Annotated in this window: 53 protein-coding genes and 1 riboswitch (1 of these 54 only partly in view); of the genes, 2 read left to right on the plus strand and 51 right to left on the minus strand. The window is 48.2% G+C overall.

Annotated features, from left to right (window positions below):
• The 25 genes from atpA to BLQ32_RS12130 all read right to left on the minus strand — a co-directional run.
• Positions 1-793 carry the 5' portion of a F0F1 ATP synthase subunit alpha gene (gene atpA / locus BLQ32_RS12010; RefSeq protein WP_036809809.1) on the minus strand. 716 nt of this gene lie to the left of the window's left edge, so 793 of the gene's 1,509 nt are visible here — the first part of the coding sequence; it begins with the start codon at positions 791-793; its stop codon lies off the left edge, out of view.
• 28 nt (positions 794-821) lie between these two features.
• Positions 822-1,352: a F0F1 ATP synthase subunit delta gene (locus BLQ32_RS12015; RefSeq protein ID WP_074510513.1), complete on the minus strand. Its 531-nt coding sequence runs from the start codon at positions 1,350-1,352 to the stop codon at positions 822-824.
• Complete coding sequence (gene atpF, locus BLQ32_RS12020) at positions 1,349-1,870, minus strand: F0F1 ATP synthase subunit B (protein ID WP_036809805.1); 522 nt, start codon at positions 1,868-1,870, stop codon at positions 1,349-1,351. The genes BLQ32_RS12015 and atpF overlap by 4 nt, the downstream gene beginning before the upstream one ends.
• A gap of 164 nt (positions 1,871-2,034) precedes the next feature.
• On the minus strand, positions 2,035-2,259 hold the full coding sequence (gene atpE, locus BLQ32_RS12025; RefSeq protein WP_006829234.1) for a F0F1 ATP synthase subunit C: 225 nt from the start codon (positions 2,257-2,259) through the stop codon (positions 2,035-2,037).
• A gap of 58 nt (positions 2,260-2,317) precedes the next feature.
• Positions 2,318-3,028, minus strand: coding sequence for a F0F1 ATP synthase subunit A (gene atpB / locus BLQ32_RS12030; RefSeq protein WP_036809801.1), 711 nt, complete (start codon positions 3,026-3,028; stop codon positions 2,318-2,320).
• A gap of 27 nt (positions 3,029-3,055) precedes the next feature.
• The gene (locus BLQ32_RS12035; protein ID WP_036809798.1) at positions 3,056-3,427 is read right to left on the minus strand and encodes an ATP synthase subunit I; all 372 of its coding nucleotides are present in this window, start codon (positions 3,425-3,427) and stop codon (positions 3,056-3,058) included.
• Between the two features lie 3 nt (positions 3,428-3,430).
• Positions 3,431-3,652, minus strand: a complete 222-nt coding sequence (locus BLQ32_RS12040; protein WP_036809794.1) for an AtpZ/AtpI family protein — start codon at positions 3,650-3,652, stop codon at positions 3,431-3,433.
• 238 nt (positions 3,653-3,890) lie between these two features.
• A complete protein-coding gene (gene wecB / locus BLQ32_RS12045; RefSeq protein ID WP_217629838.1) occupies positions 3,891-4,988 on the minus strand; it encodes a non-hydrolyzing UDP-N-acetylglucosamine 2-epimerase in 1,098 nt (365 codons plus the stop codon).
• A 183-nt stretch (positions 4,989-5,171) separates the two neighbouring features.
• Positions 5,172-5,801 carry a uracil phosphoribosyltransferase gene (upp, locus tag BLQ32_RS12050; protein WP_036809789.1) on the minus strand — a complete coding sequence of 210 codons (630 nt, stop codon included), beginning with the start codon at positions 5,799-5,801 and terminating at the stop codon, positions 5,172-5,174.
• A gap of 138 nt (positions 5,802-5,939) precedes the next feature.
• Positions 5,940-8,108, minus strand: coding sequence for an EAL domain-containing protein (locus BLQ32_RS12055; protein ID WP_074510515.1), 2,169 nt, complete (start codon positions 8,106-8,108; stop codon positions 5,940-5,942).
• A 166-nt stretch (positions 8,109-8,274) separates the two neighbouring features.
• Positions 8,275-9,510 (minus strand): serine hydroxymethyltransferase, encoded by a 1,236-nt coding sequence (locus BLQ32_RS12060; RefSeq protein WP_053167033.1) that lies wholly within the window; start codon positions 9,508-9,510, stop codon positions 8,275-8,277.
• Positions 9,497-10,081 (minus strand): TIGR01440 family protein, encoded by a 585-nt coding sequence (locus BLQ32_RS12065; protein WP_036809783.1) that lies wholly within the window; start codon positions 10,079-10,081, stop codon positions 9,497-9,499. The genes BLQ32_RS12060 and BLQ32_RS12065 overlap by 14 nt, the downstream gene beginning before the upstream one ends.
• A 17-nt stretch (positions 10,082-10,098) precedes the next feature.
• Positions 10,099-10,536, minus strand: coding sequence for a ribose 5-phosphate isomerase B (gene rpiB, locus BLQ32_RS12070; protein ID WP_074510516.1), 438 nt, complete (start codon positions 10,534-10,536; stop codon positions 10,099-10,101).
• A 177-nt stretch (positions 10,537-10,713) separates the two neighbouring features.
• Positions 10,714-11,166: a low molecular weight protein arginine phosphatase gene (locus BLQ32_RS12075; protein ID WP_074510517.1), complete on the minus strand. Its 453-nt coding sequence runs from the start codon at positions 11,164-11,166 to the stop codon at positions 10,714-10,716.
• Between the two features lie 24 nt (positions 11,167-11,190).
• Positions 11,191-12,183, minus strand: coding sequence for an L-threonylcarbamoyladenylate synthase (locus BLQ32_RS12080; RefSeq protein ID WP_074510518.1), 993 nt, complete (start codon positions 12,181-12,183; stop codon positions 11,191-11,193).
• A 90-nt stretch (positions 12,184-12,273) separates the two neighbouring features.
• The gene (prmC, locus tag BLQ32_RS12085; RefSeq protein ID WP_074510519.1) at positions 12,274-13,131 is read right to left on the minus strand and encodes a peptide chain release factor N(5)-glutamine methyltransferase; all 858 of its coding nucleotides are present in this window, start codon (positions 13,129-13,131) and stop codon (positions 12,274-12,276) included.
• A complete protein-coding gene (prfA, locus tag BLQ32_RS12090; RefSeq protein WP_036809767.1) occupies positions 13,124-14,197 on the minus strand; it encodes a peptide chain release factor 1 in 1,074 nt (357 codons plus the stop codon). The genes prmC and prfA overlap by 8 nt, the downstream gene beginning before the upstream one ends.
• Positions 14,198-14,404: 207 nt before the next feature.
• On the minus strand, positions 14,405-14,998 hold the full coding sequence (locus BLQ32_RS12095) for a thymidine kinase (protein WP_036809764.1): 594 nt from the start codon (positions 14,996-14,998) through the stop codon (positions 14,405-14,407).
• Positions 14,999-15,156: 158 nt separating this feature from the next.
• Positions 15,157-15,372, minus strand: a complete 216-nt coding sequence (gene rpmE / locus BLQ32_RS12100) for a 50S ribosomal protein L31 (protein ID WP_074510520.1) — start codon at positions 15,370-15,372, stop codon at positions 15,157-15,159.
• Positions 15,373-15,524: 152 nt separating this feature from the next.
• A complete protein-coding gene (rho, locus tag BLQ32_RS12105; protein WP_036809756.1) occupies positions 15,525-16,808 on the minus strand; it encodes a transcription termination factor Rho in 1,284 nt (427 codons plus the stop codon).
• 128 nt (positions 16,809-16,936) lie between these two features.
• Positions 16,937-17,902: a class II fructose-bisphosphatase gene (gene glpX, locus BLQ32_RS12110; protein WP_074510521.1), complete on the minus strand. Its 966-nt coding sequence runs from the start codon at positions 17,900-17,902 to the stop codon at positions 16,937-16,939.
• A gap of 73 nt (positions 17,903-17,975) precedes the next feature.
• Positions 17,976-19,274 (minus strand): UDP-N-acetylglucosamine 1-carboxyvinyltransferase, encoded by a 1,299-nt coding sequence (locus tag BLQ32_RS12115; RefSeq protein WP_074510522.1) that lies wholly within the window; start codon positions 19,272-19,274, stop codon positions 17,976-17,978.
• A 105-nt stretch (positions 19,275-19,379) separates the two neighbouring features.
• A complete protein-coding gene (gene fsa / locus BLQ32_RS12120) occupies positions 19,380-20,042 on the minus strand; it encodes a fructose-6-phosphate aldolase (RefSeq protein ID WP_036809748.1) in 663 nt (220 codons plus the stop codon).
• A gap of 76 nt (positions 20,043-20,118) precedes the next feature.
• Complete coding sequence (locus BLQ32_RS12125) at positions 20,119-20,976, minus strand: class II fructose-bisphosphate aldolase (RefSeq protein ID WP_036809745.1); 858 nt, start codon at positions 20,974-20,976, stop codon at positions 20,119-20,121.
• A gap of 85 nt (positions 20,977-21,061) precedes the next feature.
• On the minus strand, positions 21,062-21,421 hold the full coding sequence (locus BLQ32_RS12130; RefSeq protein WP_074510523.1) for a response regulator: 360 nt from the start codon (positions 21,419-21,421) through the stop codon (positions 21,062-21,064).
• Between the two features lie 116 nt (positions 21,422-21,537).
• On the opposite strand from BLQ32_RS12130, the gene BLQ32_RS12135 reads away from it, so the two are divergent.
• Positions 21,538-22,026 (plus strand): DUF2529 family protein, encoded by a 489-nt coding sequence (locus tag BLQ32_RS12135; RefSeq protein ID WP_074510524.1) that lies wholly within the window; start codon positions 21,538-21,540, stop codon positions 22,024-22,026.
• A 323-nt stretch (positions 22,027-22,349) separates the two neighbouring features.
• On the opposite strand, the gene BLQ32_RS12140 is transcribed toward BLQ32_RS12135, so the two are convergent.
• The 26 genes from BLQ32_RS12140 to BLQ32_RS12265 form a co-directional block, all read right to left on the minus strand.
• Positions 22,350-23,975 (minus strand): CTP synthase, encoded by a 1,626-nt coding sequence (locus BLQ32_RS12140; protein WP_036809735.1) that lies wholly within the window; start codon positions 23,973-23,975, stop codon positions 22,350-22,352.
• Positions 23,976-24,130: 155 nt separating this feature from the next.
• Positions 24,131-24,736 (minus strand): DNA-directed RNA polymerase subunit delta, encoded by a 606-nt coding sequence (gene rpoE / locus BLQ32_RS12145; protein ID WP_053167039.1) that lies wholly within the window; start codon positions 24,734-24,736, stop codon positions 24,131-24,133.
• Positions 24,737-24,799: 63 nt separating this feature from the next.
• On the minus strand, positions 24,800-24,961 hold the full coding sequence (locus tag BLQ32_RS19865; RefSeq protein WP_175557113.1) for a hypothetical protein: 162 nt from the start codon (positions 24,959-24,961) through the stop codon (positions 24,800-24,802).
• 475 nt (positions 24,962-25,436) lie between these two features.
• A complete protein-coding gene (gene icmF / locus BLQ32_RS12155) occupies positions 25,437-28,688 on the minus strand; it encodes a fused isobutyryl-CoA mutase/GTPase IcmF (RefSeq protein WP_074510526.1) in 3,252 nt (1,083 codons plus the stop codon).
• Between the two features lie 6 nt (positions 28,689-28,694).
• A complete protein-coding gene (locus BLQ32_RS12160; protein WP_036809726.1) occupies positions 28,695-29,336 on the minus strand; it encodes a TetR/AcrR family transcriptional regulator in 642 nt (213 codons plus the stop codon).
• A 16-nt stretch (positions 29,337-29,352) separates the two neighbouring features.
• Positions 29,353-30,492, minus strand: coding sequence for an acyl-CoA dehydrogenase (locus tag BLQ32_RS12165; protein WP_036809723.1), 1,140 nt, complete (start codon positions 30,490-30,492; stop codon positions 29,353-29,355).
• Between the two features lie 123 nt (positions 30,493-30,615).
• Positions 30,616-31,752, minus strand: a complete 1,137-nt coding sequence (locus BLQ32_RS12170) for an acyl-CoA dehydrogenase (RefSeq protein WP_074510527.1) — start codon at positions 31,750-31,752, stop codon at positions 30,616-30,618.
• Positions 31,753-31,768: 16 nt separating this feature from the next.
• Positions 31,769-32,620, minus strand: a complete 852-nt coding sequence (locus BLQ32_RS12175) for a 3-hydroxybutyryl-CoA dehydrogenase (RefSeq protein ID WP_074510528.1) — start codon at positions 32,618-32,620, stop codon at positions 31,769-31,771.
• A 2-nt stretch (positions 32,621-32,622) separates the two neighbouring features.
• Positions 32,623-33,819, minus strand: a complete 1,197-nt coding sequence (locus BLQ32_RS12180) for an acetyl-CoA C-acetyltransferase (protein WP_036809714.1) — start codon at positions 33,817-33,819, stop codon at positions 32,623-32,625.
• A gap of 507 nt (positions 33,820-34,326) precedes the next feature.
• Positions 34,327-36,465, minus strand: a complete 2,139-nt coding sequence (locus tag BLQ32_RS12185; protein WP_053167041.1) for a (Fe-S)-binding protein — start codon at positions 36,463-36,465, stop codon at positions 34,327-34,329.
• Positions 36,466-36,775: 310 nt separating this feature from the next.
• Complete coding sequence (locus BLQ32_RS12190) at positions 36,776-37,459, minus strand: alpha-ribazole-5-phosphate synthase (RefSeq protein ID WP_074510529.1); 684 nt, start codon at positions 37,457-37,459, stop codon at positions 36,776-36,778.
• Positions 37,459-37,941, minus strand: coding sequence for an ECF transporter S component (locus BLQ32_RS12195; RefSeq protein ID WP_074510530.1), 483 nt, complete (start codon positions 37,939-37,941; stop codon positions 37,459-37,461). Before BLQ32_RS12195 ends, BLQ32_RS12190 begins: the two co-directional genes overlap by 1 nt.
• Positions 37,934-38,521: a cob(I)yrinic acid a,c-diamide adenosyltransferase gene (locus BLQ32_RS12200; protein ID WP_074510531.1), complete on the minus strand. Its 588-nt coding sequence runs from the start codon at positions 38,519-38,521 to the stop codon at positions 37,934-37,936. Before BLQ32_RS12200 ends, BLQ32_RS12195 begins: the two co-directional genes overlap by 8 nt.
• Positions 38,496-38,921: a bifunctional adenosylcobinamide kinase/adenosylcobinamide-phosphate guanylyltransferase gene (locus tag BLQ32_RS12205; protein ID WP_074510532.1), complete on the minus strand. Its 426-nt coding sequence runs from the start codon at positions 38,919-38,921 to the stop codon at positions 38,496-38,498. Before BLQ32_RS12205 ends, BLQ32_RS12200 begins: the two co-directional genes overlap by 26 nt.
• A complete protein-coding gene (locus BLQ32_RS12210) occupies positions 38,873-39,457 on the minus strand; it encodes a histidine phosphatase family protein (RefSeq protein WP_074510533.1) in 585 nt (194 codons plus the stop codon). Before BLQ32_RS12210 ends, BLQ32_RS12205 begins: the two co-directional genes overlap by 49 nt.
• Positions 39,430-40,200 (minus strand): adenosylcobinamide-GDP ribazoletransferase, encoded by a 771-nt coding sequence (gene cobS, locus BLQ32_RS12215; RefSeq protein WP_074510534.1) that lies wholly within the window; start codon positions 40,198-40,200, stop codon positions 39,430-39,432. The genes BLQ32_RS12210 and cobS overlap by 28 nt, the downstream gene beginning before the upstream one ends.
• Complete coding sequence (locus tag BLQ32_RS12220; RefSeq protein WP_074510535.1) at positions 40,197-41,651, minus strand: cobyric acid synthase; 1,455 nt, start codon at positions 41,649-41,651, stop codon at positions 40,197-40,199. The genes cobS and BLQ32_RS12220 overlap by 4 nt, the downstream gene beginning before the upstream one ends.
• A gap of 4 nt (positions 41,652-41,655) precedes the next feature.
• Positions 41,656-42,204 (minus strand): bifunctional adenosylcobinamide kinase/adenosylcobinamide-phosphate guanylyltransferase, encoded by a 549-nt coding sequence (locus BLQ32_RS12225; protein WP_053167053.1) that lies wholly within the window; start codon positions 42,202-42,204, stop codon positions 41,656-41,658.
• The gene (cobD, locus tag BLQ32_RS12230) at positions 42,186-43,265 is read right to left on the minus strand and encodes a threonine-phosphate decarboxylase CobD (RefSeq protein WP_074510536.1); all 1,080 of its coding nucleotides are present in this window, start codon (positions 43,263-43,265) and stop codon (positions 42,186-42,188) included. The genes BLQ32_RS12225 and cobD overlap by 19 nt, the downstream gene beginning before the upstream one ends.
• Positions 43,252-44,205 carry an adenosylcobinamide-phosphate synthase CbiB gene (cbiB, locus tag BLQ32_RS12235; protein ID WP_074510537.1) on the minus strand — a complete coding sequence of 318 codons (954 nt, stop codon included), beginning with the start codon at positions 44,203-44,205 and terminating at the stop codon, positions 43,252-43,254. The genes cobD and cbiB overlap by 14 nt, the downstream gene beginning before the upstream one ends.
• Positions 44,199-45,662, minus strand: a complete 1,464-nt coding sequence (locus BLQ32_RS12240; protein ID WP_074510538.1) for an adenosylcobinamide amidohydrolase — start codon at positions 45,660-45,662, stop codon at positions 44,199-44,201. Before BLQ32_RS12240 ends, cbiB begins: the two co-directional genes overlap by 7 nt.
• 1 nt (position 45,663) lies before the next feature.
• Positions 45,664-46,614 carry a FecCD family ABC transporter permease gene (locus tag BLQ32_RS12245; protein ID WP_236058767.1) on the minus strand — a complete coding sequence of 317 codons (951 nt, stop codon included), beginning with the start codon at positions 46,612-46,614 and terminating at the stop codon, positions 45,664-45,666.
• 34 nt (positions 46,615-46,648) lie between these two features.
• Positions 46,649-47,623: an ABC transporter substrate-binding protein gene (locus BLQ32_RS12250; protein WP_074510539.1), complete on the minus strand. Its 975-nt coding sequence runs from the start codon at positions 47,621-47,623 to the stop codon at positions 46,649-46,651.
• Between the two features lie 116 nt (positions 47,624-47,739).
• A riboswitch (cobalamin riboswitch) is annotated at positions 47,740-47,926 on the minus strand.
• A gap of 42 nt (positions 47,927-47,968) precedes the next feature.
• Positions 47,969-49,630 (minus strand): arginine--tRNA ligase, encoded by a 1,662-nt coding sequence (argS, locus tag BLQ32_RS12255; RefSeq protein WP_074510540.1) that lies wholly within the window; start codon positions 49,628-49,630, stop codon positions 47,969-47,971.
• Entirely contained in the window at positions 49,627-50,037 is a 411-nt protein-coding gene (locus BLQ32_RS12260) for a YwiB family protein (protein ID WP_036809668.1), read from the minus strand. Before BLQ32_RS12260 ends, argS begins: the two co-directional genes overlap by 4 nt.
• A 278-nt stretch (positions 50,038-50,315) precedes the next feature.
• Positions 50,316-50,813, minus strand: coding sequence for an antibiotic biosynthesis monooxygenase family protein (locus BLQ32_RS12265; RefSeq protein ID WP_036809666.1), 498 nt, complete (start codon positions 50,811-50,813; stop codon positions 50,316-50,318).
• A gap of 349 nt (positions 50,814-51,162) precedes the next feature.
• On the opposite strand from BLQ32_RS12265, the gene BLQ32_RS12270 reads away from it, so the two are divergent.
• Positions 51,163-51,913: transposase (locus tag BLQ32_RS12270; protein WP_139150542.1), on the plus strand; the 751-nt coding region annotated here is incomplete at its 3' end.

Genomic DNA, 51,913 nt, shown 5'->3' on the forward strand with positions numbered 1-51,913 from the left:
TAGTCAAATCATCATAGACGATCAATACATGTTTGCCGTCAAACATGAATTCCTCTGCCATTGTGATACCTGCATAAGGAGCCAAGTACAATAGTGGAGCTGGCTGTGAAGCAGAAGCTGTTACAACGATTGTGTAATCAAGAGCTCCGTTTTTGCGGAAAGTTTCTACTACGTTACGTACAGTAGATTCTTTTTGTCCGATTGCAACATAGATACAGATCATGTCTTGGTCAGCTTGGTTCAAGATCGTATCGATTGCTACAGACGTTTTACCTGTCTGGCGGTCACCGATGATCAATTCACGCTGTCCACGGCCGATCGGCACTAGCGCGTCAATCGCTTTGATCCCTGTTTGAAGCGGTTCATGAACCGATTTACGGGCCATAACACCTTGTGCAGGGCTTTCGATTGGACGAGATTTTGTTGTGTTGATTGGACCCAAACCATCAACTGGCTGTCCAAGTGGGTTTACTACGCGTCCAATTAGTTCTGGTCCTACTGGCACTTCCATGATACGGCCAGTTCGACGTACTTCATCGCCTTCTTTGATGTCTGCGAAAGGCCCAAGGATGATGATACCAACGTTGTTGGCTTCCAAGTTTTGTGCCATACCCATTACACCAGTTGAGAACTCAATAAGTTCTCCAGCCATGACGTTGTCGAGGCCATGAACACGAGCGATACCGTCACCAACTGTGATTACTGTACCGATATCGTCAACTTTCAATTCAGATTGATAGCTTTCAATCTGCTGTTTAATCAGGACACTGATTTCTTCAGCTTTGATGCTCATGTGTGTCACCCTCTCATAATTTCATAAATTAACCGATCAGTTGACGCTGCAAACGCTCCAATTTGGAAGAAATGCTGCTGTCATAAATACGGTTTCCGATTTGAAGACGCAATCCGCCGATTAAGGAAGGATCGATGATGTTTTCAATTCGCAAAGATTGTTTGCCGATTTTCTTGGCAAATGTTGAAGAAATGGATGCACGCTCTTCTTCAGTCAATGGACTTACCGAATACACTTTTGCATCTTCAATTCCTTTGGCTTCATTGGTCAAGGAAATATATTGGTCTACTACATCTTCCACTTCTTCCAAGCGTCTGCGTTCTGCCAGCAACTGCAATGTGTTGACGACATACTCATTTCCTTGGGCAAAAAGTGCTGAAATAGCATTTTTTCTTTTTTCTGCAGATAATTTAGGCGAACCCAGAAGGTTCAGCAAAACCGGGTTATCCACAAACACTTTTTTTACTTCACGCAAATCCGCTTCCACTTCTTCTGAAGCATCATGCTTGTTTGCAATCTGGAACAAAGCTAGTGCATAACGTTCTGAAGCTTGGCTCATTGTATGTCGCCTGCCTTCGCAATCGTTTCGTTAATCAACTGACGGTTGTCTTCTTCGCTGATTTCTTTGTTCAGTACTTTAGATGCTGCAAGCATAGACAATGCGACAACTTCTTCGCGTACTGCTGCTACAGCTTTTTCCCGCTCGTTCGCGATTTCCTGGACTGCCGAATCTTTCATGCGGCTAGCTTCAGTACGCGCTGTCGCGATAATATCCTGACGCGAAACTTCGCCTTGTTTTTTGGCAGTTTCTACGATTTCCTGCGCTTGAGTACGCGCTTCTTTCAATAAGCTGCGCTGTTCTTCAAGCAATTTCTGCGATTCCTGACGGCTGTTTTCAGCTGTTTCGATTTCGCTAGCGATCAAGTCTTCACGCTGTTGCATTACGCCCATCAAAGGACCCCATGCGAATTTTTTCAATAGCAACATCAATAAGATGAAAATAACGAGTGTTGCTAAGATATCTCCGGTGTTTAAAAATTCCCCGGTTGCACCGAGTACGAGGTGATCAAAAAACACGATTGTTTCACTCCCTTCAAGAGCCTAAAATTCAGTTTCTTCTATAGTAAGATCTTTTTATGCAAAAGAATGGTTTTCCAAAATCAAAGGGTCATACAAACATAAATGGCGAAAATTATGCCGAAGCATTCCCGCCATTCTGTTTAATGTATGAGAAGTACAGACTATTGGTTCATTACGATGAATGCGATTACTACCGCGATGATTGGCAATGCTTCAACCAATGCTACCCCGATGAACATAGTTGTTTGTAGAACGCCACGAGCTTCTGGCTGGCGAGCGATACCTTCAACTGTTTTAGAAACGATAAGACCGTTACCAATACCTGCGCCTAGTGCTGCTAAACCTACTGCGATTGCTGCTGCTAATAAACCTAATGAACCTGTCATTGTAAAATGTCCTCCTCAGGATAATTGTTTTTTTTTGCTCAAGACGAGCAATTTATACTCAATGGTCGTCGGCAACTTTGTGCGATAAATAAACCATCGTTAACATAACGAAAATAAACGCTTGGATTGCTCCGATAAAGATTGAGAACCCTTGCCATGCCATCATCGGTAGGATGGCGGCTACAAATCCGAAAGCACTTGCTGATGCAAGCCCTGCCAACAATGTAAGCAAGATTTCACCGGCATAGATGTTACCGTAAAGACGCAGACCGAGTGTCAGCGTATTTGCGAATTCCTCAATGATCTTAAGCGGGAACAAGAATGGCATCGGCTTTAAATAGCCTGCGCTGTATTGTCCCAACCCTTTCAATCTGATGCCATAATAATGGCTCAAAATGATAACTGTAGCGGCCAATGTCATTGTTACCGTCGGATCAGCAGTTGGTGATTTCCACCAAAGATCTCCGTTGACAACTATTGCAAAAGGCAGCCCGAGCATATTCGACACGAAAATGAACATGATCAGCGTAATTCCAAGCACGTGGAATCGTCCGCCGTCTCTCCAGTCCATGTTGCTCTTGATGAGGCCTTTAACAAAATCCATTACCCATTCCATAAAGTTTTGCATACCTGTTGGCTTCAGCTTCAGGTTCCGGGTAGAGATAAATGCAATTAGGAAAACGATAAGAGCGGCTACAAGAAGCATCATTATGTTTGACAAGTTAAATGACATCCCCAAAAACTCTCTCATTGGTGCGCCATGTTCCACGATAGTTTCACCTCTCTTTCCACTTTATTAATGGTGTTTCACATGATAAACAATCCGTTCTGCCAACAACAGAACATACGGGATCATCAATCCAATTACCGTACTGACCAAGTGAATGTACTCAGCGAAAAGAATGGCTATCGCCACTGCTGCAACACCTGATGCAAACCGTAATGCCGTTCCTAGAGAACGAACCTTCGAGCCTTCTGCCACCGCCCGGTCAAATCCTTCCATCCGCCGAACCAGAATCCACATATTGTAAATGCCGAACAGGGAACCGATAATCAGACCTGCGAAAACTTCTTGATAAGAGGTAAACCCCCAACCAATAACGAATGCCGCCAGGATGAAGTACATCATCTTTTTAAGTCTTGTATAAATTTCCCTAAGTCCATCCATTTTTTACGGGTCTCCTGAATCGAATTTTCGAATAGTTTGAAGCATCGCCCATATACCGATGGCTAATCCTGCAAATAGGCCGATGATCAAGAAGAGCGGCGCGGTTCCGAATCGTTCATCGAGCCACATACCTGTGAAAAGACCGATGAGCACGGACCCGACAAGTTGCGAGAGGATGGAACTGTAAAGAACCATCGCTTGTAAGGGACTTTTTGTTGGGCGCATGATAAACCCCTCGAGTTTCGTTTGATTTGACATTTAACCCTTGAAAAGAGCAGTCGCATCAGGCTTTCAGAACAACATCTTCTATGTATGAAAACCTTCTCATGCATACCCTTTGTAAGCATACAATAGGGGTAAAATCATGTCAATTCCTAGAAGTGAAATTGTTCACAAGCGATTTTCCATCTGTCATATTGTTGACAAATTTTCAAACAAACTTCTCTTTGGCCCGATTCCTTCTTCACTTAGCAGAAAAGTATTCCAAAAGAGCTTCCACAATTCGGCGTGAAGCTTCACCGTCTCCGTAAGGATTCGATGCATGGGACATCGCCGCATATGCTTCGCGGTCCGACAAAAGCTCTTTGGCCATGCGGTAAATCGTTTCTTCGTCCGTCCCTGCCAGTTTCAGCGTTCCCGCTTCTATGCCTTCCGGACGTTCCGTCGTATCCCGCAAAACCAGTACCGGTTTTCCGAGCGAAGGAGCTTCTTCCTGAATGCCGCCTGAATCCGTCAAAATGAGAAACGAGCGTGCGGCAAAGTTATGGAAGTCCAGCACTTCCAATGGCTCAATCAAATGGATTCTTGGGTCGCGCCCAAGAACTTCATCTGCCACTTCGCGGACTGCCGGATTCATATGGACCGGATAAACCACTTGTACATCTTCAAACTCCGCAAGCAGACGCTTGATGGCCCGGAACATATTGCGCATCGGTTCTCCCAGGTTTTCACGGCGGTGAGCTGTCAGCAAAATCATTCGGTCCGTACCCATCTTTTCTAAAATCGGATGGCTGTAAGTTTCCTGGACCGTCGTTTTGAGTGCATCGATTGCTGTATTGCCTGTCACATAGATGCTCGTCTCCGGCTTGTTCTCTGTGCGCAGATTCTGTGCGGATTTTTCCGTAGGCGAAAAATGGATATCCGCCAATATTCCCGTCAATTGCCGGTTCATCTCTTCGGGATACGGCGAGTATTTATTATGCGTCCGCAATCCGGCCTCTACATGTCCGACGGCAATCTGGTTATAGAAAGCAGCCAGGCTTGCCACAAAAGTTGTCGTGGTGTCTCCGTGCACAAGCACAATATCCGGTTTCGCTTGTTTCATGATGCCGTCCAAGCCATTCAGCGCACGCGTTGTAACGTCGCTTAATGTTTGGCGGTCTTTCATTATGTTCAAATCGAAATCCGGAGTGATTTGAAACGTTTCAAGAACTTGATCAAGCATTTCACGATGCTGGGCGGTCACCGCGACCAATGGTTCAATGCTTTCCGGATACTTTTTCAGTTCCAGGACAAGTGGCGCCATTTTAATCGCTTCAGGCCGCGTGCCAAAAATCGTCATTACTTTCCACTTTTTCGACAAGCCTATCCCTCACTTCTTCTTATGCGGAATCCACCGGACCTTTTTGATGCTTACGTGCAGAGGTGGATTCGCTTACGTTTTTCTTATGGCTTAGCTGCTGCGCCCATCCCCTTTTGGCCTGTCAGACTTTCAAGGGGCTTTTTATAGGCACGGCTGCTTATATTATTTTGTTCCGAATAGACGGTCGCCTGCATCTCCAAGGCCAGGAACGATATAACCGTGGTCATTCAGTTTCTCATCCAATGCCGCGATGTAAACGTCTACGTCAGGATGCGCTTCCTGGAATGCTTCTACGCCTTCCGGTGCTGCAATAATGCACATGAAACGAATTTTTGTTGCTCCTCGCTTTTTCAGTGAATTGACAGCTTCGATGGCAGATCCGCCTGTAGCAAGCATTGGATCAACAACGATGAATTCGCGTTCTTGTACATCGGACGGCAATTTCAAGTAGTATTCAACCGGCTGCAAAGTTTCAGGATCACGGTACAAACCGATATGCCCCACTTTTGCTGCTGGGATCAATTTTAAAATTCCATCAACCATGCCAATGCCGGCGCGTAGAATAGGGACAATCCCCAATTTCTTGCCTGCAAGCACTTTTGAAGTTGCCAGTTGGACCGGCGTTTCCACTTCGATTTCTTTTAGCGGCAGATCTCTCGTGATTTCAAAGGCCATTAACGTTGCAATTTCATCGACCAATTCCCGGAATTCTTTTGTTCCCGTTGATTTGTCGCGGATGTACGTCAATTTATGCTGAATCAGCGGATGATCAAATACATATACTTTTCCCACGTTGCACCTCTCCTTTTCAAAAGTCATCTAAAATAGTATAACAGAATTTTTCTGCCGGCAGGGGCTCACCAGCGGATTGCGACTTTTCAGATTTTTTATTTCCTGGGAAATAAAAAACCGGATCCTTAAGGATCCGGTTTACAGCAAATTGGCTTCATCAAGCGACATCGGCCGGTAATAAAAATAGCCTTGCCCGATGCGGCACCCTAAAACAAGCAGCATTCTCTTCTGCTCTTCGGTTTCCACACCTTCCGCTACGACGCGCATGCCCAAGTTTTCGGCCAGTTGGATAATGGTCCGGACAATCGCGAGCGTTTGCTGTTCATGCATATTATTAATGAAAGAACGGTCGATTTTAATTTCCGTCACCGGCAGTTTCTGCAAATAGCTCAATGACGAGTAGCCCGTTCCGAAATCATCGATCGAGCTGGCAAAACCATAGTTGAGCAGCTGTTTAAACACTTTATAAGCGGTTTCAATATCGACAAATCCAATGCGTTCTGTGATCTCCAGCTGAATCCATTTCGGTTCGATGCCGTACTCAGCCGTCTGGTCGACCAAATATGGGATAAACGAATGGTGGAAAAAGTGATCCGTTGACACATTAATTGCCACTTGGCTCAGTTCCAAGCCTTTGTCCTGCCGAGTTTTCAGCCAGCTTAGAACGCGCTTCAGCAGGCTCTGCTCCAGCATACGGATTTTGCCGTTCTTTTCCGCGACGGGAATAAAAACATCCGGTGCGATGGTGCCAAGTTCCGGTGAGTTCCATCGCGCCAAAGCTTCAAAGCTCATAATTTTGCCGGTCGACAGTTCCACTTTCGGCTGCAAATGGACGTCTATTTCTTCCCGTCTTAACGCCGCCGTCAGTTCATTGGCAATCCGCAAATCCTTCATCATCGATTCATCGTGTTCATTTTCATAATAGCAGGTGGATTCCCCCGCGCGCAGTTTGGCTTTGGAAAGCGCGCTGTCTGCATGGCGGATCAATTCATTCGGATCCTGCTGGTTTGGCGTGATCAGTGCAATTCCCATCTTCATGGTCAAAAACAACTCCATGTCTTCGATGTTAATCGGATCAATTTGGGAAAGCACCTCTAAATAATCAGGCACTTTAACCAGCGGCGTTAAACAAAACAAGGCAATGGTCGAGTCGGAAAAACGGGCAACCAGATGATCGGCAGGCAGTTTCGAACGCAAAAAGCGTTTCCCCATTTCCCGGACCAAGGAATCCCCTGCCCGGTGTCCGTACTGATCCACCACTTTTACATATTCATCAGCAGAAATAAAAGCGATGAAGCCTTCTTTATGCTCGGACAGCATCTCTTTTACTTCATTCATAAAGTAGTTGCGGTTCGGCAATTCAGTTTCTTTATCCACATAAGCCAATTCCAGTATTTCCGTCTGCTGATGAAAATACTTCATCGTCAACGAAACAATGGGGGCAATTTGTTCGATAAAGGCCATTTGTTTTCCGGTCGGCAGCATAGGCTTTTCAAAATAAATGCCAAAAGTGCCGCTCGGGTTGCCATCCGTATCAAAAATTGGAACGGACCAGCTCGACACGAACTTCATGCTTTTGACCAGTTCCTGATAGCCGTCCCAAAGCGGATCGGCCAGCATGTTTTCAACAATCACCGGCGCTCTCCGGTGATAGGCCGCACCGCACGTGCCGCCCGTTTCTTCTACTAAAGCGCCATCCACCGTTTCATTAAACTTTTTTGGCATCGAACTTCCTGCGCCTATACGAAAGCGGCCGTTCTCATCCACCAGCATCACGGTGCATTTCGCATCATCCGGAAAGAACGATTCAACCATCGTACAGGATTTCTGCAAAAGGACACTCAGCATATAGCCTTTTTCAATATCGTTGTAGGTTTCCTGCTGAAGCTTGATCAGCGATTCCGTCTGTTTTCGGTCCGTAATGTCCCGCTGCAGCATTAACGTATATGCTCCAGCGTTTTTCCGGACATTGATGGGCTGAACGGTAATTTCGTTCCAAAAAGGAACACCATCTTTGCGGTAGTTGATTAATTCGTATGTACAAGCGGTCTCAGAATCGATGCATTCCCGGATATTACGCACCACTTCTTTATCCGTTTTTGCTCCATGCATAAATCTCCCGTTGTTTCCGATAATCTCTTCTTCTGAAAAACCGCTCATCTCGCAAAAGGCACGGTTGGCATAGATGATTGGGGTGTCCGGGGCGTCATGGTTTAATACGACAAACCCTGTTTGAAATTCAACCCCAAGACGGCGCAGCCAATCCATGATGATGCGCTTTTCTTTATTTATTTGTTGTATTGGCATACGCAAATCCCCCATAAGCTTTGTCCCGCTATAACGGTCAGTATAATTTTGATTGGATCCATTCTCAATCAAGGAGATGCAGATCCTCGCTCCGATTGAATCTTCTTTTTATATATAAGAGGAAAAAAACAGCTGCCTGAATTAAATCTTTGGCAGCTGTATTCCCTTATTTGTACAATGGAAAACTAGCCGTTAGCTTAGCCGTCCGTTCTGTAGCTTCTTTTTTCACCGCTTCATCTTCCGGGTTTTTCAACAACAACGCCATGATGGAAGCAATTTCTTTCATTTCCGGTTCTTTAAATCCGCGCGAAGTGACAGCAGGCGTTCCAAGACGGATCCCTGAAGTGACAAACGGGCTTTGTGGATCAAATGGGATGGTGTTTTTATTTGTCGTGATTCCCACTTCATCAAGCACATGCTCCGCCACTTTTCCTGTCAAATTCAGTGAACGAAGGTCGACGAGCATCAGGTGGTTGTCTGTCCCTCCGGAAACGATGTCAACGCCTTCTGCCTTCAAGCCTTCTGCAAGCGCTTGTGCATTTTTAACCACTTGTTCGACATAAGTTTTGAATTCCGGCTTTTGTGCTTCTCCGAACGCTACTGCTTTACCTGCAATAACATGCATAAGCGGGCCGCCTTGAATTCCAGGGAAAATTGTTTTATCGATTTTCTTCGCGAATTCTTCTTTGCAAAGGATCAAACCGCCGCGTGGTCCGCGAAGCGTCTTGTGCGTCGTTGAAGTCACGAAATGAGCATGAGGCACCGGGTTCGGATGTGCGCCAACTGCAACCAGGCCTGCGATATGGGCCATATCCACCATTAAGTACGCACCGATTTCATCGGCAATTTCACGGAATTTCGCAAAATCCAAAACGCGTGAATAGGCACTGGCTCCCGCTACGATCATTTTCGGTTTATGTTCAAGCGCTGCTGCGCGCACCGTTTCGTAATCGATTAATTGTGTTTCTTCATTAACTCCGTACTCAACGAAGTTATACTGCATTCCGCTGAAGTTGACTTTGCTGCCATGCGTCAAGTGCCCGCCATGGTTCAAGTTCATCCCTAGGATTGTGTCGCCTTTTTCAAGGACTGCTGTGTATACGGCCATATTTGCCTGCGATCCGGAGTGTGGCTGAACGTTTGCATGTTCAGCTCCAAAAATTTCTTTCAGGCGGTCACGTGCAATGTTTTCCACAACGTCTACAAACTCGCATCCGCCATAATAGCGTTTGCCCGGGTATCCCTCAGCATACTTGTTTGTAAGGACTGAACCCTGAGCCTCCATTACTGCTTGTGATACAAAGTTTTCAGAAGCAATTAGTTCTATGTTCGCTTCCTGACGTTCTTTCTCTGCATTCATTGCTTCGTAAACTGCCGGGTCCTGCGTTTTAATCAATTCCATCTGTGTATCCCTCCTGTAATTGGACAAGCTCACGATCGTACCTTGCGCGTTCTCCGCCAATCAACTTCGGCCGGGTAGTTGCAGCTGACACAATCGCTTCACCTACTAGTTTAACAGAAGTTCGCACCGGAACGGCGACTCTTTTTAAATGCATGCCAATCATTGTCTGTCCGATGTCAATTCCGGCATGCGCCTGTACTTCTTCAACCACAACCGGATCTTTCATGCTCGTATAGGCAAATGCACTCATCGAACCGCCGGCTTTCGGCATCGGGACAACGGTTACCGGCTCCCAGCCATACTTTTCCGCTGCTTCCCGTTCGATCGTCAATGCCCGGTTGATGTGTTCGCAGCCTTGAAAAGCGAGGTAAATCCGGTGGCGCTCAGCAAAATTTTGGAGCGGTTCGTATAAATCTTCCGCAATATCCAAAGTGCCGCCTGTACCAATCCGTTTCCCTGCCACTTCCGAAGTGGAGCAGCCGACCACAAACACTTGACCTTTTCTAAATTGAATCTGTTGTTCCAATTCACTTAACGTCTCTTCCAGCTGAAGCTGCCACAAGGTTTGCATATCGACCACTCCTTTTATTATTGTTCGAGGTCTGTTACTTTTTGGACGCGCTTCTGGTGTCTGCCGCCTTCAAATTCTTCCGTCAGCCAAGTGCGGGCAATTTCGCGCGCCAATCCAGGCCCGACAACGCGTTCACCCATAGCTAAAACATTCGAATCGTTATGGCCTCTTGTCGCTTTTGCACTGAATACGTCATGCACCAAAGCACAACGGATGCCTTTTACTTTGTTTGCTGCAATCGACATGCCGATGCCTGTTCCGCAAATCAGAATACCGCGGTCAAATTCACCTTTTGCTACGGCCTCTGCTACCGGTTTTGCATAGTCCGGATAGTCGACGGAGTCGTCTGTATGCGGCCCGAAATCCTGATACTCTATTCCCATCTCGTTCATTAAATTCACGATCTCTTTGCGGAGATTGTTCCCGCCGTGGTCAGATGATATAGCAATTTTCATGAATAGCCCTCTTTTCTTTTTCTGGTGAAGTGAAAACTTTTAAAATAAAATCTTCACTTTTCTTTCATTCTAACATCAATAACTAAAAAATCCTACAAACCCGCTGTTGCGGCAACTTGGCAGAAAAATAAGCAAAGAAAAAAGCCATTTGCAGTTGCGCAAATGGCTTTCCTTCAATCAGTTCTTTTCTGCCGCTTCTTCTTCAGTGAGCTTCTCTACAACCCGGTCAATCAATGCTTTCAGTTCATTGAAGGTCTGCTGGTAAGTGAACAGAGAGCCGCCGTAAGGATCGCTGACATCTGATGCTGTTCCACTCGCAAATTCTTTCAGTGTGTAGAGTTTGCCAGCGAAGGCCGGGTAGTGCTGCAGCAAAAACTGTTTATGCGAATTCGTCATCGTCAAAATCAGCGTTGCCCATTCCATATCATTTGGCAAAAGCTGCTTCGAAGTGTGCTCAAAAGAAATCCCTGCCCCGTCCAAAACGGTCTGGGCATTTGCAGACAAAGGCGCTTCGCCAGCAAAGATGCCGGCGGAACGGACTTCAACGCCCGGCAGCTCTTTCGCAGTCAAAATCGCTTCTGCCATCGGGCTGCGGCACGTATTGCCTGTACATACAAAGAAAATCTTCATCGTATCCCCCACCTTAAGAATAGATTAGCTAAACCATTTATGGTCTGCTGCTTTTTCCAATCTGTTCATCATGGCCACATTCCGTTTTGGCGCCGGAGATACTGTAGCCAAAATCAGGTCCACATCTGTGCGGTCGCATTTCCGCAAACTATCGTACAAGGTTTCGGCGGACAACCGAAAATAATAATCGGCCAGCGGAAATTCAACTGTGCTTAAAACCGCCACTTTTTTTCCGTCTTTCTGAACATGTTCAATTGCTTTTTCTACCAAGGCCTGATCGTTTTCAATCAAATAGACAGGAGCTTCAGGTGCATAATGCATGTACTTCATGCCAGGCGACTTCGGTGCATTGCCTTGGATATCCGAAGACAGGCGCACCGTGCCGATCACTTGTTCCAGATCCTCTTTTGTGATATTTCCAGGACGCAAAATGACAGGCGGTTCGCATGTCATATCCAGAACCGTCGATTCGATGCCGATGGCAGTTGCCCCTCCATCCAGAATGAGAGGAATGATGCCTTCCATATCGTGGTAGACGTGTTCTGCAAGCGTAGGGCTCGGTTTGCCGCTGGTGTTCGCGCTGGGTGCAGCAATCGGTAATTTCACCCGTCTCAGCAAGTTTAACGCAACGGGATGGTTCGGGACACGAATCCCCACTGTAGACAAGCCTGCCGTAACATTTTCAGCGAAAGCATCCGGCTTGGACTTCATGATCAAAGTCAATGCACCCGGCCAAAAAGCATCCATGCACTGAAGTGCTTTATCCGGAACATTCTGCACCCATTCCAATGCACTTTCTTTCGAATCGACATGGACAATCAGCGGATTATCCGCCGGCCGTCCTTTTGCCTCGAAAATCTTTTCAACGGCTTGTGGATTTGTGGCATCTGCGCCTAAACCGTAAACTGTTTCTGTCGGAAAGGCGACAAGGCCTTCGTTCCGAAGGATTTCCACAGCTTGTGAATAAGTTTCTTCTTTATTCACGTTTTTATCCACAAGAATAATTTCCGTTTCCATGTGAACATCTCCTATTTTTACTGGTTTTATATAAATCTATCCACAAATTGTGAATAAATCAAAATATTTAGTCTGGAAATTGTTAGCAACTTAGCGGATAATGCAAAAAGCCATCCGGTCGTTGCTGTTGATATCTTTTTTAATATACACCTTGCCGTCCGGAAAAGCTGTTTTTAACAAACTTTCTACTGCAGCCCCCTGTTGATAACCGATTTCAAAACCGATAATTCCGGGTTTATTCAGCAAAGGCGGCAACTGTTCGGCCATTTTTTCGTATAAGGCTAAGCCATTATTATCCGCAAACAAGGCGCTGTGGGGCTCATGGTCATGAACGGTATCCGCCAAATCGGCTGCTTCTTCATGGGCAATATACGGCGGGTTCGACAATACGATATCCCATTTCCGGTCACGAATCGGTTCGGCCAAATCCCCCAGCTGAAAGTTCACTTCGGCACCAAGCTGTTCCGCATTCCGTTTCGCCATAGCCAACGCTTTTTCCGATATGTCCGTAGCCGTTACTCGGGAACCGGGAAGTTCACACTTCATGGTGATGGCAATAATGCCGCTGCCGGTCCCAATATCGGCGATCGAAGGGCTATTATCCGGAAACAGCTCAGCTGCCAATTTCAAGGTTTCTTCCACTAATTCTTCGGTTTCGGGCCGGGGAATCAGCACGTCTTCATTAACCTCAAACGTTCTGCCATAAAATTCTTCGGTTCCGGTCAAATGCTGGACCGGAATTCCCGTGGCATGCTGCTCAACTTTGCTCCAAAAGCGCTCGAATGCCGCTTCGTCCATTTCATCGCGCATCGCGGACAAAAGCCCGGCATGCGATAAGCCAAGTTCATGCTGCAGCAGGATGCGTGCCACGGCTTCTTCCCGCCCTTTGCTTTTTAAAAAAGAAGAAGCCCCGTTAAGGGCCTCAAAAAGTCGTCTGTTTTTAGTCATTGTTCAAGCTTTCCATTCTTGCAGACTGCTCTTCTACAACCAATGCTTCAATGATTTCATCCATCTTGCCTTGCATGATCTGGTCCAGCTTTTGGATGGTCAACCCGATGCGGTGGTCCGTTACGCGGTTTTGCGGAAAATTATACGTGCGAATCCGTTCTGAACGGTCCCCGGTTCCGACTGCCGATTTGCGGACTGCGTCGTATTCCGCTTGCGCTTCCTGCTGAAATTTATCATAAACCCGTGCACGAAGCACTTTCATGGCACTGGCTTTGTTTTTAATCTGTGATTTTTCATCCTGGCAAGTAACAACCGTATTCGTCGGAATATGCGTTAAGCGCACCGCTGACATTGTCGTGTTAACGGATTGCCCACCTGCACCTGAAGAAGCGTACGTATCCACACGGATATCGTTGTCATGGATTTCCACTTCCACTTCTTCCACTTCCGGCAAACAAGCCACTGTGGCTGTTGAGGTATGGATGCGGCCGCCAGATTCGGTTTCCGGTACGCGCTGTACCCGGTGGGCGCCGTTTTCGTATTTCAATTTGGAATAAGCGCCTTTCCCGGTGATCATGACCACCAATTCCTTAAACCCGCCTAGGCCAGTCGGGTTGGAATCCATAATGGAAACTTTCCAGCCGTTCGACTCTGCGTAGCGGCTGTACATGCGGTAAAGGTCTCCAGCAAATAACGCCGCTTCATCTCCGCCTGCTGCCCCGCGGATTTCCATGATGACGTTTTTGTCATCGTTCGGGTCTTTCGGGATCAGTAAAATATGAAGGCGCTCTTCTACTGCCGTAACTTGCGCTTCCAGTTCGCTGACTTCTTCTTTGACCATTTCGCGCATTTCCGGATCTAATTTCTCGTCAAACATCGCTTTGGCGCCTTCCAACTGCTCGGTCAAATCTTTATACTCCCGGTAAGCTTCTACCGTTTCCTGCAAATCTGACTGTTCTTTTGAATACTCTCGTAATTTATTCGTGTCGCTGACAACTTCAGGATCGCTCAACAGTTCATTTAAACGGTCATAGCGATCTTCGACAGCTTGCAATCGATCAAACATTTCCAAATCACCTCTGTTTCTGGTTTCTTTTTCTTATATATTAAGAAGGTCTGAAGAAATCGCTTCAAGCGGGCGCTTTCCACTCTTTCTTCTCAATTTTATTTAAATTAAAAATACAAGACTTACTCCAAGGTTTTTAATTTGACGATATTAACTAAGAAATAGAGCAAAACAGAAGAGCTGCTTTGCGGAATTTCATTAATAACTTTATTTAGCTATAGTTACGCCAGCCGGTACTTCATGGTGGTGGCGGCAGCGGGGCTCGTAGGCTTCTGAAGCACCGACTAAGATGGTCGGGTCATCGGAACCGGCCGGTTTGCCGTTGATGAGCCGTTGCGTCCGGCTTGCCGGTGAACCGCATACGGTGCAGACGGCTTGCAGTTTAGTGACTTGCTCTGCGATCGAAAGCAAAGTCGGCATCGGGCCAAAAGGGCGTCCTCTAAAATCCTGGTCAAGTCCGGCTACAATGACCCGGAAACCGTGATTCGCAAGTTTTTGGACATTGTCGACGATTTGTTCATCAAAAAATTGAGCTTCATCAATGGCAATGACATCGTAATCATCGGTGATAAATTGCCACATTTCTTCTGAATGCTCAATTGGCAAGGCGATAACGGTCGCCCCATTATGGGAAACAACCGCTTCTTCGCTGTAGCGGTCATCGATCTTCGGTTTGAATACTGCAATTTTTTGTTTGGCGAATTGGGCGCGCCGTACCCGGCGGATCAGTTCTTCCGATTTCCCTGAAAACATGCTCCCGCAAATCAGCTCTACCCAGCCTGACTGTTTCATAACGTACATAAGTGAGACCCCTTTCAAACGCTCTTTAATCATTATAATCATACCCAAAAACGGACGGCAATACTGCATTTTTCTTACTATGTAAGCCGATTATACGGCTATTAAACGAAAAAATACCTGCTTCGCGTTTTCGCGCAAAGCAGGTATATTTTTCACTATTACTCGTTGATTTCTTCTTTGATGCCGTATTTTTTGTTGAAACGGTCTACGCGGCCATCTGCTGCAGCAAATTTCTGACGTCCAGTGTAGAATGGATGACATTCTGAGCAAAGCTCGACGTTGATGTTTTCTTTTACAGAACCAGTAGTGAAAGAATTCCCACATGAGCAAGTTACTGTTGCTTGTTTGTAATCTGGATGAATACCTGTTTTCATTATTGTTTCTCCTCCCGCCCTGAACCATCTGGAACAGAGTTTAATAATCTATTTTACTATTGCCTTACATGGCTCTTTAGGCCATATATGCAATAGCACTGTTTTATTTCACTCTCATTATCATAACAAAATCCTGGCTGCTTTGCAACTATTTAAATCATCTTTTTGTTGCTGCGGTGTGCTTTCATTTCACTGTTCAGCTGTTCGAAAAATTCTTCATTCGTTTTCGTCTGGCCAAGCTTTTTCAGGAAGCGTTCCCCGAAATCCGGTGAATCTGAAAACGTCTTGCGGATGGCCCATAGTTTCTCCAGCTGCGCCGGATCAAGAAGCAATTCTTCTTTTCTTGTCCCCGAACGGCGGATGTCGAGCGCCGGGAAAATGCGGCGTTCCGCCAGGCTGCGGTCCAGATGCAGTTCCATATTGCCCGTCCCTTTAAATTCTTCATAAATCACTTCATCCATACGCGAACCGGTATCTACCAACGCCGTCGCGAGAATCGTCAAGCTCCCGCCTTCTTCGATATTCCGGGCTGCCCCGAAAAAGCGTTTCGGCCGGTGGAACGCAGCAGGATCAATTCCTCCTGATAGTGTACGTCCACTTGGCGGAATAACCAAATTATATGCTCGCGCCAATCGGGTAATGGAATCCATCAGGATGATGACGTCCCGTTTGTGCTCGACAAGGCGCATCGCGCGCTCTAATACAAGCTCCGCCACTTTCACGTGGTTTTCCGGCACTTCATCAAACGTCGACGACACGACATCGGCATCTACCGAACGTTCAATGTCCGTCACTTCTTCCGGCCGCTCATCGATCAAGAGCACAATCAGTTCCGCTTCCGGATGGTTTGTCGTAATGGAATTGGCAATTTCTTTCAACAGCATCGTCTTGCCGGCTTTAGGCGGCGCTACGATCAGACCGCGCTGGCCAAACCCGACAGGTGCCACTAAATCCATGATGCGTGCAGACAAATCTTTTGGCGTGGTTTCAAGCCGGATATGGCGATCCGGATAAAGCGGCGTCAATCCCGGGAAATGGACGCGTTCCTTGGCGACTTCCGGATCTTCTCCGTTTACCGCTTCTACTTGCAGCAGCCCAAAATAACGTTCGTTTTCTTTTGGCGGCCGCACTTTCCCCGAAACTTTATCGCCGTTGCGCAAATCAAACCGGCGGATTTGGGAAGCTGAAATGTAAATGTCCTGCGAGCTTGGCGAATAGTTGATTGGACGCAAGAAGCCGAAACCTTCCGATTGGATGATTTCAAGGACGCCTTCCATAAAGAAGAAGCCTTCTTGTTCCGCTCTTGTTTTTAAAATCGCAAAAATCAATTCTTTTTTTGTTAATTTGCTGTAGTTGGTCAGCTTGTATTCTTTCGCCAAATTGTAAAGCTCTCTTAGCGTCATATTTTCCAAAGCCGAAATTGTTATCGTTGTCATTTGATCGGACACCACTCTTATTCATTTATTAGGGTTTATTGGTTAGAGGATCAGTCGTTGAATAAATTGGAAAGATCTTTAAAGAAGGAGTCCGGCAAAAATGCCGGACTCATTTTGAAGTTTACTCATTAATCATGCATAACAAGGTCTGGTTTTTTCTTCATGCTGTGGCGCCCTTCTACAAAACGGACTGTGCCTGATTTTGCGCGCATAACCAATGTATGGCTCTCGGCAAAACCGCCTTTCAGCTGAACACCGCGAAGCAATTCGCCGTCTGTAACACCGGTTGCCGCAAAGATGGCGTCGTCCCCTTTTACCAGGTCCTCCATTTTCAGCACTTTGCTGACATCCAAGCCCATTTTAATGCAGCGTTCGGCTTCTTCTGCTGTTTGGGGCATGAGCTTCCCTTGCAGTTCGCCGCCCAGGCACTTAAGCCCGACTGCCGCAATTACACCTTCAGGAGCTCCGCCCGTACCGAACAGAATGTCAACGCCGGTTTTTTCAAAAGCCGTGTTGATCGCCCCTGCTACGTCTCCATCATTGATCAATTTGATGCGGGCTCCCGCTGCACGAATCTGGTCAATGATATCTTTATGGCGCGGGCGATCCAAAATCGTCGCCACCACATCTTCTATATCTTTGTTTTTGGCTTTCGCCACTGCCCGAAGGTTATCAATTACAGGTGCATTGATATCGATTTTGCCAACTGCTTCCGGCCCAACCGCAATTTTATCCATGTACATATCCGGTGCGTTCAATAAATTGCCGCGGTCAGCAATAGCGAGAACCGCAAGCGCATTCCATCCGCCGGCTGCTACGATATTCGTTCCTTCTAACGGATCGACCGCAACATCCACTTCCGGCCCTTGGCCCGTTCCCAGCTCTTCTCCGATGTAAAGCATTGGCGCTTCGTCCATCTCGCCTTCACCGATTACAACTACTCCGCGCATCGGAACCGTATCAAAAACATTCCGCATGGCCGTAGTCGCTGCATCATCCGCTTCAATCTTCAAACCGCGGCCCATCCATTTTGCAGAAGCAATTGCAGCCGCCTCTGTCACACGCACCAATTCCATCGATAAACTTCGTTCCATAGTGTCATTTCCTCCAGTTCAGCTATAAATCTGTCTTCCATATTGTAGCATATTTCGACAAGCTAAAAAGAACTCAATTTGCGCTATGGCTGTTGTCTGCGTTAGTGGCTGCAACCGGATCAATCGTTTCTCTCCGGATATCTGCTCCGAGCCCTTGAAGTTTCCGGACGATATCTGAGTATCCGCGTTCGATATGATAAATCTCACGGATTTCCGTCTCGCCTTCAGCCAGCAACCCTGCAATAATCAAGGCTGCTCCTGCACGCAAATCGGAAGCGACAACGGTTGCAGCGGTTAATGGCGTCGGTCCGGTAATCACTGCCGCCCGCCCTTCGACTCTGCCGCTCGCGTTCATCCGGCGCAATTCGTCAATATGCTTGAAACGAGCCGAATAAATGGTATCGGTAATCATGGAAGAACCGGTAGCTTGCGTCATCAATACGGAAAACGGCTGCTGGAGATCGGTCGCAAATCCTGGGTATACCAAAGTTTTTACGTCAATCGCCTGCAATTGCTCTGATTTCGGTATGTAGATGGATTCTTCGCCTTCCTGTACATCAACGCCCATTTCACGCAGCTTCGCTGTCAAAGCTTCCATGTGGAACGGAATGACGTTATCAACTAATACACCGTCGCCAATGGCAGCTGCCATAATCATGAAAGTACCGGCTTCGATGCGGTCAGGAATGATGGTGTGGTTTGTGCCGTGAAGCTCTTCCACTCCGTCAATGCGGATCACATTCGTACCAGCTCCTTTGATTTTTGCACCCATATTGGTTAAAAGCGTGGCAACGTCGATAATTTCAGGTTCTTTCGCTGCGTTTTCAATGGTCGTTTGGCCTTTGGCAAGAACTGCCGCCAGCATAATATTAATCGTCGCCCCTACACTGACAACGTCCAGATAAATTTTTGCGCCGCGAAGTTCATCTGCACGCAGGTAGATTGCGCCGTGTTCATTCGTGACTTTTGCGCCAAGCGCTTCAAATCCTTTAATGTGCTGGTCTATTGGGCGCGGCCCTAAAAAACAGCCGCCCGGCAGGCCGATTGCCGCATGTTTGAAACGGCCAAGCATTGCGCCCATCATGTAGTAAGAAGCGCGCAATTTTTTCACATTGCCGTTCGGCAATGGCATATCGATCATATGGGTCGGATCAATTTTCATCGTGCCGTCTTCAAACGACACTTCTCCACCGATTTCTTCCAAAATGTTTTTCAATGTCCAGACATCAGAAATTTCGGGTAAGCCTTCGATTTGCACAGGCGAATTTGCTAAAATAGACGCCGGAATCAATGCCACTGCGCTATTTTTTGCCCCGTTCACTTTAATTGTGCCAGATAAGCGGTTGCCGCCTTTTACTTTATATACATCCATCAGATCAAATTTCTCCTTTACCCCACTTCAAGGGACAGCCGATTTTCGCTTCTGCAAAAATCACTGTCCCCGGAAGTCCGATTGGTTCAAATGGCTAGTCGCAGTTTACTTTACTTCTTCTTCAACAGAGCGTTTTTCCCAGTCTGCAAGGAATGCTTCGATTCCTTTATCAGTCAATGGGTGCTTGAACATTTGCTGCATCACTTTGATCGGCATTGTTCCGATGTGAGCGCCGTTCAATGCTGCATCTGTTACATGCTGCGGGTGACGGATAGAAGCCGCAATGATTTCAGCTTTGATGTCATGGATTGCGAAAATATCTGCAATTGTAGCAATTAAATCCATGCCGTTGTGGCCGATATCATCCAGACGGCCAAGGAAAGGAGAAACGTATGAAGCACCAGCACGGGCTGCAAGAAGTGCCTGGTTTGCGCTGAAGATTAACGTTACGTTAACTTTAATGCCTTCTGCTGCAAGTGTTGAACAAGCTTTCAATCCATCTGGAGTCATCGGCAATTTCACTGTGATGTTTGGCGCTAATGCTGCCAATTCACGGCCTTCTTTGATCATTCCTTCAGAGTCAAGCGCGATAACTTCCCCGCTGATTGAACCGTCAACAAGTGCTGCAATTTCTTTCAAGCGGTCGTGGAATGAAACATTTTTTTCTTTTGCTACAAGTGATGGGTTTGTTGTCACGCCGGATAGGATGCCCCATGAATGTGCTTCTTTGATTTCGTCGAAGTTCGCTGTATCAATAAAAAATTTCATCTTTTTTCCTCCTAGTATGATGGAAAAGAGAGAAGGCCTGTCGGCAGTTTCTCTCTTTCCTCATTTGTTTTTTTAATTAAGCCTGGTTCGAGCTGCCGAATTCACGCATTTTGCCAATAACAGTCGCTTTGATTGCATCGCGTGCAGGCGTCAAATATTTGCGCGGGTCATACATTTCCGCATCTTTCGCCAATGCTTCGCGGACTGCTTTTGCAGAAGCGATTTGGTTTTCTGTATTTACATTGATCTTCGCTGTTCCCAAGGAAACCGAGCGCTGAATATCTTTAACCGGGATTCCTGTTCCTCCGTGAAGGACAAGCGGCACGTCGCAAAGCTGAGAAATTTCTTCCATTTCTTTAAAGCCCAAGTTCGGCTCGCCTTTGTACGGCCCGTGGACAGATCCAAGCGCCGGCGCCAGGCAGTCGATGCCCGTTTGTTCAACCAATTGCTTGCATTCCTGCGGATCGGCATAAATCACGCCATCTGCAATCACATCGTCTTCTTGTCCGCCGACAGTCCCTAATTCAGCTTCTACAGATACATTATGTTTATGTGCATATTCTACAACTTGTTTCGTAATTTCAATATTTTCTTCAAATGGATGATGGGATGCATCGATCATTACAGAAGTAAACCCAGCGTCAATTGCTTCTTTGCATTTTTCAAAGCTGGAGCCGTGGTCCAGGTGGATTGCCACTGGTACGGTAATTTTGTAATCGTGCATCAAGCCCTTCACCATATGTACAACCGTGGTGAATCCGCCCATATAGCGCGCAGCGCCCTCAGATACCCCTAAGATAACTGGAGAATTTTCTTCTTGTGCCGCCTGCAGGATAGCCTGGGTGAACTCCAGGTTATTCAAGTTAAATTGGCCGATTGCGTACCCTTCTTGTTTCCCTTTAATCATCATTTCTTTCATTGAAACCAATGGCATTACAAAATTCCTCCTCAGTGTATATCTTGCTAAATATCCTTTTTACTATACCAAAAACCGCATGATTTCGCCACTTCAGTGTATATCAGTCCCGTAACAATTGCTTTACAGCTTCTCTGATTTCAAATACATCAAAGGGCTTCGTGAAATAACTGGCGGCGCCGCTGTCTATCGATTCTTCGATTAAGTCCAGTTCCCCGTACGCGGTCATCATGATGACTTGTATCTCAGAACCCAATTGCTTTAAATTTCTCAGGATTTCCAGGCCGTCCATTCCCGGCATTTTCATATCCAACAGCACCACATCCGGCTGTGTTTCTTTCGCTTTTGCTAAAGCTTCGCGCCCATTTGCTGCCATCAAGGTCATAAAACCCTCTTTTTTAAACACTTCATTCAATAATAGGCGGATGCCCGTTTGGTCATCGACAATTAATATTTTTTTCAAGAGGACTCATTCCCTTCTTCTTCCAATTGTGTGCTTATTTCCATTCTACTAGACATCCCCCGTCTTTTCCACAGTGCGGAGCCTTCTGTTATAATTTGTTGATGAGGTGAAACAAAATGAAAATGTTATCGACACAATTAGCCGGTCTGTTCCAGCGCATAGCCGGGCAAGAAGAAGCAATTGAAGATACTGCCCGGGTCCTGGCACAGGCGGCAATCGGCGAAGGCACAATTTTTTTAGCTGCATTCGGTGAAATGAAAGCCGTTGCGCTGAGCGCGCTCGAAGGTGCCGAACCGCTTCAAAGTGCTGCACAATGGCAGCCGGACAGCGTCATTACCAGCGCGGACCGGGTCTGGATTCTTGCCAAAAACCACGAAAGCGACGAACTTGCCAACCGTTTGAATGACGCCCACTTGCCATTTGCAATGCTCGTGGCTGAAAAACGCAGCAACGAAATGGAAGCGGACGCTTTTGTTTCGTTGAAAATCGACAAAGGGCTGCTGCCGACCGACGACGGCGAACGGACCGTCGTTCCCCACGCAATGGGTGCGTTATTTGTTTACCATGCCGTCAAAATGGCCGTCGATGAAATGCTGGCCGAATAAATCACTTGAAAAACCGTTTGCAGAGCCGCTCTGCAGGCGGTTTTTGTTTTCAGTAAGATGAATTCGTAGTTTATGCACGCTTGGCGAGATTTGTGTGCGCTCAACAGAATTTGTGTGCGTTCAGCATTCCGGATACTAAAAAACTTCCAGTCTGCACTGCAGACTGGAAGTTTTCTTGTTTTCAGCATCCAGCTGTTTTTTAGTGTCTTATCAAGACAAGACCGGCGCTTCTACTTTTTTCAATGTCTAGCTGCAGCAGCCAAGTTCTCGGGTCATAAGCCAACCCAGCTGTGTGGCAAAATGCGCCACTTCGCTGGTCCGTCTTATGCCTGTCGAACCTGAACGGCCGCTTCCGCTTTTCCTAATGAAGCTCCGACAAATTCTCTGAATAGAGGCTGCGGGCGGTTCGGGCGAGAAATGAATTCCGGATGGAATTGGCAAGCTACGAACCAAGGATGGTCAGCAATTTCGACGATTTCAACTAGACGGCCATCCGGGCTAGTACCGGAGAAGATAAAGCCGGCTGCTTCAAATTGCTCGCGGTATTCATTGTTGAACTCATAACGGTGGCGGTGGCGTTCGTAAACCACTTCTTCTCCGTATGCTTCATGCGCTTTAGAACCGACTTTCAATTTTGCCGGATATAAGCCAAGGCGCAAGGTGCCGCCAAGGTCTTCGATGTCTTTTTGCTCCGGCAACAGATCAATGACCGGGTAAGAAGTTTTCGGGTTTAGTTCAGAAGAATGCGCATCTTCGAAGTTCATGATGCTGCGGGCGAATTCAACTGAAGCCAATTGCATCCCCAAGCAAATTCCGAAGAATGGCACGTTGTTTTCACGCGCATATTTCGTTGCTTCGATTTTCCCTTCAACGCCGCGGTCTCCAAATCCACCAGGAACGAGGATGCCGTCGCAGTTTTGCAATTTTTCTTCTACGTTTTCAGCATTGATGTGTTCGGCGTTGATCCAGTCTACTTCAATTTCAGCATCGTAAGCGAAGCCCGCGTGTTTCAAAGCTTCAACGACAGAAATGTAGGCATCCTGCAATTCAACGTATTTCCCTACCAGTCCAATGCGGACGGTCTTAGAAAGCGACTGGACTTTTTCAACCAGTTCAATCCACTCGGTCATATCCGCTTCAGGTGCTTCGATGCCAAAGTGATCAAGAACGATTTGGTCCATGCCTTGCTCTTTCAAGCGAAGCGGCATTTCGTAAATCACATCTACGTCGCGTGATTCGATTACTTCTTCCGGTTTGATGTCGCAGAACAAAGCAATTTTGTCTTTCATGTCTTGAGGGACAGCGTGCTCTGTACGGACAACAATCAGGTTTGGCTGAATTCCCAGGCTGCGCAGCTCTTTTACGCTGTGCTGCGTCGGTTTTGTTTTCATTTCTTTTGCAGCGCCAAGGTAAGGGATCAATGTACAGTGGATGTACATCACTTCGTCGCGGCCAAGATCTGAACGCATTTGGCGGATCGCTTCAAGGAATGGAAGCGACTCGATATCACCGACAGTACCGCCGATTTCCGTGATGACGACGTCAGCTTTTGCAGTTTTTGCAGCGCGCAGCAAACGCTCTTTGATTTCATTCGTGATGTGCGGAATCACTTGAACTGTTCCGCCAAGGTAGTCGCCGCGGCGCTCTTTTTTGATGACCGTCGAATAGACTTTCCCTGTTGTTACGTTCGAGTATTTGTTCAAATTGATGTCGATAAAACGTTCGTAGTGGCCAAGGTCCAAGTCCGTCTCAGCGCCGTCGCCTGTTACGAAAACTTCCCCGTGCTGGTAAGGGCTCATCGTGCCCGGGTCAATATTGATGTACGGATCAAATTTCTGGATGGTTACGTTCAACCCTCTGTTTTTCAATAAACGCCCAAGTGATGCAGCGGTAATCCCTTTGCCGAGTGACGATACTACGCCGCCGGTCACAAATATATACTTTGTCATGCTTGTTCCTCCTCCATTAATAAAAAATAAAAAGCGCCCCGCCTGCAGTGTGCAGAAGGAGCGCGTAAACTGTACGAATTAATCTCCTATTTTAAGGAGCCCAATAAAATCTTATCCAGTCTCGTCACATAAGTCAAGGTAAAAAAATGTTCAAATTACTTCAAATCGTCTTCTAAATCGTCTTCCTCTTCTTCTTCATCGTCGATAATGTTGCCGTCGAGGTCTTCAACCAGAACGTCTACATCGACTTCGTCGTCATCGTCATCCACGTCTACATCAAAATCAATGACTTCTTCCTCTTCCTCTTCTTCGTCACCAACCGGCGGAATGATCAATGCACTTGCGTCATCGTCTTCATCCTCGTCGTCATCGTCCGCGTCATCAAAGTCGTCAAATTCCAACTCATCTTCCAATTCAAGGTCCATATCATCAAAGTCTTCATCATCCGCAACTTTCGCTTTTTTCTTGCGGGCTTTAACAGTCGGTGCCGACTCTTCTTCAATTTGCTCCACTGGATACCATTCGCGAAGGCCCCAACGGTTTTCGCCCAGAATCAGGAAGCGGCCATCAATGTTCATGTCTGTATAAAACTGGACAAGGCGGGCTTTCATGTCTTCTTTTGACAAACCAAGCAAGTTCTCAATTTCTGTAACAAGCTCAGGGTAAGTTTTTGTTTCGTGTGTTTCTTGGAGCATTGCATATGTTAAGTCAACAAATGACTCTTCGATTAGTTCTTCTCTCGATAATTCACGGATTTTCAATCTGTGCACGTCCCTTCTTCTATCGTTAACTTTATTCATTATATACAAAGATGGTGCACTCCGCTACCGTGTTTTCTTTTTTCTGCTACTAAGCTGTGTCCAGCCGAAATAAAACAAATAAAGCGACAAAATTAAAAAAGGAATCGATCCCAGTGCTTTATTGTAGAGAAATAAAGTGAGTACGATGCAGAGGATGATGACAATGTAATGCGTGTATTTCGACATGGCTTCTCATCCTTTTTTGTCTACAGTGAACTTTCTTCTATTATACAGAAAAAACGCGTTTAAAGCGACATACTGGGTTTTGATGCTCAAATTTAAAACTGGTATTTATCTAAATATAAATAATCTCATTTCTTGCCATCATGGACGTATTATTTTTATCAAGGCAATTTTTCTCTTAATGAAGATAGAAAAGCCGTTTGCGGAAGATCCGCAAACGGCTTTTCTTGTTGTCCAGCTTCGGTGGCCAGCCCCTCGAGGTCGCTTCGGTCTTACCCCGAATGGCAAAAAGCGCCATTCACGCTAAGCCCTCCAGCGCTTGTCGGGGCTGAACGGCCACCTGCGCTTTTCTTAGTGTCCAGCTGCAGCGCCTAGTCCCTCGGGGTCTTAAGTCAGCCCACCTGTACGGCAAAAACTCGCCGTTTCGGTGTTCTGCCTTAATCCCGTCGGGACTGACCAGGCGCTTCCGCTTTTCTTGTTACATATTTCTTCTATATTGCCCGCCGACTTCATACAAAGCTGTGGTGATTTGGCCGAGGCTTGCTACTTTTACGGTTTCCATCAATTCCTCGAAGATGTTGCCGCCTGATTTTGCTACGTGTTTCAGGTGGGCTAAAGCTTCTTCTGATGAATTGCGTTCCTGGAAAGACCGCAAGTTGGCAATTTGTGTTTCTTTTTCTTCCGTCGTCGCACGTGCGATTTCCATTGCGTTGATATCGTCATCGCTTTGCGGGTTCGGATTCAAATACGTGTTCACGCCGATGATCGGCAGTTCACCCGTATGCTTTTTCATTTCGTAGTGCATCGACTCTTCCTGGATTTTGCCGCGCTGGTATTGCGTCTCCATCGCACCCAACACGCCGCCGCGGTCATCGATGCGGTCGAATTCCGCAAGCACCGCTTCTTCGACAAGCTGCGTCATCTCTTCGATGATGAATGCGCCTTGCAGCGGGTTCTCGTTTTTCGACAAGCCGTGCTCTTTCGTGATGATCATCTGGATGGCCATTGCCCGGCGCACAGACTCTTCCGTCGGCGTCGTGATGGCTTCGTCATATGCATTGGTGTGCAGCGAGTTGCAGTTGTCCTGAAGCGCCATCAATGCCTGCAGGGTTGTGCGGATATCGTTGAAATCGATTTCCTGTGCGTGCAAGCTGCGGCCGGATGTCTGGACGTGGTATTTCAGTTTCTGGCTGCGGTCGTTGGCGCCGTATTTGTCGCGCATCACGATTGCCCAAATGCGTCGTGCTACGCGCCCGATGACCGTGTATTCCGGATCCAGACCGTTCGAGAAGAAGAACGACAAGTTCGGTGCGAAATCATCGATGTTCATGCCACGGCTCAAATAGTACTCCACGTACGTAAAGCCATTAGATAGCGTGAACGCCAATTGGGAAATCGGGTTCGCACCCGCTTCTGCGATATGGTAGCCCGAAATCGACACGGAATAGTAGTTGCGCACTTTGTGGTCGATAAAGTACTGCTGGATATCGCCCATCATGCGCAGTGCGAATTCCGTCGAGAAGATGCACGTATTCTGCCCTTGGTCTTCTTTTAGAATATCGGCTTGTACGGTACCGCGCACTACCTGCAGCGTCGATTCACGCACTTCCGTGAATTCTTCCAGCGTCAACGGACGGCCGAATTTCTCTTCGTTGATTTTCACCTGCTGATCGATTGCCGTATTCATGAACATCGCCAAGATGATTGGCGCAGGCCCGTTGATCGTCATCGATACAGAAGTGGAGGGTGCACAAAGATCAAAGCCGGCATACAATTTCTTCATGTCATCAAGCGTACAAATCGATACGCCCGACTCGCCGACTTTGCCGTAGATGTCCGGACGGTGATCCGGATCTTCGCCGTAAAGCGTTACGGAGTCAAAAGCAGTTGATAAACGTTTTGCATCATCGTCTTTCGACAGGTAATGGAAGCGTCTGTTTGTGCGTTCCGGCGTTCCTTCACCCGCAAACTGGCGCTTCGGATCTTCCCCTTCGCGTTTGAACGGGAATACCCCGGCCGTGTAAGGGAATGAACCCGGAACGTTTTCGCTATATACCCATTTCAGGATTTCGCCGTAGTCTTCGAATTTCGGCAAAACAACGCGCGGAATTTTCAGCCCGGCAAGGCTTTCTGTCCGCAGGATCGTCCGGATTTCTTTGTCGCGGACCGTTGTGACAAATTCATCGCCGGCATAAGCTTCTTTCAGCGCTTTCCAGTTTTCCAAAATGCGTTTGGATTCCGTTGTCAGCTCTTCGCGTACGCCGTAGGCAAGCGATTGCAGCGATGCCACTAAGGCATCATCCGGCGCTTTTTCTTTCACGGCTTCGATGGCGCCTTCAAGCTGGAACAACCGGCGGGCAAATGCAGCCTGCTCTTTTGCTTTTGCGTGGTAGCCGCGCACGGTTTCCGTAATTTCACGCAAATAGTAGCGGCGGTCATTCGGAATGATCAAGTTTTCTTTTTGCGTTTTGACAAATTGGTCGTAATCCGTCGTCCACTCGGTTCCGCATTTTTCATTGACAATGTGGACCAACGCCGCAAACAGCGAGTTTGTCCCTTTGTCGTTGAACTGGCTGGCAATCGTTCCGAACACCGGCATTTCTTCCAATTCCTTGTCCCACAACAAACGGCTGCGCTGGTATTGCTTCTGTACTTGGCGAAGGGCATCTTCAGAGCCTTTGCGCTCGAATTTATTGATGGCAATCAAATCGGCATAATCGATCATATCGATTTTTTCAAGCTGCGTCGGTGCACCGAATTCGCTTGTCATGACGTACATCGAGACGTCCGAGAAATTGGCAATTTCTGCATCCCCTTGCCCGATGCCGCTCGTTTCCACGACGATCAAGTCAAACCCTGCCGCTTTCACGACATCCAGGACATCTCCAAGTGCGCCTGAGATTTCCGTCCGAGATCCGCGAGTTGCCAAGCTTCTCATAAACACACGTTTGTTGAAGATGGCGTTCATGCGGATGCGGTCGCCTAACAGTGCACCGCCCGTTTTTTGTTTTGTCGGGTCAATCGACAGAATGGCAATTTTCTTATCCGGCAATTCCGATAAGAAACGGCGGATCAATTCATCCGTGAGTGAGCTTTTCCCCGCCCCGCCTGTTCCGGTAATGCCGAGCACCGGCGTATTTTTCGACTGTGCACGTACTGCCTGCAGCAAGTCGTCGGTATTGATGTCGCGCGTGTGCGCTTCTTCAGCTGTGGTAATCAGGTTGGCCAATGCCACCGGATTTTCTGCAGAAACGGCTTCTGCAGACACATCTTCTTTTACGGTCGAGAAATCACATTCTTTGACGATTTCTTCAATCATGCCTTCAAGCCCCAGTTTGCGCCCGTCTTCCGGAGAGAAAATGCCGGCAATGCCGTACTCTTCCAATTCTTTGATTTCACGCGGCAAAATAACGCCTCCGCCTCCGCCGTAGATGCGGATATGGCCAGCGCCTTTTTCCTGCAGCAAATCGTACATATATTTGAAGTATTCCATATGGCCGCCCTGGTAAGACGAAATGCAGATTCCCTGCACGTCTTCCTGGATCGCCGCATTGACCACTTCTTCAACAGAACGGTTATGCCCCAAGTGGATCACTTCCGCACCTGCCGCCTGCAAAATCCGGCGCATGATATTGATCGATGCATCGTGGCCGTCAAAAAGACTCGACGCCGTGACGAAACGGACGTGGTTTTTCGGCTTGTACTTTGTTTCTTCTTGAATAGTCGCCATTTTATATTAAGCCCCCTGTATCGTGGTTTTTTCTCCTGCCATCCCCTGCAGTAGAAACTGAGTTTGAAGCTTGGTGAATTCCTGAATAGTAAAATCGCGCAGTGCCCAGCGGCGGAATGCCCACATCTGTCCCTGTACGAACAAATGATGGGCTGCCAATTTGATTTCTTTCGGCGACAGCTTGAGTTCTCCGCTGTCGGCACATTCCATAAGCAAACGCTCGAATAAAGAAACCATTTCGATTTCTTTGTTCAGCACGTACTGCAGCGCGTCTTTCGGCAATGATTTCGATTCCTGGTACATGACGACAAATTCGTCCTGCATGTCATCAATCAAGCCATAATAATGCTCAAGCGCGGTCACCAGCACTTCAAGCGAGCCTTTTTCGATATCAAGTGCATCAAGCCGTGCATGCACTTCATCGTAAATCGAATCACATACGAGATACAGCACGTCTTCTTTCGTGCGGATGTATTCGTATAATGTTCCGATGCTGAACCCTGAAGCTTTGGCAATTTCCCGCGTCGTTGTCCGGTGAAAGCCCTTTTCTTTAAAAAGCGTGACAGCTCCCCGGATCATCTGCGCCCGGCGCTTCTCAATCAGGCTTTCGTCTTTTACGGAGGACTGCACTTCACGCTTTTTACTCATGGGCGAATCCCTCCAGTTATTTCGTGACCATACGGGAAATGACCAAACGCTGGATTTCCTGAGTGCCTTCGTAGATTTGTGTGATTTTCGCATCGCGCATGAAACGCTCAACCGGATAATCTTTCGTGTAGCCGTAGCCGCCGAATACTTGGACCGCTTCAACTGTCACTTTCATTGCCGTGTCGCCTGCCATCAATTTCGCCATCGCGGATTCTTTGCTGTATGGCAATTTGTTCGACTCAAGCCATGCCGCCTGGTACGTCAATAGGCGGGATGCTTCGATAGAAGTTGCCATGTCGGCCAATTTGAATGAAACCCCTTGGTTCGCTGCAATCGGTTTGCCGAACTGCTCGCGTTCTTTTGCGTAGCCGACTGCTGCATCCATTGCGCCTTGTGCAATTCCGACTGCTTGTGCGGCAATTCCGTTGCGGCCGCCGTCGAGTGTCTGCATTGCGATTTTAAAGCCTTGTCCCAGTTCCCCAAGAACGTTTTCTTTTGGCACGCGGCAGTTGTCAAAGATGATTTCAGTTGTCGGGCTTGAACGGATCCCGAGTTTTTTCTCTTTTTTGCCGACCGAGAAGCCTTCAAAGTCTTTTTCAACGATGAACGCTGTCGTGCCTTTGTGTTTAGAAGTTGGATCGGTTACCGCAAATACGATATACGTATCGGCAATGCCGCCGTTTGTAATGAAGATTTTCGATCCGTTCAATACATAGTGGTCGCCGTCTTCGCGCGCAGTCGTTTTCATGCCGCCTGCATCGGATCCCGAGCCTGCTTCCGTCAATCCGTAAGCGCCGATTTTTGTTCCTTCAGCCATCGGACGAAGGTATTTCTGCTTCTGCTCTTCTGTTCCGAATGTGTATACCGGCCAGCCTGCAAGAGATGTGTGGGCAGACAAGACAACGCCTGCTGACGCGTCTACGCGGGACAGTTCTTCAACCGCGATACAGTATGCCAAGTAGTCTGAACCGATGCCGCCGTATTCTTCCGGCCAAGGAATCCCCGTTAATCCAAGTTCCGCCATGTGGTCAAACATCGCGCGGTCAAAACGCTCTTCTTCATCGCGTTCTGCTGCTGTCGGCGCCACTTCATTGTTGGCAAAATCGCGCACCATTTTGCGGATCATTACATGTTCTTCGCTCAATTGAAAATTCATTGTTTTATTCCTCCAATTAGGTAGTGTTTTTAAAATTTTAGTGTCAGAACGCCAAAAGAGCGGAAGCTAACCATCTGATGTGATTGCTTCCTGCTCTCTGTTGGAATCCTTCACAAATATATTTTATTTTAATAATTGCTTGCTGATGACAATGCGCTGGATTTCGCTTGTGCCTTCGTAGATTTCGGTGATCTTGGCGTCGCGGAACAGGCGCTCGACCGGATAGTCTTCTGTGTAGCCATAGCCGCCGAATACTTGGACGGCTTCAATGGCGTTGTCCATGGCCGCTTTGGAAGCGAACAGTTTCGCAATCGACGCTTCTTTGTTGCAGTCTTTTCCTTTTGCGTACAGGTCGGCTGCGTTGTAGACAAGCAGTTTAGCCGCTTCGACTTGTGTTGCCATGTCAGCCAGTTTAAAAGCGATGCCTTGGTTAGCTGAAATCGGTTTGCCGAATTGTTCGCGCTCTTTTGCGTAAGCGACAGCGTATTCGTAAGCCGCTTCTGCAATCCCTAGCGCTTGCGCAGCAATGCCGATGCGGCCGACGTTCAAGTTGGCCATCGCGATGCTGAAGCCTTTGTTTTCTTCGCCTAACAAGTTTTCAGCAGGCACTTTCATGTTGTCGAACGTCAATTGGACCGTTCTGGAACCGTGAAGACCCATTTTCACTTCGTCTTTCCCGATGATCAGCCCTGGGAAATCTTTCTCTACGATAAACGCAGAGATGCCGCGCGTTCCGGCTTCCGGTTTTGTCGAAGCGAACACAATGTATGTATCTGCTTCGCCGCCATTGGTAATAAATACTTTCGAACCGTTTAAAACGTAATGGTCGCCGTTCAGGACCGCTTTTGTTTTCAAGCTTCCTGCGTCTGATCCCGCTGAAGGTTCAGTCAAGGCAAATGCCCCTAAGTATTCCCCGGATGCCAGTTTCGGAATGTATTTTTGAATCTGTTCTTCATTGCCGAAGTTCAAAATCGGGTTGGTGCCGACTGAGGTATGCACGGACAAAATCACGCCGATCACGGCACTCGCTTTTGATAATTCATGAATAGCGATGATGTAGGAAGTGAAATCCATTTCCGAACCGCCGTACTTTTCTGGTGCGGTGATTCCCATCAAGCCAAGTCCTGCCATCTTCTTCAAGATTTCCCGGGGAAATTCCCCTTCTTCCATCCGTTCAATAAAAGGTGTGATTTCTTCTTTGGCAAAATCACGGACCATGTTCCGCATCATTGACTGTTCTTCTGTAAAACGCAAATCCATCGTGGTGCCTCCCATTTTAACTGTATTCATAGAATCCGCGTCCCGTCTTTTTGCCAAGCCATCCAGCTTTTACATACTGGCGAAGCAGCGGGCTTGGGCGGTATTTGCTGTCGCCAAATCCATCGTGCAGCACTTCCATAATGTAAAGGCATGTATCAAGTCCGATAAAGTCGGCCAATTGGAGCGGCCCCATCGGGTGGTTCATGCCGAGGCGCATAATGTCGTCAATCGCTTCTTTGGTTGCTACGCCTTCTTGAAGCGTGAAGATGGCTTCGTTGATCATCGGCATTAAAATGCGGTTTGAGACAAAGCCTGGGAAATCGTTGCACTCTACTGGTGTTTTTGATAATTTCACAGTCATTTCTTCCACTTGTTTGTATACTTCGTCGGTTGTAGCAAGGCCGCGGATGATTTCCACCAGTTTCATCACCGGCACAGGATTCATGAAATGCATGCCGATCACTTTTTCCGGCCGCTTTGTAGCTGCTGCAATTTCCGTAATTGGCAGTGAAGACGTGTTCGAAGCCAGGATGGCATGCTTTGGCGCCACTTCGTCTAGAGTTTTAAAAATGCTGTGTTTGATTTCCATATTTTCGACTGCCGCTTCGATGACGATATCTGCGTCATGCGCGTCTTTTAAATCCAGAGAAGAAGAAATGCGGCCAAGAACAGCCGTTTTTTCTTCTTCCGTCATACGCCCTTTTTCCACATTGCGTGACAGGTTTTTCGTAATTGTCGCGATGCCGCGATCATATGCTTCTTGTTTCATATCATTCAATTTCACATTAAAGCCGGATTGCGCACAAACTTGTGCAATGCCGGAGCCCATTTGTCCGGCTCCGATCACCATTACGTTTTGAATCGCCATTGTCAGTTAGCCTCCTGTTTTGGAACTTCAATCATGATTGCGTCGCCTTGGCCTCCGCCTGAGCAGATGGCTGCGATGCCGATGCCGCCTCCGCGGCGTTTCAATTCATAAGCGAGCGTCAAAATGATGCGGGCTCCGCTTGCCCCGATAGGGTGCCCTAATGCCACCGAACCACCGTTGACGTTTACTTTTTCAGCGTCCAGGTTGGCGATTTGAGAACTTGCCAATGCTACCGCAGCGAACGCCTCATTGATTTCCACCAAATCGATGTCATCCAGCGTCTTGCCTGTTTTCTTCAACAATTCGTTGATGACGATTCCTGGCGTTTCCGGGAAACGGTGCGGTTCAATCGCCACTTCGGTATGCGCTAAGATAGTTGCTAATGCAGGTTTGCCTTCTTTTTGCGCCCGTTCTTCGTTCATCAGGACAAGCGCAACAGCGCCGTCGTTGATGCCAGGTGCGTTTCCGGCTGTGATAGTGCCATCTTTGCCGAAGGCCGGTTTTAATTTCGCCAGCGCTTCGATGGTTGAATTGGCACGCGGGGCTTCATCAAAATCGACTGTGATCGGCTCCCCTTTTTTCTGTGGGATTTCAATTGCGACGATTTCTTCTGCGAATAATTCTTTCGCTTTGACCGCACGCTCGTGCGAACGGGCAGACCATTCATCCTGTGCTTCGCGCGTTAAGCTGAACGCTTCTGCCGTCGAGTTGCCGTAAGTCCCCATGTGGACTTTGTCCGGGTGGAACGAGCAAGACAGTCCGTCATGGACCATCGAGTCAATGATCGGAGCATCGCCCATGCGGAGTCCCCATCGTGCTTTAGGCATAATGTACGGTGCATTCGACATCGATTCCATACCGCCTGCAACAATGACTTCTTCGTCGCCGAGACGGATGATCTGGTCGGCAAGCGTAATGCTGCGCATGCCGGATGCACATACTTTATTGATGGTTTCTGATTTGACGTTATACGGGATTCCTGCTTTTTTCGCAGCCTGGCGCGATGGAATCTGGCCTTGGCCTGCTTGAAGAACATTGCCCATGATGACTTCCTGCACATCTTCCGGCTGAACGCCTGCACGATTCAAAGCTTCTTTGATCGCGACGCCGCCAAGTTCACTTGCGGATAATGTGCTTAAGTTGCCCCCGAATTTCCCGAATGCTGTACGTGCTCCGTCGATAATTACTGTTTTTGCCATGATGTTTCTTCCTCCCTTTGTAAACGTTTTCACCTTTGTGTAAAAAATATATGGGTCTTTCTTTGCTGCTGATGTGGAATGTTGTCTTATCGCAGATAAATTTTCCAGAACGCAGATAAAGTGCTCACGACCGCAGATAAGTTGTTCTGAATCGCAGATAAAACTTTCGGAAAGCAGATAAAGTGCCTGGTCAAAAATTTTAGGCATCGTTTAGTACGCTTGCCTCTGTTTCTGCATCGCTTCACTGCTTCGAAACATGAAAGAACATTGCATCGCTTCGCTAGCTTCGAGAAAGTTACCGACTTTAGAATTAGTGCCGGTAATAACTTTGCTCCTGCATCGCTTCGCTAGCTTCGTCGCAAATTTTATTGGCCGAACCGGTTCTGCCAATAAAATTGACTGAACGCTCGCTCGGTTTTAATTCAAAACAAAAGGGAGCTTTGGACTCCCTTTCATCTTCTTGCTTTATAGTTCCATCTTATAGAATTTTCTCTCTTTTGGCAATTATTATTGAATCGTTGCCGGTTCTAATTGGGCGGTACGGTTGCCGATAACTGCCATTTCAAGCAATTCCGCGACATCGTATGTGCCGACTTTATCTTCGACTTCTTTCGCTTTTGTTCCATCTGACAGCATTGTCAAACAGTACGGACAGCCGGAAGAAATCATCGTCGGGTTGACTTCAAGCGCCTGTTCGGTACGGGCAACGTTGACGCGGTGGCCTGCATCTTCTTCCATCCACATCAATCCGCCGCCGGCTCCACAGCACATGCCGTCTTGGCGGTTACGGACCATTTCGACCAATTCGACGCCTTCGATCGCTTTCAGGATTTCCCGAGGCGCATCGTAAACGTCATTGTAACGGCCGAGGTAGCACGAATCATGGAACGTGATTTTTTCATTTACCGGGAATTGCGGCTTCAAGCGGCCTTCCTGCACCAATTCAAAAAGCATTTCGGTGTGGTGGTAAACTTCCGCTTTAAATCCGAAGTCCGGATACTCGTTTTTAAAGATATTGTATGCGTGCGGATCAATCGTTACGATTTTCTTGACTTCTGCTTTTTCAAATTCTTTGATATTCGCCGTTGCCAGCTCCTGGAACAGGAATTCGTTTCCTAGGCGGCGCGGTGTGTCTCCGGAGTTCTTTTCCTTGTTTCCAAGAATCGCGAATTTCACACCTGCTTCGTTCATCAAACGTGCGAATGAGATGGCAATTTTTTGTGAACGGCTGTCGAATGACCCCATTGATCCAACCCAGAACAGGAATTCGAATTCTTCGCCGGCTTTGTTCATTTCTTTTACTGTCGGGATGCTGACGTCAGGCGCTGCATCTCTCCAGTTTTCTTTTTCCTTGCGGTTAAGGCCCCATGGATTGCCCTGCTTTTCGATGTTGGTCATCGCACGCTGAGCATCTTTGTCCATTTTCCCTTCCGTCATAACCAAATAACGGCGAAGATCGATGATTTTATCCACGTGTTCGTTCATTACCGGACATTGGTCTTCACAGTTGCGGCAAGTTGTGCACGCCCAGATTTCTTCTTCTGTGATGACGTCTCCGATCAGGCTCGGGCTGTAGAGTTCATCGATGCTGATTCCTTCAGCACCGGCAGCCATCGCCAACTGGTTGCCTTTTGTATTGTTGAACGCCATTGCAGGCACCCAAGGTTTTTGGCGGGTCATTACTGCACCGGTATTCGTTAAGTTGTCGCGAAGTTTGGTAATCAAATCCATCGGCGACAGCATTTTTCCTGTGCCGGTAGCCGGACACATGTTTGTGCAGCGTCCGCATTCCACGCAAGCGTAGAAATCGATCATTTGAGACTGGCTGAAATCCGTGATTTTGCCGACACCGAATGACGGCATGGCATCTTCATCTTCTTCGTCTTCCATTTCTTCAAAGTTGATCGGCTTTAAGCGGCCGACATGGTCCACTCGGTGGAACCATGTATTGACCGGTCCAAAAATCAAGTGCGCGTGCTTCGATTGCGGCACGTAAACCAGGAATGTTAATAGGAACAAAAGATGCGCCCACCACATAACGTAGAAAATAGCGGCTGCTGCAGTTGCAGGAAGCCCAGAGAACAATGTGGCAAATACCGATGCGACCGGTTCAGTCCAAGCAGTTTCATGGCCTTGCCAAATCATCCCTGCGCCGTTTCCGACAAGAACGGAAACCATCAAGCCGCCGATAAAAATCAGCACCAAGCCAGATTTCCAGCCGCGCTTCAAGCGGACAAGTTTTTCAATGTAGCGTCTGTAGAATGCCCAAACGACAGCGACCAAGATGGTCAGCGTCACAATTTCCTGGAAGAATGTAAAGGCCGGGTAAAGCGGTCCGAGCGGCAAATGCGCTCCTGGAACCAAACCTTTGATAATGAAATCAATGGCACTTGCCTGTACCAGCAAGAACCCGTAGAAGAACATCACGTGGATCGTCCCGCTCTTTTTGTCTTTCATTAATTTCTTTTGGCCAAAGACGTTGACCATGACTTTACGGAAACGTTCTTTGAAGTTTTCTTCAAACTCCACTTTCTTGCCGAGCTTTATGAAATCATACCTGGTTTTCAGCAAATACAGAAACAGGTACACTGCATAAAACGTGATCGCAAGAAACAACACCCAGTTTGCTATGAGCAATGGCTCCATTATGATATCCCCCTTGTGTTTGTAAATTCCAAAAATTCCTTATACAAAGTCTACGTGACTGATAAAAGATTGTCGATACTATGTTCTATAATAAATATGAATGAGCATTCAGTCAATAGATAATATGAAAGGGTTTACAATTTTTATTATATACAAGATCAGACCCAAATAAACCCTGTAATCAGCAAGTTTGCTTATAAAATGCCGCTGAACGATCATAGGCTCTCGCTAAATGCCCATAGATTCCCTCTGATTGATCATAGCCGCCGAATAGCTGCTCATAGAATAAATGGCCGCAAAAAAACACCACTCAACGTGGTGTTTCAGTCTCTAAAGAATATACATATGTACCAAAATGCTGCTTCACCGCTTCACTCTGCTCCGGCCGGACGCCGATGAGCACGCAGCTTGCGGGCCCTCCGGAAATTTCCGAGTCGACTTCTTCCAACAAATCCAGCTTTCGTCTCAGAAGCCGTTCTGCCTCGCTGGCGATCCCTTTTGAACCGACTGGCCAGACCCGTTCAATGATGCCTTTGTTCAGCGCATCATAGATTTTCCTGACGTCTGCAATCTGTTCACTTTTATCCAGCACATCCGGCCCCACCAGCGGCTTTCCATAAATAAACCACTGCAGGCCCTCAGCAGGAAGTTCTCTTTTTTGCCGTCCAAGCATCGTTACCGCTATCCCTGATTGCAAAGTCGGCATATTCGTTTCAGAACTTCCGGCAAGCTGCGGCATTTCGATGCCGATTTCTTCAAATTGTTCCTTGATTCCTTCGACGTAGCGATTCCACTGAGCTTCGCCGCTGAAATTATGCAGCAGAATCACTTCCGGTTCGCTTCCGGCTGCCCATTGTTCAAGCAGTGCGACCCGCGCCGCAAATTTAGCTGTTACCCGGTCCGGCGCGGCCACCGCGTCCTGCGTTTTTTCTCCAATGGCGGCGGAATTGTCGGATGTGATCACCCATTCGCCGATTTTCAGTTCGTGGCGCATTACCAGACCTTCTCTCCGACTTTATTCATAAACGGCATAACGATAGCCGCTCCCGCTGCATTGATTGATGCGGCCACCAGTAATCCTGGGACGGATACATAGAAAAATGCCGGAGACAATAAGAAGTAAAACGGGATAGCCGCAAGCACTCCGTTGCAAAGAACGAACACCGGCCATTTCAAGACGTTTTTGCCTGCCGCGTGCAATTTGGCGAAAATCCAGACCGCCGCCCACATTTCAAGCGCAATGATGAGATGGAACGGGCCAAGCGGCATACCGCCGAACAAGGCGGAAATCAAATGGCCGAGTACCGCGACCGTTCCGGCAAGCGGCGCTGACAGGAACAGCACTGCCACCAATGCCGGCAGGGAATCGAGTGCAATTGAAGCAACACCGAGCGGAATTTTGATCATGCCGCCAACAGCCGCTAAGCTGATGAACAAAGCAGCTAATGTAATTTTTTGGGTCGATAACTTAGTCATTCTTCTTCGCCCGTCCACCGTTCTTGAACACTTTCGCACTTCGTACATATTCATTGTCCTGAACGCCGACACGGGAATTGGCAACGCGCGCGGCCGCGAACAGATAATCCGACAAGCGGTTTAAATAGCGCTGGACGACCATCGGGAACTCTTCTCCCGCTTTGGCCAAAGTCACCGTCTGGCGCTCTGCCCGGCGTGTAATCGTTCGGGCGATATGGAGCGTCGCTGCTGCCGGTGAGCCGCCTGGCAAAATAAAGCGTTCCAATAACGGCGGTTCGTCCATCAAATCATCGATGCGTGATTCCAGCACTTCAACCGGCTCTTCGGTCATTTTATACTGAGGTTCTTTGCGGACATCTGCCAAATCGCCGCCGCAATCAAACAACTCATTTTGGATCGCTTCCAGGTCGGCCAGCAAATCGGGAAACTTCTCCGGATCGAGTTCCGTCATCGCTTTGCCGATAAACGAGTTGACTTCATCAATGGTGCCGTATGCTTCAACGCGCGGTGCATCTTTGTCCGTGCGTGCCCCAATTAAACTTGTTTGCCCTTTGTCACCGGTTTTCGTGTAAATTTTCATGTCCATCCGCTCCTTTGATTGTTTGTGGTATGCCGTACCAAATCCGTGTCACTTGCTCTGCTCTTTTGAAAAGCTCTTGATACAGCCGTCCGATGACGTCGCGCAGCTGCCGTTCCAGTGGATCCACCGGAACGATGCCCCGGTTCATATCGGTCAAAATCCAGAGCTGGCGGTTGAACGGCTGTTTGCAAACCGCTTGACCTACCAGATTCCGGATCCTTTGTTCGTCCATCCCGTTTTCGAGCTGTGCTCTTACCCATTCTTCCAGTCCAGCAACAACAACAAACGGCGCCGTTTCGTCCGGCAATTTGCCTTCCAGCCAGACGTGTTCACGATTTCCAACCAATTTTTTTACCCATTGGCGTTTGCCATTAAAGGCTCCACCGAACACGATATGCATGGCACTCCCTCCTCAAATGCTTCTCGGTCTTCCCAAACGAGCGTATAACAATGCCCATGGAGTGCAGTTTGCTGCCTGAAGTTCTGCCCGCTGGCTTTTGCTAATAAATACCGGATCGGTCCACCGTGGGCGACAATATAAAACTCATTTCCTTTTGGGAGAGCTTGTAGTGCCAAGTCCACTCGCTTCATAACGTCAGCAAGGCTTTCCCCTCCAGGCGGCGCTAAGTCGATCGGATTGTCAATCCAGTCCCGGTAGCGCTGATCCCTGCTCAATTCATCATACGTTCTCTTTTCCCATTCGCCAAAATGGCATTCCCGAAAGCCCGGATCCGCATGATAATCAGCATTTGGAAAAAGATGTTCGGCGGTTTGCCGGCAGCGCAGCAAGTCGCTGCCCCAGACGTTTTGGACGTTAGGGCGTCCATTTGTCGAAAAAGGCAGCACCGCTTCATCGGTCCAGCCGATGTATTGTTTTAAGCCATTCCCTCTTGTCGGCGCGTGGCGGATCAGATGAAGAATAAAAGCACGGTCCATAAAAGCAGTTCAGCCCCTTCTATATAAGCTCCGAACAAGTCGCCGGTCACTCCGCCAAATTGGCGCAAGCACCATTTCCGGTAAACCCAGAGTACGAACAGGAAACTCAAAAGAATAACAGCAGCCGGCACAAGCCCTATCCAATAAATCAGCAGGCCTGCGCTAATCAACAAATACAGGCAAGCAGCGAACAGCAGCCACTTAACATCCGCTCGCTGGCGGAAAAAAGAAGCGAGTCCGTTGTTTTTGGCGCTTTGGGTTGTACTAAACAGTAATAGCAGGCCTGTTCTCGACAGCACAGGTGTGAGAATGAGCACAACAAGCGGCAATTCATCAATCAGTTCGGCCGCAACAATGATTTTGCCGAGAACTGCGAATAGCAGGACCATTGTTCCGAAAGCCCCAATTCGCGGATCGCCCATGATTTCCAGGCGCCGCTCTCTGTCCTGATAAGAGAAATAGGCATCGCCCACATCGGCAAGGCCGTCCAAATGCAAACCGCCCGTCGCTGCCGCTAAAAATAAGACCACTAGAAAAGCTGCAAGCAGCGGGCTCGCTTCCGTATAGTCTCTTAGGATAAAAACGATAAACAGAGAAGCGCTGCCCAGCAAAGCCCCCAACAAAGGCAAGGCTGCATACATCGCGGTGACGTCTTTCTTTTCGAGCGGCAATTCTTTCCTTACCGGCACTACCGAAAAAAATTGAAAAACCAAAGCGATTCCATTGGTGAGATGCTGCATCATGGTTTCGCCTCCATCAGCTCTTCGACCGCTTGCCAGTTGATATGCCGCTTTACATGCTGCGCCCAAGCAGCGTATCGGTCAATCTCCTCCGAAACGGTTGGCTCGGAAAGATTTTTTGCTTTTCGCAGCGGCTTAAGAAAAGCATGCCTGAATTCCTGTTGATCAAAAAGGCCATGGAGATGCGTGCCGAGAATCCGGTCCTTCCGATAACCTTCACTGCCGTTTTCATACTGAATCAGTGGCGGAAATACACTGTTGCAACGGCCGGTGTGAATCTCATAGCCTTCTACCGGGACATCGACTTCTTCTAAACTGGCCATCCCTTTGCGCCGCTGGACAAACTTCTCTTCTGTAAAATATGTCTTCATTCCAGGCACTAAGGCTAAGCCTTGTTCAACGTCCACTTTAAGGCCATCATGCCCAAACGGGTCGGACAACTGTTGCCCGAGCATTTGAAATCCTCCGCATAAACCGACAATCCATGTTTCTTCCGGCAGCGCTTTTAACGCTTCTTCAAGCTGTTGGCCTTTCCAATAGCGCAGATCGGCAATGGTGCTTTTCGTTCCTGGAAGAATCACGGCGTCCGGTTGGCCGATATCCTTAACAAGCTCCACCCAGCGTACCGATACATCCAACTCCTTTAACAAAGCTTCAATATCCGTAAAGTTCGACAAGTAAGGATGCTTTAAGACCACAATATCAATCGGACGCTGCGAAAATGTTTTGGCCAGTTCACGGACTCCAAGTGAATCTTCCTGTTCGATGCCATGCTCCGGCAAATAGGGAATTACGCCAAGAACCGGAATCCCTGTATACGATTCCAAAAAAGCGACTCCGTCTTCAAAAAGCCGGAGGTCTCCGCGGAATTTATTGATCAGCAGCCCTTTTACCCGTTCGGGTTGAGGCATCAATGCCAAGGTACCGACGATTGAAGCGAAAACGCCGCCGCGCTCAATATCTGCTACCAGAATCACGGGAACGTCCGCGCGTTCGGCAACCGCCATATTGACCAGTTCCCGGTCGTTCAAATTCACTTCCGCCGGACTGCCTGCGCCTTCGATGACAAGATGGGTGAAGTCTTGCGACAGATTCATAAGCGCCTGATCGATCGCCTTCAGGCCTTGCTCATAAAAATGCTGGCGGTAATCCATGCCATCCATAGCGGACAGCTTTTTGCCAAACAGCACGACTTGCGATTTCATGTCATTTTCCGGTTTTAACAGAATCGGATTCATATTGACGGTTGCCACAATTCCTGCTGCTTCAGCCTGGACGCCTTGTGCCCGGCCGATTTCTTCACCCCATATCGTAACGTAAGAGTTGTTCGACATGTTTTGGGATTTGAACGGCGCTACCCGATAGCCCTCTTCAGCCATGATTCGGCAAAAGGCCGTACAAATCATGCTTTTTCCGACATCCGATGAAGTTCCTTGCACCATGATTCCCTGCATTCCATCACTTCCTTCTGTAAGCCACTCCATTTTCCACTTCATATGCCTGATCTGACTGGTCAACGAGCCAAAAATGAATCCGGCCAAGCCATTGCTGATACGTCCGGTCGCGGATGAAATCGTCCAGCACTTCATTCGATACGATGACGAACAGCTTGGTGCGGTTCCGGATTTGTCCGATCGTCTTTTGCAAATCCGACCATTTTTGTTCCATGCAGTCTTGCCGGTCCACACAAGGATTCTCCTGTTCCCAGCCTTCGTATAATTCATTGGCAAGCCAAGTGGTGGCGCAGTCCCATAAAACGGCATCTTCTGGAGCGATTTGCGGAACCGCCCGTTCCAACTGGAGCGGCTGTTCAATCGTATGCCAGCCGTGTTCTTTCCTGTCATCGCGGTGGCGCTGAATCCGTTCTGCCATTTCTGCGTCATTTGCCCGTCCGCTCGCAAGGTACACTTTCCTCTTGGCAGGTGTTTCACGGATCAGCCCTTCTGCCCAGGCACTTTTCCCGCTTCTAACCCCGCCGCTGACGAAAATCAATTGTCCTGCAGCCACTGGGCAATCGCTCCTCTCAGTTCTTCCATCTGATCGGCCGATTTCATACCGACGCGGAACCACTGGCCATCCATGCCGCGAAACGATTTCGTGTGGCGGAGCACAATTCCTTTAGCTAACAGCTCCTCGAAAAAGCGGACTGCATCTTTTTCATGCGGCAGCCGGAATGCCAGAAAGTTCGCCGAAGAATCCGTCATTTGGCAACCGTTTCCGGTTAAAAAACGCACCATTTTGTTTCGTTCTGCTACCGCTTCTTTTACGACCTGATTCCGGTAAGCTTGTTCTTTGAAACAGCCTGCACCGATATGGGACGAAATGGCATTGACGTTCCAATGGGCAGCGCCTTGTTTCAATTCACCCAGTATCCCCGGTTCACCAAGTGCATAGCCGAGGCGAAGTCCCGGAATGGCGTACATTTTCGTCATTGAGCGGACAATGATGACATGCGGCAAGGATTTCTGCAGCGGAATCAGTGAAAATTCCTCTCCGGCGAAATCGATAAACGCTTCATCGAGCACCAGCTCACAGCCCGCTTCGGCACAGGCTTCCGCTATTGCCAACAGTTCAAATTGCTGCAGAAGCCGGCCCGTAGGATTGTGAGGATTGCAGATGTAAACGGCGGCGCTGCCTTTGGCGGCTTTTGCGACCTGTTCAATATCAAGGCGCCAGCCGTTTTCTTCGGTTAACTGGACCGTTTTGATTTCCGCGCCTTCCGCTTCCAGTGTTTTACGGTATTCGGAAAAAGCGGGTTCAATCAGTACAACACGCTTTCCGCGGTAACGGCGGGCCAGCCAGGTAAAAATCTCTGCTGCGCCGTTTCCGGCAATCACCCGGTCCGGCTCCACTTCATGGTAATGGGCTGCCGCACTCCGGAACGGTTCGCCGTCCGGGTCCGGATAAGAAGTGATGAGGTTCTGCAGCGACTGCCAGCTTTCCTTGATAAAAGCCGGTGGCCCGAACGGATGGACATTTTCGCTGTAATCCAAAATCCTTAGTGGACGCTCAATTCCTATCTTTTTATATAAACGCTGCGGGTTCGCCCCGTGGTCAGGCAAGTTCAAGAATCAGCCCTCCTATAGCAAAAAGGATAAAAAAACAAATTGTCGCGATGTGCATATGGCGAACGGCGCCTTTAATATGCCGTGCCTGTAGTGCGTAAACCGGTGTTCCCATACGGGCACGGACCGATTGGATCCCTTTGTATGTATTGACGCCGCCCAATTGAATACCCAATTGGACAGCCGTAGCGGCTTCGAGCCAGCCACTGTTCGGGCTTGGATGTTTTCGAGCATCCTGAGCCCATTCCCGGAAACGCTGACGCAAGGTCAGTCTTCTTTCATTGCGTGTTGCCAGCAGAATAATCGCACCTGTTAAACGGCTCGGGATGAAGTTCAACACATCATCCAAGCGCGCCGAGGCAAAGCCAAACTTTGAAAATTCTTCGTTTTTATAGCCCACCATCGAATCGCAGGTATTGATGGCCTTATACAGCCAAAGCCCTGGCGCACCCAGCAAAAAAGCCCAAAAAAGCGGTGCTGTGACGCCATCGCTTGTGTTTTCCGAAACGGTTTCCACTACGCCGCGTGTAATTTCGCTTTCATCCAGATAGGCGGTGTCCCGGCCGACGATCCAGGACAGTTTTTCCCGGGCCAGGCTCCAGTCTTTATTGACTAAAGGCTGATAGACCTCTTCCGCTGCATCACCCAGGCTTTTTTGTGCAAGACCTGCAGCAATTAAAACCGTCTCGACGAGAAAACCGAAACTCCAGTGAATGGCAGCGGCTCCGGCAACCAGCAAATAGCTTCCTGCAAAAGCGCTAGCAGCAACAATGGCCACAAGCCCAAAACCGTTACGAAAAGCATGAGATCCGTGATTCCATTTTTTCGTCAATTTTGCGATGAGTGTTCCGAGCCAGCGCACCGGATGCGGCCAATTTGGCGGATCCCCGATGATGCGATCGAGGAGCAAGCCACAGCCAATCGCCAGAATATGGCTTACCATGCTTTTTTCCTCTCCCGGTACAATTCAATCGCCTTGACTGTACATTCGTAAACGCCGCTGCCGATCAGTTTGCCAAGTTCCGTAATCGGACCGGCATACGGCAAGTGTTCCCCTTGCTGGGTCGCGGCAACGAGGATGCTGTCTGTCGATGTCCCTGTGGCCAAACTGCCGGTCAAGGGATCTGTCACTTGTTCCTCGTGAAGCGCTTTCGTTTTTGCTTCTGTGGCCGTGATCATCGCCTGGATAAAGGCTTCATCCGATAAATTGCCGTTGACCATAATCCAGGTATTGATGGTCCCAACCCGAACCTCTCGTTCGAGTGCTTTTGAAACGTCCACTGCATTGCCCACTCCAGCTGTTACAGCAATGACAACCGAACCAAATGGCGCTTCGTATTCTTTTACAATGGCATCTTCTGTCCGGACGGCCGTCATCATGCCGACCGTATCTGTCGTTTTAAATCCGAGCTCTTCAATAAATCCCGACATTTCGATGAAGCTATTATCAATATTGTAAGTCATGTCGACGTGGCGATTGATAAAGGTGCGGAACCAGCCCGCTCCTGCATTGATTACCGCTGAAGAAACCGTCTTTAAAGGTGTCTGGCTTTGAAACAGCACCATCTGAGGCGATAGGATAAAGTCGCTGGCACGTATCGTCGTTTCCGCCGCTTGCCGGCTGACTCCCGGCAGCAAAGTCACTTGCGGCTTCGGCAATTCCGGATGCGGATAGTTGCTGATGCGCGTCTGGTAAACCGCTTCAATGTCCTCTTCCCGTACCACTTCATGCGGCTCGCCCATCCGGACAATGCGCCCTTCATCAAGCAGCAGCAGCTGATCGCAGTAGATAGAAGCAATATTGATGTCATGGAAGATGGAGACGATCGTCAATTCTTTTTCGATCGCCTGCTTTTTAATGGTATCAAGCAATTCTTTTTGGTGATTGATGTCCAAATGGTTGGTCGGTTCATCCAGCAGGAGGATTTTCGCGTTTTGCGCCAAGGCCTGTGCGACAAATACGCGCTGCTGTTCCCCGCCGGACAATTGGTCGATCAATGTATTTTCGTAATGCGTGATATTCATCAAGCGCATCGCCTCTAGAACCGCCTGTTCGTCTTCATCCGACCAGGAGGAAAACCAGCCGCTTTGGTGCGGATAGCGGCCAAGCGATACGGTTTCACGAACGGTATGCGAAAAAGCATGGGCATGGAGCTGGGGGAGCACCGCCATTTGCTTGGCCAGTTCCTTAGCGCCGAAGTCAGCAAGCGATTTGCCTTCGATTTCAATCTTACCGTTCTTAGCCGGCAAGATGCCGCTCATCAATTTCATCAACGTGGACTTCCCGCTGCCGTTTGGCCCTAAAATGCCAAGAATCGACCCTTTTTCCACTTGGAATGAAATGCTATTGACAATATTTTTTTCTCCATAGCCGCCGACCAGTTCTGTAATGTTGAGCATGTTATTTCCCTCCCTTGCGCTGCCGGAAAAAGATGAATGCAAAGACCGGTGCCCCGATAAATGCGGTAATGACGCCGATCGGCAATTCTGTCGGCGAAATGATGGTGCGCGATACCAAGTCGCAGATGATCAATAAAGCCGCACCGTTAATAAACGACAACGGCAATACGTGGCGGTGGTCCGAACCCCAGACGAGGCGCGTCATATGCGGAACGACCAAACCGACAAAGCCGATTGTGCCCGAAACGGCCACTGCCGAACCGGTCAGCACGGAGCCGCTGATTAAAATCATCAGTTTGCTCTTTTTCACATCGACCCCTAAATGCTGGGCGCGTTCTTCCCCGAACAGCATGGCATTCAGCTCACGACGCTGCAGCCACAATAAAAACGAACCGATCAGCATAAATGGCAGAGACATCTGGACATACGGCCAGCCGCGCATCGACACGCTGCCAAGCAGCCAGCCGATAATTTGGCGCAGTTCTTCTCCTGTAAGTGCAATCATCAACGAAATGACCGAACCGAGAAAAGAACTGAAAATGATTCCGGTCAAGATGACCGTTTCCATTTTCATTGACCGGTCGACCAGTTTGGCGAATGACATGACCGCAAACATGGTCGCCAAAGCGCCAAGCATGCTCATGACAGGCAATGTATAGTTTCCTAAAAACGGGACTGAAATACCGAAAAAGAGCGTCATAACGGCGCCGACTGAGGCGCCGGATGACACTCCTAAAGTGTAGGGATCGGCCAATGGGTTTTTCAGCAAGCCCTGGAAAGCCGCTCCGGCAATCGCCAGCGAGGCTCCCACGAGGCCAGCCAAAACCACGCGAGGCATTCGGATGTTCCATAAAATATTGGCAGCTGTTTCATCCGATTTTGGATTCCACAGCACTTCCGGTGAAATCGTCACTGTTCCGACCGTCACTCCCAGCAGTACAGCCCCTCCCAAAAGGATGAAAGAGACAATGTATGCAAGGCTGTTTTTATTCACTGAAGACCTCCGGGTAAATCGCTTGCGCCATTTCCATCAAGCCTTCTGTCAATCTCGGGCCGGAACGGGTAACTTTATCTGAATCCACATTGTATACCGCATCTTCTTTAACAGCTGCCACTTCCGCAAATCCGTTGCGGGCTTTGATTTTTTCCACAGCATCCGGGACATAAGCTCCTTCTGTCGAAATGATGACGTCGGGATTTTTCTCAACAATGGCTTCCGGGTCCATGCTGACCCAGCCTTTCAATTCCCCTGCCGTATTTTCAGCGTTGAGGATATCCAGCATCTCGTCGATGAATGTGCCGCTTCCGGTCGTGTAAATTTCGGGGCTGCTTCCGACTTCAACAAATACTTTTTTCGGTTCTTTGATGGTGCTCGCTTGTTCTTCGATTTCATCCACTTGGGCTTCCATTTCCGAGACAAGGGCATCTGCTTCTTCCATGGCACCGGTTGCCTGGCCGATTACAGAAAACGTTTCATACACTTCATCAAAATTCTGCGCATCTGAAACAACATAAACTGCAAGCCCAGCATCCCGCAATTGCTGGATGCCGGCTTCACCGACGCCAAGCCCGCCTTCATGGGACAGCACCAGGTCCGGCTGCAGGCTGATGATTTTTTCAACATTGAATTCCTGTCCGCCGATTTTCTCAATACTTGCCGCTTCTTCCGGATAATTGTCAAAATCGGTTACTCCGACGATTTTCTCGCCCATGCCAAGTTCATAAATAATTTCTGTGTTGGACGGCATCATCGATACGATGGCTTCCGGTTCCGCTTCGATGACCACTTCCTCACCGGTTGCATCCTTCATCGTCACAGGGAATTCCACTTCCGCGACTTCTTTTGGCGTATCGACCGGCGTTTCTTCCGTTTCCCCCGTCGGCGCTTCCTGATCTCCACATCCTGCGAGCAGCATCGCTGCCAACCCTGCACTTGCCCCAAACTTCCAGTACTTCTTCATGATGTATTCCTCCAATTGTGTAATCGTAAAAAAAGAAAAGACCTCCCGCTATGCTGCAGGAGGTCTAAAAGGACGACATAAAAACGTGTGCATCCAAGCCGGTCCTCGCAGGCTTAATGGGCGTTGTCGCAAAGGCAGGTCTCCTGGCTCGTGATCACGGCGAACTGCACCTTCCCAAAGCGTTGCTTCAGTGGCTTTTTGCAGATTGCTCTCACATACAGTGGCGGGACCGCGCCGGAATCAAACCGGCTTCCCTTTTAACTCATGTTCTTAGACATAAGCACCTTTACGAATGAAGTATTCAGTTAATTAATACTAGTATACACCAAATTCTATTGGTGTATCTTACATTTTGTCAGGAGCCGAAACACCAACAAGTCTTAAGGCATTTGCCAAGGTCGTTTTAACGCCTGTAATCAAAGCGAGGCGTGCGCCTGTCAGTTCGGCATTGGACGCATCCAGGACTTTATTGGCGTTATAGAAGCTGTGGAAATGCGCCGCCAATTCATGGATATATGTGGTGATGCGGTGAGGCGCACGCTGTTTTGCAGCATCTGCCACCACTTGCGGGAAATCACCGATTTTCTTCAGGACATCGATTTCTTTTTCAGAAGTCAATAATTCCAGGTGATCTGTTGATGCTGTCAACCCTTGTTCTTCTCCCTGGCGCAGGATCGAGCAGATGCGGGCATGCGCATACTGCGAGTAGTAAACCGGGTTTTCATTGGACTGCGATACGGCAAGATCCAAATCAAAGTCCATATGTGTATCGCCTGAACGCATCGCAAAGAAATAGCGGACCGCATCAAGGCCGACCAATTCAACCAATTCACGCATTGTCACCGCTTTGCCGGTACGTTTGCTCATCTTCATTTTCTCGCCGTCTTTGTACAATTGGACCATTTGGATGATGCTCACTTCAAGCGTATCGCGGTCATAGCCAAGCGCTTCGATTGCCGCTTTCATGCGCGGAATGTAGCCATGGTGGTCAGCGCCCCAAATATTGATCAATTTGTCGAAGCCGCGGGACAGTTTATCTTCATGGTAAGCAATGTCCGGAAGCAAGTATGTGTAGGATCCGTCATTTTTGATCAAGACGCGGTCTTTGTCGTCGCCGAATGTTGTCGAACGGAACCAAGTAGCGCCGTCTTCTTCAAAAATATGGCCATTTTCACGAAGCTTATTCAATGCAACGTCAATTTCGCCTTTTTCGTACAAAGAAGTCTCCGAGAACCAGACGTCAAACTCAACGCGGAAATCCGCCAGGTCTTTCTGCAATTTCGCCAGTTCCACTTTCAAGCCGTGCTTGCGGAATGCATCGAAACGTTCTTCTTTTGTCAGATGGACGAATTTATCGCCGTGCTCTTTCACTAATTCTTCCGCGATGTCTTTAATGTCCTGGCCGCGGTAGCCGTCTTCCGGCATGTTCAATTCTTCGCCAAGCGCTTCGAAATAACGCGCTTCGATGGACAGCGCCAAATTGTTGATCTGGTTTCCGGCATCGTTGATGTAGTATTCGCGCGATACGTCGTATCCGGCAAGATCCAATAAGTTGCACAGCGAATCGCCGACGGATGAACCGCGGGCATGGCCAAGGTGCAAGTCGCCTGTCGGGTTAGCCGAAACGAATTCCACTTGGATGCGTTCGCCGTTGCTAGAATTGGTGCGGCCGTAGTCTTCTTTTTGCTCAAGCACGGTTTTCACAACATCCAATAGGTAGTCTTTTTTGATGGTGATGTTGATGAAGCCGGGACCTGCAATGTCGACGGTTTCGATGTTCGCCGAATCTTTGTCAATGTTTCCAACAATCGCTTCCGCAATTACGCGCGGCGCTTTTTTCGCTACACGCGTCAATTGCATCGCAATATTGGTGGCATAATCGCCGTTCGCTTTGTCTTTAGGCGACTCCAGGTGAACTTCAATCGGTTCCGGCGATAGCTCCGCTTTTTGAACCGCTTCGCTGATGGCCATTTTAATGTCGTGCTGCACTTTTTCTACTGCATTCATTGGTTTCCCTCCAAAAATTGAATTTCCATTTCGTATTCTCCGACATGAGCGGACCCCATCGCCAAGTCGTACCGGACTTTAAAGCGTGTATCGCTGATCGACAGCTCATGAGCTTTTGTCGTCAGCATAAAGGAACCTTGCTCATTCGTTAAGTTTCCCGTTTGCTCTTTATGTAATAAAAACGGTAGCCGCATCTGCAGGCCGCCGCTTCTCATGATGACTGCTTCGTTTTCGCTGATTTTCACCGTAGTCCGAATCGACAGTTCTTCCAACTGTTCTTCGTATTGCAAATAGCGCCGGTTGTTTTTCACCGTCAGCGTTCCCTGCGACCACAATTCCATCTGCTGATCTTCCACGTCCGGCTGGCGGATGATCGTCGTGAGCTTAATTTTCACTGCTTTTTGCATGCCGCCGCCTCCTTTATCTCACTTTAACGGGCAGTAGGCCCCGCTTTCCTAAGCGGCGGGTCACTGCCCGTTAAAGTCCGATTGGTTCAACTAACAATCAGTGGAAATAAAGAACCTCCCACTGATTGAGTTTCACTTTATGTAATAGCCTTTCCATTATAGCCCGATTTGATGTTCTATTTCAATCACGTTTGCCCTTCAGTTTTTAGGCCATGAAATAAAAAACCACTCGGGTGAGTGGTTTTTCAAACGCTGCTTCTCCGATCGGCTGCTGCGGATCATCGAATATAGGTTTTGACAAATGAAGGGCGCGGGAAAATGTTCGGCTTTTTGTCGATGCCTTCTGAAGTGCCGCGTTTTGCATGCGCATGGTTATAAGCTTGGGACTCTTGCCAATCGGTAAACGATTTTTCGTCTTTCCATAGGGTCAGGATGATGTACGTATCCGAATTGACGGGGCGCAAGACGCGGATGGCTGCGAAGCCCGGCTCTTTTTCCACCATGCCAGCCCGGTTTTGGAAGCGCGACTCAAACAGCTCACGTCCTTCTTCCGTCACCGGAATGTTGTTGAATACTGCGTAAAAGCCGTCGTTGATGTCGCCGACTGCGTTCAATACTTGGTAGGCTTCAAATCCTTGCGGAGCCGCTCCGCCTTCGGATTCAAAAAGCACGGTCGATTCTTCGCCGTCCACCAAATAAATCAGCCGCGCATTTGGCGTCGCTGCGAGAAGCGCTACCCCTTGGTCGCGCTGGCCTGTCCATTTATACAATTCCATTGTCAGCACCTCTTCCAGATTAATAGTCTTTTTTATCTTACCGTTTTTCAATGAAAGATTCTATTTTGGGAGGTTTGTGTCAGCTTTTTGTTGACTTACGAGTAGCCAGAGCGGTTTTACGAGCGAGCAAGCCGGTTTTACGAGCGACTTTCTTATTCTAATGAGCAACTTTCAGGATTTTACGAGCAACTAGAACTCTTTTATGATCAACTAAGCTTTTTCACAGAAAAAAACCGGCCTCGAAAATTCGAGGCCACTGAAAAACCCTATGAAAAAGCACTGAATCTCTGATTTTAGAGTTTCAGTGCTTTTTGTTATATACTGGTGCTAAATTCAAGGAGGGATAATCATGATGCCAGACAGACCATCCATGAAACCGAGTCCTTATGCAGCCTTGTACGATATCGTCATCCCCAAAGACCACATTTTTCGTCGCATCAATGAGTTGGTCGATTTCTCCTTCGTGACAGAAGAACTGACGGAGAAGTACTGTCCTGACAATGGCCGGATGGCCATTCATCCCATTCGCATGTTCAAATACCTGCTGCTGAAAAGTATGAATCCCTTATCAGATGTGGATTTGGTCGAGCGCTCCAAGTATGACCTCTCCTATAAGTTTTTCCTGGATATGGCTCCGGAAGAAGCCGTGATCGACCCGAGTTCGTTAACCAAATTTCGGAAGCTTCGCCTCCAAGATCAAAATCTCTTAGACCTCCTCATTGAAAAGACCATTGCCATTGCGATGGACCTGGATCTTATTGAAACAGGAACCATCATCGTCGATGCCACCCATACCCAATCCCGCTACAACTTGAAAAAACCGCAAGAGATCCTGCAGGATCAGTCCCGCAAATTGCGGAAAACCATTTATTCAGTAAACGAGTCGATGAAAGAACAGTTTCCGAAGAAGAATACAAAAGATGACCTCGAAGCAGAACTCAAGTATTGCAAGGAATTGATTGCTACGATTGAACAGGTTCCAGGCCTGTCGGCCCATCCGAAAATTGGAGAATCGCTTCGCCTGCTGGAAGAAACAGTAGCGGATGACATCGAACAGGTACGCTGTTCTTCGGATGCAGATGCCCGAACCGGGCATAAAA

It is taken from the genome of Planococcus glaciei (assembly GCF_900099655.1).
Classification (GTDB): Bacteria; Bacillota; Bacilli; order Bacillales_A; family Planococcaceae; genus Planococcus; species Planococcus glaciei.

What these genes read in the sequence shown, in the direction of transcription:
- atpE (WP_006829234.1), bottom strand. Translation starts at nt 2,259, where the DNA reads ATGACAGGTTCATTAGGTTTATTAGCAGCAGCAATCGCAGTAGGTTTA.
- prmC (WP_074510519.1), bottom strand. Translation starts at nt 13,131, where the DNA reads ATGACTAAAAACAGACGACTTTTTGAGGCCCTTAACGGGGCTTCTTCT.
- BLQ32_RS12060 (WP_053167033.1), bottom strand. Translation starts at nt 9,510, where the DNA reads ATGGAATTGATTAAAACGCAGGACCCGGCAGTTTACGAAGCAATGAAT.
- prfA (WP_036809767.1), bottom strand. Translation starts at nt 14,197, where the DNA reads ATGTTTGATCGATTGCAAGCTGTCGAAGATCGCTATGACCGTTTAAAT.
- cbiB (WP_074510537.1), bottom strand. Translation starts at nt 44,205, where the DNA reads ATGGTAAGCCATATTCTGGCGATTGGCTGTGGCTTGCTCCTCGATCGC.
- BLQ32_RS12115 (WP_074510522.1), bottom strand. Translation starts at nt 19,274, where the DNA reads ATGGATGTATATAAAGTAAAAGGCGGCAACCGCTTATCTGGCACAATT.
- wecB (WP_217629838.1), bottom strand. Translation starts at nt 4,988, where the DNA reads ATGACGATTTTTGGCACGCGGCCTGAAGCGATTAAAATGGCGCCACTT.
- BLQ32_RS12165 (WP_036809723.1), bottom strand. Translation starts at nt 30,492, where the DNA reads ATGAATTTTCAATTGAGCGAAGAACATGTAATGATCCGCAAAATGGTG.
- BLQ32_RS12135 (WP_074510524.1), top strand. Translation starts at nt 21,538, where the DNA reads ATGAAAATGTTATCGACACAATTAGCCGGTCTGTTCCAGCGCATAGCC.
- BLQ32_RS12140 (WP_036809735.1), bottom strand. Translation starts at nt 23,975, where the DNA reads ATGACAAAGTATATATTTGTGACCGGCGGCGTAGTATCGTCACTCGGC.
- BLQ32_RS12205 (WP_074510532.1), bottom strand. Translation starts at nt 38,921, where the DNA reads ATGCATATCGTGTTCGGTGGAGCCTTTAATGGCAAACGCCAATGGGTA.
- BLQ32_RS12095 (WP_036809764.1), bottom strand. Translation starts at nt 14,998, where the DNA reads ATGTACGTTATGAAACAGTCAGGCTGGGTAGAGCTGATTTGCGGGAGC.
- BLQ32_RS12265 (WP_036809666.1), bottom strand. Translation starts at nt 50,813, where the DNA reads ATGGAATTGTATAAATGGACAGGCCAGCGCGACCAAGGGGTAGCGCTT.
- BLQ32_RS12170 (WP_074510527.1), bottom strand. Translation starts at nt 31,752, where the DNA reads ATGGATTTGCGTTTTACAGAAGAACAGTCAATGATGCGGAACATGGTC.
- BLQ32_RS12260 (WP_036809668.1), bottom strand. Translation starts at nt 50,037, where the DNA reads ATGCAAAAAGCAGTGAAAATTAAGCTCACGACGATCATCCGCCAGCCG.
- BLQ32_RS12035 (WP_036809798.1), bottom strand. Translation starts at nt 3,427, where the DNA reads ATGGATGGACTTAGGGAAATTTATACAAGACTTAAAAAGATGATGTAC.
- BLQ32_RS12065 (WP_036809783.1), bottom strand. Translation starts at nt 10,081, where the DNA reads ATGCAAACCTTGTGGCAGCTTCAGCTGGAAGAGACGTTAAGTGAATTG.
- BLQ32_RS12160 (WP_036809726.1), bottom strand. Translation starts at nt 29,336, where the DNA reads ATGAGTAAAAAGCGTGAAGTGCAGTCCTCCGTAAAAGACGAAAGCCTG.
- BLQ32_RS12125 (WP_036809745.1), bottom strand. Translation starts at nt 20,976, where the DNA reads ATGCCATTGGTTTCAATGAAAGAAATGATGATTAAAGGGAAACAAGAA.
- BLQ32_RS12055 (WP_074510515.1), bottom strand. Translation starts at nt 8,108, where the DNA reads ATGCCAATACAACAAATAAATAAAGAAAAGCGCATCATCATGGATTGG.
- BLQ32_RS12200 (WP_074510531.1), bottom strand. Translation starts at nt 38,521, where the DNA reads ATGAAAATTTACACGAAAACCGGTGACAAAGGGCAAACAAGTTTAATT.
- BLQ32_RS12180 (WP_036809714.1), bottom strand. Translation starts at nt 33,819, where the DNA reads ATGGCAAAAACAGTAATTATCGACGGAGCACGTACAGCATTCGGGAAA.
- BLQ32_RS19865 (WP_175557113.1), bottom strand. Translation starts at nt 24,961, where the DNA reads ATGTCGAAATACACGCATTACATTGTCATCATCCTCTGCATCGTACTC.
- BLQ32_RS12185 (WP_053167041.1), bottom strand. Translation starts at nt 36,465, where the DNA reads ATGGAGCCATTGCTCATAGCAAACTGGGTGTTGTTTCTTGCGATCACG.
- BLQ32_RS12240 (WP_074510538.1), bottom strand. Translation starts at nt 45,662, where the DNA reads ATGCTCAACATTACAGAACTGGTCGGCGGCTATGGAGAAAAAAATATT.
- rho (WP_036809756.1), bottom strand. Translation starts at nt 16,808, where the DNA reads ATGACAACGATAACAATTTCGGCTTTGGAAAATATGACGCTAAGAGAG.
- icmF (WP_074510526.1), bottom strand. Translation starts at nt 28,688, where the DNA reads ATGGCGACTATTCAAGAAGAAACAAAGTACAAGCCGAAAAACCACGTC.
- BLQ32_RS12195 (WP_074510530.1), bottom strand. Translation starts at nt 37,941, where the DNA reads ATGACTAAGTTATCGACCCAAAAAATTACATTAGCTGCTTTGTTCATC.
- argS (WP_074510540.1), bottom strand. Translation starts at nt 49,630, where the DNA reads ATGAATGCAGTAGAAAAAGTGCAGCACGACATTAAAATGGCCATCAGC.
- BLQ32_RS12220 (WP_074510535.1), bottom strand. Translation starts at nt 41,651, where the DNA reads ATGCAGGGAATCATGGTGCAAGGAACTTCATCGGATGTCGGAAAAAGC.
- rpmE (WP_074510520.1), bottom strand. Translation starts at nt 15,372, where the DNA reads ATGAAAACAGGTATTCATCCAGATTACAAACAAGCAACAGTAACTTGC.
- cobS (WP_074510534.1), bottom strand. Translation starts at nt 40,200, where the DNA reads ATGATGCAGCATCTCACCAATGGAATCGCTTTGGTTTTTCAATTTTTT.
- BLQ32_RS12075 (WP_074510517.1), bottom strand. Translation starts at nt 11,166, where the DNA reads ATGAAGATTTTCTTTGTATGTACAGGCAATACGTGCCGCAGCCCGATG.
- BLQ32_RS12080 (WP_074510518.1), bottom strand. Translation starts at nt 12,183, where the DNA reads ATGGAAACGGAAATTATTCTTGTGGATAAAAACGTGAATAAAGAAGAA.
- BLQ32_RS12250 (WP_074510539.1), bottom strand. Translation starts at nt 47,623, where the DNA reads ATGAAGAAGTACTGGAAGTTTGGGGCAAGTGCAGGGTTGGCAGCGATG.
- BLQ32_RS12015 (WP_074510513.1), bottom strand. Translation starts at nt 1,352, where the DNA reads ATGAGCCAAGCTTCAGAACGTTATGCACTAGCTTTGTTCCAGATTGCA.
- rpiB (WP_074510516.1), bottom strand. Translation starts at nt 10,536, where the DNA reads ATGAAAATTGCTATATCATCTGACCACGGCGGGAACAATCTCCGCAAA.
- BLQ32_RS12210 (WP_074510533.1), bottom strand. Translation starts at nt 39,457, where the DNA reads ATGGACCGTGCTTTTATTCTTCATCTGATCCGCCACGCGCCGACAAGA.
- fsa (WP_036809748.1), bottom strand. Translation starts at nt 20,042, where the DNA reads ATGAAATTTTTTATTGATACAGCGAACTTCGACGAAATCAAAGAAGCA.
- BLQ32_RS12040 (WP_036809794.1), bottom strand. Translation starts at nt 3,652, where the DNA reads ATGCGCCCAACAAAAAGTCCCTTACAAGCGATGGTTCTTTACAGTTCC.
- BLQ32_RS12175 (WP_074510528.1), bottom strand. Translation starts at nt 32,620, where the DNA reads ATGGCGATTCAAAACGTAATGGTGATCGGAGCCGGACAAATGGGCTCC.
- BLQ32_RS12190 (WP_074510529.1), bottom strand. Translation starts at nt 37,459, where the DNA reads ATGCGCCACGAACTGAAAATCGGCGAATGGGTGATCACATCCGACAAT.
- glpX (WP_074510521.1), bottom strand. Translation starts at nt 17,902, where the DNA reads ATGGAACGAAGTTTATCGATGGAATTGGTGCGTGTGACAGAGGCGGCT.